This is a genomic window from Bacillus sp. J33, assembly GCF_000518885.1.
Classification (GTDB): domain Bacteria; phylum Bacillota; class Bacilli; order Bacillales; family Cytobacillaceae; genus Cytobacillus.
On sequence record NZ_JAEL01000014.1, the window covers coordinates 1 to 57,671 of the forward strand.

59 protein-coding genes and 1 rRNA gene (1 of these 60 running past the window's edge) are annotated in these 57,671 nt (G+C 41.4%); 21 read left to right on the plus strand and 39 right to left on the minus strand.

Annotated elements, in window-relative coordinates; translation table 11 throughout:
• A 16S ribosomal RNA gene (locus L634_RS0106215) occupies positions 1–199 on the minus strand; the annotation flags it as partial.
• A gap of 276 nt (positions 200–475) precedes the next feature.
• Positions 476–1,351: a nucleotidyltransferase-like protein gene (locus tag L634_RS0106220; protein ID WP_026581703.1), complete on the minus strand. Its 876-nt coding sequence runs from the start codon at positions 1,349–1,351 to the stop codon at positions 476–478.
• Positions 1,352–1,500: 149 nt separating this feature from the next.
• Here L634_RS0106220 and L634_RS0106225 point away from each other — a divergent pair, with 149 nt between their 5' ends.
• Positions 1,501–1,857, plus strand: coding sequence for a YgzB family protein (locus L634_RS0106225; RefSeq protein WP_026581704.1), 357 nt, complete (start codon positions 1,501–1,503; stop codon positions 1,855–1,857).
• A 122-nt stretch (positions 1,858–1,979) separates the two neighbouring features.
• Here the strand turns inward: L634_RS0106225 and perR are convergent, their stop codons facing one another.
• The 7 genes from perR to L634_RS0106265 form a co-directional block, all read right to left on the minus strand.
• Positions 1,980–2,417, minus strand: coding sequence for a peroxide-responsive transcriptional repressor PerR (gene perR / locus L634_RS0106230; protein WP_198029704.1), 438 nt, complete (start codon positions 2,415–2,417; stop codon positions 1,980–1,982).
• A 108-nt stretch (positions 2,418–2,525) separates the two neighbouring features.
• Entirely contained in the window at positions 2,526–3,083 is a 558-nt protein-coding gene (locus tag L634_RS0106235; RefSeq protein WP_026581706.1) for a cob(I)yrinic acid a,c-diamide adenosyltransferase, read from the minus strand.
• A 534-nt stretch (positions 3,084–3,617) separates the two neighbouring features.
• Positions 3,618–4,088, minus strand: coding sequence for a thioredoxin-dependent thiol peroxidase (bcp, locus tag L634_RS0106245; protein ID WP_026581707.1), 471 nt, complete (start codon positions 4,086–4,088; stop codon positions 3,618–3,620).
• A gap of 81 nt (positions 4,089–4,169) precedes the next feature.
• Entirely contained in the window at positions 4,170–4,580 is a 411-nt protein-coding gene (locus tag L634_RS0106250) for a potassium channel family protein (RefSeq protein ID WP_026581708.1), read from the minus strand.
• A 111-nt stretch (positions 4,581–4,691) separates the two neighbouring features.
• Entirely contained in the window at positions 4,692–5,477 is a 786-nt protein-coding gene (locus L634_RS0106255) for an ABC transporter permease (protein ID WP_026581709.1), read from the minus strand.
• 4 nt (positions 5,478–5,481) lie between these two features.
• Complete coding sequence (locus tag L634_RS0106260; protein ID WP_026581710.1) at positions 5,482–6,273, minus strand: ABC transporter permease; 792 nt, start codon at positions 6,271–6,273, stop codon at positions 5,482–5,484.
• Between the two features lie 39 nt (positions 6,274–6,312).
• A complete protein-coding gene (locus L634_RS0106265) occupies positions 6,313–7,320 on the minus strand; it encodes an ABC transporter ATP-binding protein (protein ID WP_026581711.1) in 1,008 nt (335 codons plus the stop codon).
• Between the two features lie 472 nt (positions 7,321–7,792).
• On the opposite strand from L634_RS0106265, the gene L634_RS0106270 reads away from it, so the two are divergent.
• The 3 genes from L634_RS0106270 (at position 7,793) to L634_RS0106280 (ending at position 15,666) form a co-directional block, all read left to right on the plus strand.
• On the plus strand, positions 7,793–9,088 hold the full coding sequence (locus L634_RS0106270) for a glutamate-1-semialdehyde 2,1-aminomutase (RefSeq protein ID WP_026581712.1): 1,296 nt from the start codon (positions 7,793–7,795) through the stop codon (positions 9,086–9,088).
• Positions 9,089–9,495: 407 nt separating this feature from the next.
• Positions 9,496–13,968 (plus strand): glutamate synthase-related protein, encoded by a 4,473-nt coding sequence (locus tag L634_RS0106275; protein WP_026581713.1) that lies wholly within the window; start codon positions 9,496–9,498, stop codon positions 13,966–13,968.
• Positions 13,969–14,586: 618 nt separating this feature from the next.
• Entirely contained in the window at positions 14,587–15,666 is a 1,080-nt protein-coding gene (locus L634_RS0106280) for an FUSC family protein (protein ID WP_026581714.1), read from the plus strand.
• 56 nt (positions 15,667–15,722) lie between these two features.
• Here the strand turns inward: L634_RS0106280 and nikC are convergent, their stop codons facing one another.
• The 10 genes from nikC to fabL form a co-directional block, all read right to left on the minus strand.
• Positions 15,723–16,622 (minus strand): nickel transporter permease, encoded by a 900-nt coding sequence (nikC, locus tag L634_RS0106285; protein WP_026581715.1) that lies wholly within the window; start codon positions 16,620–16,622, stop codon positions 15,723–15,725.
• A gap of 15 nt (positions 16,623–16,637) precedes the next feature.
• Positions 16,638–17,642: an ABC transporter permease gene (locus L634_RS0106290; RefSeq protein ID WP_026581716.1), complete on the minus strand. Its 1,005-nt coding sequence runs from the start codon at positions 17,640–17,642 to the stop codon at positions 16,638–16,640.
• Positions 17,643–17,760: 118 nt separating this feature from the next.
• Positions 17,761–19,368 (minus strand): ABC transporter substrate-binding protein, encoded by a 1,608-nt coding sequence (locus L634_RS0106295; RefSeq protein ID WP_026581717.1) that lies wholly within the window; start codon positions 19,366–19,368, stop codon positions 17,761–17,763.
• A 78-nt stretch (positions 19,369–19,446) separates the two neighbouring features.
• Complete coding sequence (locus L634_RS0106300) at positions 19,447–20,421, minus strand: ABC transporter ATP-binding protein (protein WP_026581718.1); 975 nt, start codon at positions 20,419–20,421, stop codon at positions 19,447–19,449.
• Positions 20,396–21,412: an ABC transporter ATP-binding protein gene (locus L634_RS0106305; protein ID WP_026581719.1), complete on the minus strand. Its 1,017-nt coding sequence runs from the start codon at positions 21,410–21,412 to the stop codon at positions 20,396–20,398. Before L634_RS0106305 ends, L634_RS0106300 begins: the two co-directional genes overlap by 26 nt.
• Before the next feature lie 336 nt (positions 21,413–21,748).
• Positions 21,749–23,497 carry an ABC transporter ATP-binding protein gene (locus L634_RS0106310; RefSeq protein ID WP_026581720.1) on the minus strand — a complete coding sequence of 583 codons (1,749 nt, stop codon included), beginning with the start codon at positions 23,495–23,497 and terminating at the stop codon, positions 21,749–21,751.
• A 162-nt stretch (positions 23,498–23,659) separates the two neighbouring features.
• Positions 23,660–24,190, minus strand: a complete 531-nt coding sequence (gene ntdP, locus L634_RS0106315; RefSeq protein ID WP_026581721.1) for a nucleoside tri-diphosphate phosphatase — start codon at positions 24,188–24,190, stop codon at positions 23,660–23,662.
• A 294-nt stretch (positions 24,191–24,484) separates the two neighbouring features.
• A complete protein-coding gene (locus tag L634_RS0106320) occupies positions 24,485–24,736 on the minus strand; it encodes a YgaB family protein (protein ID WP_026581722.1) in 252 nt (83 codons plus the stop codon).
• 451 nt (positions 24,737–25,187) lie between these two features.
• Entirely contained in the window at positions 25,188–25,388 is a 201-nt protein-coding gene (locus L634_RS0106325) for a gamma-type small acid-soluble spore protein (protein WP_026581723.1), read from the minus strand.
• An 88-nt stretch (positions 25,389–25,476) separates the two neighbouring features.
• Positions 25,477–26,226, minus strand: coding sequence for an enoyl-[acyl-carrier-protein] reductase FabL (fabL, locus tag L634_RS0106330; protein WP_026581724.1), 750 nt, complete (start codon positions 26,224–26,226; stop codon positions 25,477–25,479).
• A 180-nt stretch (positions 26,227–26,406) separates the two neighbouring features.
• Here fabL and L634_RS0106335 point away from each other — a divergent pair, with 180 nt between their 5' ends.
• Entirely contained in the window at positions 26,407–26,631 is a 225-nt protein-coding gene (locus tag L634_RS0106335) for a hypothetical protein (protein ID WP_026581725.1), read from the plus strand.
• A gap of 158 nt (positions 26,632–26,789) precedes the next feature.
• Here L634_RS0106335 and mutY read toward each other — a convergent pair whose 3' ends face one another.
• Positions 26,790–27,890 (minus strand): A/G-specific adenine glycosylase, encoded by a 1,101-nt coding sequence (gene mutY, locus L634_RS0106340; protein WP_026581726.1) that lies wholly within the window; start codon positions 27,888–27,890, stop codon positions 26,790–26,792.
• A gap of 50 nt (positions 27,891–27,940) precedes the next feature.
• On the minus strand, positions 27,941–28,249 hold the full coding sequence (locus L634_RS0106345; protein WP_026581727.1) for a hypothetical protein: 309 nt from the start codon (positions 28,247–28,249) through the stop codon (positions 27,941–27,943).
• Positions 28,250–28,391: 142 nt separating this feature from the next.
• On the opposite strand from L634_RS0106345, the gene L634_RS0106350 reads away from it, so the two are divergent.
• Positions 28,392–29,372, plus strand: a complete 981-nt coding sequence (locus tag L634_RS0106350; protein WP_026581728.1) for a metal-dependent hydrolase — start codon at positions 28,392–28,394, stop codon at positions 29,370–29,372.
• A gap of 73 nt (positions 29,373–29,445) precedes the next feature.
• Here L634_RS0106350 and L634_RS0106355 read toward each other — a convergent pair whose 3' ends face one another.
• Positions 29,446–29,715, minus strand: coding sequence for a YfhJ family protein (locus L634_RS0106355; protein WP_026581729.1), 270 nt, complete (start codon positions 29,713–29,715; stop codon positions 29,446–29,448).
• 129 nt (positions 29,716–29,844) lie between these two features.
• Between L634_RS0106355 and L634_RS0106360 the strand changes: the two genes are divergently transcribed.
• Both L634_RS0106360 and L634_RS32525 read left to right on the plus strand, forming a co-directional pair.
• Positions 29,845–30,015: a small, acid-soluble spore protein K gene (locus L634_RS0106360; RefSeq protein WP_026581730.1), complete on the plus strand. Its 171-nt coding sequence runs from the start codon at positions 29,845–29,847 to the stop codon at positions 30,013–30,015.
• Between the two features lie 20 nt (positions 30,016–30,035).
• Entirely contained in the window at positions 30,036–30,194 is a 159-nt protein-coding gene (locus tag L634_RS32525; RefSeq protein ID WP_084028849.1) for a YpzG family protein, read from the plus strand.
• Between the two features lie 23 nt (positions 30,195–30,217).
• Here the strand turns inward: L634_RS32525 and L634_RS0106370 are convergent, their stop codons facing one another.
• Entirely contained in the window at positions 30,218–30,547 is a 330-nt protein-coding gene (locus L634_RS0106370; RefSeq protein WP_026581731.1) for a YfhH family protein, read from the minus strand.
• A 286-nt stretch (positions 30,548–30,833) separates the two neighbouring features.
• Here L634_RS0106370 and L634_RS0106375 point away from each other — a divergent pair, with 286 nt between their 5' ends.
• Positions 30,834–31,511, plus strand: a complete 678-nt coding sequence (locus L634_RS0106375) for an SDR family NAD(P)-dependent oxidoreductase (RefSeq protein ID WP_026581732.1) — start codon at positions 30,834–30,836, stop codon at positions 31,509–31,511.
• Between the two features lie 24 nt (positions 31,512–31,535).
• Here L634_RS0106375 and recX read toward each other — a convergent pair whose 3' ends face one another.
• A complete protein-coding gene (recX, locus tag L634_RS0106380; RefSeq protein WP_026581733.1) occupies positions 31,536–32,342 on the minus strand; it encodes a recombination regulator RecX in 807 nt (268 codons plus the stop codon).
• A 379-nt stretch (positions 32,343–32,721) separates the two neighbouring features.
• On the opposite strand from recX, the gene L634_RS0106385 reads away from it, so the two are divergent.
• From L634_RS0106385 to L634_RS0106395, 3 genes are all read left to right on the plus strand, one after another.
• Positions 32,722–33,630, plus strand: a complete 909-nt coding sequence (locus L634_RS0106385) for a TIGR01777 family oxidoreductase (protein ID WP_026581734.1) — start codon at positions 32,722–32,724, stop codon at positions 33,628–33,630.
• 83 nt (positions 33,631–33,713) lie between these two features.
• Complete coding sequence (locus L634_RS32530) at positions 33,714–33,848, plus strand: YfhE family protein (protein ID WP_084028850.1); 135 nt, start codon at positions 33,714–33,716, stop codon at positions 33,846–33,848.
• A 92-nt stretch (positions 33,849–33,940) separates the two neighbouring features.
• Positions 33,941–34,129, plus strand: a complete 189-nt coding sequence (locus L634_RS0106395) for a YfhD family protein (protein WP_026581735.1) — start codon at positions 33,941–33,943, stop codon at positions 34,127–34,129.
• Between the two features lie 58 nt (positions 34,130–34,187).
• Here the strand turns inward: L634_RS0106395 and L634_RS0106400 are convergent, their stop codons facing one another.
• Positions 34,188–34,694, minus strand: a complete 507-nt coding sequence (locus L634_RS0106400) for a DoxX family protein (protein ID WP_026581736.1) — start codon at positions 34,692–34,694, stop codon at positions 34,188–34,190.
• Positions 34,695–35,285: 591 nt separating this feature from the next.
• Between L634_RS0106400 and L634_RS0106405 the strand changes: the two genes are divergently transcribed.
• On the plus strand, positions 35,286–36,347 hold the full coding sequence (locus tag L634_RS0106405) for a M20 family metallopeptidase (RefSeq protein WP_026581737.1): 1,062 nt from the start codon (positions 35,286–35,288) through the stop codon (positions 36,345–36,347).
• A 56-nt stretch (positions 36,348–36,403) separates the two neighbouring features.
• On the opposite strand, the gene L634_RS0106410 is transcribed toward L634_RS0106405, so the two are convergent.
• The 8 genes from L634_RS0106410 to L634_RS0106445 all read right to left on the minus strand — a co-directional run bounded on the left by L634_RS0106410 (position 36,404) and on the right by L634_RS0106445 (position 46,047).
• Positions 36,404–38,239, minus strand: a complete 1,836-nt coding sequence (locus L634_RS0106410; protein WP_026581738.1) for an ABC transporter ATP-binding protein — start codon at positions 38,237–38,239, stop codon at positions 36,404–36,406.
• On the minus strand, positions 38,232–39,962 hold the full coding sequence (locus tag L634_RS0106415; protein ID WP_026581739.1) for an ABC transporter ATP-binding protein: 1,731 nt from the start codon (positions 39,960–39,962) through the stop codon (positions 38,232–38,234). The genes L634_RS0106410 and L634_RS0106415 overlap by 8 nt, the downstream gene beginning before the upstream one ends.
• Positions 39,963–40,184: 222 nt before the next feature.
• Positions 40,185–41,165: a glycerophosphodiester phosphodiesterase family protein gene (locus L634_RS0106420; RefSeq protein ID WP_026581740.1), complete on the minus strand. Its 981-nt coding sequence runs from the start codon at positions 41,163–41,165 to the stop codon at positions 40,185–40,187.
• Positions 41,166–41,271: 106 nt separating this feature from the next.
• On the minus strand, positions 41,272–41,982 hold the full coding sequence (locus tag L634_RS0106425; RefSeq protein ID WP_026581741.1) for an ABC transporter ATP-binding protein: 711 nt from the start codon (positions 41,980–41,982) through the stop codon (positions 41,272–41,274).
• Complete coding sequence (locus L634_RS0106430) at positions 41,975–42,748, minus strand: ABC transporter ATP-binding protein (protein WP_026581742.1); 774 nt, start codon at positions 42,746–42,748, stop codon at positions 41,975–41,977. The genes L634_RS0106425 and L634_RS0106430 overlap by 8 nt, the downstream gene beginning before the upstream one ends.
• Positions 42,720–43,697: a branched-chain amino acid ABC transporter permease gene (locus L634_RS0106435; RefSeq protein ID WP_026581743.1), complete on the minus strand. Its 978-nt coding sequence runs from the start codon at positions 43,695–43,697 to the stop codon at positions 42,720–42,722. The genes L634_RS0106430 and L634_RS0106435 overlap by 29 nt, the downstream gene beginning before the upstream one ends.
• A gap of 12 nt (positions 43,698–43,709) precedes the next feature.
• The gene (locus L634_RS0106440) at positions 43,710–44,585 is read right to left on the minus strand and encodes a branched-chain amino acid ABC transporter permease (RefSeq protein WP_026581744.1); all 876 of its coding nucleotides are present in this window, start codon (positions 44,583–44,585) and stop codon (positions 43,710–43,712) included.
• Between the two features lie 307 nt (positions 44,586–44,892).
• Complete coding sequence (locus L634_RS0106445; RefSeq protein WP_026581745.1) at positions 44,893–46,047, minus strand: ABC transporter substrate-binding protein; 1,155 nt, start codon at positions 46,045–46,047, stop codon at positions 44,893–44,895.
• Between the two features lie 278 nt (positions 46,048–46,325).
• Here L634_RS0106445 and L634_RS0106450 point away from each other — a divergent pair, with 278 nt between their 5' ends.
• From L634_RS0106450 to L634_RS0106460, 3 genes are all read left to right on the plus strand, one after another.
• Complete coding sequence (locus L634_RS0106450) at positions 46,326–47,243, plus strand: proline dehydrogenase family protein (protein ID WP_026581746.1); 918 nt, start codon at positions 46,326–46,328, stop codon at positions 47,241–47,243.
• A gap of 159 nt (positions 47,244–47,402) precedes the next feature.
• Positions 47,403–48,866: a sodium/proline symporter PutP gene (gene putP, locus L634_RS0106455; protein WP_026581747.1), complete on the plus strand. Its 1,464-nt coding sequence runs from the start codon at positions 47,403–47,405 to the stop codon at positions 48,864–48,866.
• A 117-nt stretch (positions 48,867–48,983) separates the two neighbouring features.
• Positions 48,984–50,213 (plus strand): PucR family transcriptional regulator, encoded by a 1,230-nt coding sequence (locus tag L634_RS0106460; RefSeq protein ID WP_026581748.1) that lies wholly within the window; start codon positions 48,984–48,986, stop codon positions 50,211–50,213.
• Positions 50,214–50,341: 128 nt separating this feature from the next.
• Here L634_RS0106460 and L634_RS0106465 read toward each other — a convergent pair whose 3' ends face one another.
• Positions 50,342–50,527 (minus strand): hypothetical protein, encoded by a 186-nt coding sequence (locus L634_RS0106465; protein WP_026581749.1) that lies wholly within the window; start codon positions 50,525–50,527, stop codon positions 50,342–50,344.
• Between the two features lie 237 nt (positions 50,528–50,764).
• Between L634_RS0106465 and L634_RS0106470 the strand changes: the two genes are divergently transcribed.
• Positions 50,765–51,613 (plus strand): YitT family protein, encoded by an 849-nt coding sequence (locus L634_RS0106470; protein WP_026581750.1) that lies wholly within the window; start codon positions 50,765–50,767, stop codon positions 51,611–51,613.
• 53 nt (positions 51,614–51,666) lie between these two features.
• Here L634_RS0106470 and L634_RS0106475 read toward each other — a convergent pair whose 3' ends face one another.
• On the minus strand, positions 51,667–52,173 hold the full coding sequence (locus L634_RS0106475) for a ferritin (RefSeq protein ID WP_026581751.1): 507 nt from the start codon (positions 52,171–52,173) through the stop codon (positions 51,667–51,669).
• A 308-nt stretch (positions 52,174–52,481) separates the two neighbouring features.
• On the opposite strand from L634_RS0106475, the gene L634_RS0106480 reads away from it, so the two are divergent.
• From L634_RS0106480 to L634_RS0106490, 3 genes are all read left to right on the plus strand, one after another.
• On the plus strand, positions 52,482–52,844 hold the full coding sequence (locus L634_RS0106480; RefSeq protein WP_034262124.1) for a DUF1360 domain-containing protein: 363 nt from the start codon (positions 52,482–52,484) through the stop codon (positions 52,842–52,844).
• Between the two features lie 190 nt (positions 52,845–53,034).
• Positions 53,035–53,415: a hypothetical protein gene (locus L634_RS0106485; RefSeq protein ID WP_232233716.1), complete on the plus strand. Its 381-nt coding sequence runs from the start codon at positions 53,035–53,037 to the stop codon at positions 53,413–53,415.
• The gene (locus L634_RS0106490; protein WP_026581754.1) at positions 53,412–53,924 is read left to right on the plus strand and encodes a hypothetical protein; all 513 of its coding nucleotides are present in this window, start codon (positions 53,412–53,414) and stop codon (positions 53,922–53,924) included. The genes L634_RS0106485 and L634_RS0106490 overlap by 4 nt, the downstream gene beginning before the upstream one ends.
• 200 nt (positions 53,925–54,124) lie before the next feature.
• Here the strand turns inward: L634_RS0106490 and L634_RS0106495 are convergent, their stop codons facing one another.
• Together L634_RS0106495 and L634_RS0106500 are read right to left on the minus strand one after the other, a co-directional pair.
• Positions 54,125–54,907: an alpha/beta fold hydrolase gene (locus tag L634_RS0106495; RefSeq protein WP_026581755.1), complete on the minus strand. Its 783-nt coding sequence runs from the start codon at positions 54,905–54,907 to the stop codon at positions 54,125–54,127.
• Positions 54,908–54,920: 13 nt separating this feature from the next.
• Complete coding sequence (locus L634_RS0106500; protein WP_026581756.1) at positions 54,921–55,202, minus strand: GNAT family N-acetyltransferase; 282 nt, start codon at positions 55,200–55,202, stop codon at positions 54,921–54,923.
• Between the two features lie 241 nt (positions 55,203–55,443).
• On the opposite strand from L634_RS0106500, the gene L634_RS0106505 reads away from it, so the two are divergent.
• Positions 55,444–56,655, plus strand: coding sequence for a CynX/NimT family MFS transporter (locus tag L634_RS0106505; protein WP_026581757.1), 1,212 nt, complete (start codon positions 55,444–55,446; stop codon positions 56,653–56,655).
• Positions 56,656–56,751: 96 nt separating this feature from the next.
• Here L634_RS0106505 and L634_RS0106510 read toward each other — a convergent pair whose 3' ends face one another.
• Positions 56,752–57,360 carry an ankyrin repeat domain-containing protein gene (locus L634_RS0106510; RefSeq protein ID WP_034262111.1) on the minus strand — a complete coding sequence of 203 codons (609 nt, stop codon included), beginning with the start codon at positions 57,358–57,360 and terminating at the stop codon, positions 56,752–56,754.
• 48 nt (positions 57,361–57,408) lie between these two features.
• Positions 57,409–57,671, minus strand: partial view of an amidohydrolase gene (locus L634_RS0106515; protein ID WP_026581759.1) — the final stretch only. It continues 985 nt past the right edge of the window; 263 of the gene's 1,248 nt are visible here — the last part of the coding sequence; the start codon falls outside the window, past its right edge; the stop codon is at positions 57,409–57,411.

The following is a 57,671-nucleotide window of genomic DNA, read 5'->3' on the forward strand; positions in this document are numbered from 1 at the left end:
CCCTCATGTGAGGGAAAGAATTATCCGGTATTAGCCCCGGTTTCCCGGAGTTATCCCAGTCTTACAGGCAGGTTGCCCACGTGTTACTCACCCGTCCGCCGCTGACTTCAGGGAGCAAGCTCCCATCCGTCCGCTCGACTTGCATGTATTAGGCACGCCGCCAGCGTTCGTCCTGAGCCAGGATCAAACTCTCCATATAAGAGTTGATTAAGCTCATAAGTTGTCTTTTCAAAAAAGACTAAAGAATTAACGTTGACGTTTTTGTTCGTTCAGTTTTCAAAGATCAATTTCTCTTTGTTATATTTTACCTCATCGCTCAGAAGCGACTTTATCAATATAACATGTGTTTCTTTTAACTGTCAACACTTTTTTAAAAGAAATCCGTCAGCTGTGAAAATGTTTTTTGTTCATATCGCAGCGACGGATATAAATATAACAAGGATTTAATTAAAGGTCAATAGCTTTTAATGTTTTTTTACGATAATTTTTTTCCGAGCTTATAGTACCTGTGATAAATCCCTTGTCCCTTGGTTTCCATATTTACAACTTCAATAATATGTTTATCAATCAGATACTCAAGCAGCATGCTCAAGTCAACTGCATATAGATGAAGCTCTTCATGATTCATAATGTCTTGGATTGACCATTGATCTTTCTTGGCAAGAATATCTGCAAGGTGGCTAATTCCTTGTTTTGTTCTTGAGTGGATTAAGAATTCGCTCGCTAAAAATAGAAGTTCAAGTCTTTTTTCAAGGGGTTCCTGGCTATTTACCAGTTCCTCATATAGCTTCATAATTTCCGGTTCAATTTGTTTCACCTGATTCCAAACAGTCACCTCAGGATGAAAACCGTTTTCGATAACCGCAAGCCTAGCCAGATGATGAAGAGAATGAACAATATGATTATAAGCGTCAAAATAGTTTCGGTTTTCAAAGAAAGCTTTGCCATCCATATACCTGCGGATCAGCTTGGCAAACTCAAGCCCCATTTTTAATTTTCGCCCATAGAACGGAAACTCCCTTAATTCTACCTTCAAATTATGGATATATTCATTTCGATCAAAGAGGACTTTTCCATTATACAGCCAATCAAAGATCTTTCGGTTTGATCCCAAAAGGATCCATTCACGAAGCTGCTTATCCGTGACAATCTGAAGTGCCGCTTTTTTATCCTTATATGTGTAATGCTTAACAAACACAGGTTCATCTGCTTCCTTAACAAGAATGAGCAGCACAGCATCAAAAGTATCTGTAGCAGGGATTGACCTTTGTATCTTTTCGGTCATAATTACTCCGAGAGTATTTGTTTGGCTTGCTCGTTCTTGATAAATAGGACGGAGAATGTCTTCCATCATAATTCCTCCATTTTATTGATAGCGTATATCTTCGACAATTATAAATGAAATCCTTCCTAAATGTGAGACATTTTTCGACACGATTCAATAATATGTTTATTTGGGCAAATAGAGTATGTTATAGTTAGTTTTTAGGAGGGAACAGAATGGCTAAGTACTCAAGTAAAATTAATAAGATTCGTACCTTTGCCCTTAGTTTAATTTTTATCGGATTTATCGTTATGTACCTCGGAATCTTCTTTAGAAATTCCCCTCTTCTCATGACAATATTTATGCTTCTTGGAATGCTGTGCATTCTTGCTAGCACCGGTGTATATTTTTGGATCGGCATGCTTTCAACTAAAACCGTGCAGGTGGTTTGCCCGAATTGCGGAAAACATACTAAGATGCTTGGCCGTGTTGATATGTGCATGTATTGCAATGAGCCTTTAACGCTTGATCCAAAACTTGAGGGCGTAGAATTTAACGAAAAATACAATAAAAAAAATACGAAGCAGAGCTGATCAGCTCACCGCTTCATATTTGTTTAAAAACCGGCTAGCTGTAGCCGGTTTTTATTTGTCTCTTCTATACGTAAGCAAAAGGAAAAGCTGACAGCACTCCGCCGGCAGCTTTTCAGTAATTATTAATGTGCTTCCTTGCTTGCACATTCAGGACAGGTTCCGTAAATTTCCATTCTATGATGGCTAATTTTAAACCCTGTAACATGCGAAGCAAGATGCTCTACTTCATCAAGACCAGGATAATGGAAATCTACAATCTTCCCGCAGCTTTCACATATAACATGATAATGATGGGTAGTTACAAAATCGAAGCGGCTTGATGCGTCACCGTATGTTAGCTCTTTTACAAGGCCAACTTCACGAAATACTCGTAAATTATTGTAAACTGTAGCCACACTCATATTAGGGAATTTACCTTCCAATGCCTTGTATATATCATCTGCAGTCGGGTGTGACATGGAGTTTATTAAATATTCAAGTATCGCATGACGCTGCGGAGTGATACGGACTCCTGTTTCTTTCAAAGTATCCAGCGCTTCTTTTAATTCCATTTGCGCCACCGCCATGCACCTCTTTTCCAACAAATATTCTTACTTTATAATCTTTATAAATAGTGTACTAATTTTTTACCACATTTGTCAATATTGCAAACAACTTAATAGAGGGTATCAGCTCTTATCAGCATGCAGTGTATGCTCAATGGAGCCTAAATGATGATTTACATATCGGGCAGACACAAACAGCAAATCGGATAAACGGTTTAAGTACGCTATGACTAGCGGATTCACATCTTCTCCCAATGAAACTGCACAGCGCTCCGCCCTTCTTACGATTGTTCTTGCAACATGGAACGCCGCACCAGATGTATGCCCGCCAGGCAATATAAAATTAGTAAGTTGGGCAAGATCTGTTTCCCATTTGTCAATCTGCTTTTCCATATTAGATATATCTTTTTCGGTTATCTCCCACTTTACCTTCTTTCCTTTAGGTGTTGCGAGCTCTGCACCAGCATGAAACAAGTCAGTCTGAACTTTATGGAAAACATCTTCCAGATTATCTTTATCTGGAAAAAATTCAGCGGCGAGATGGCTTAACGCTAATCCGATCATTGAGTTTGCCTCATCACATGTTCCATATGCCTCAACACGAACATCATCCTTATTAACTCTTTGCCCATATATTAAAGAAGTGGTTCCCCTGTCTCCCGTTTTTGTATAAATCTTCATCTCAATACCCTCTTTCAAGATCAATGGCTTTTATATAATCTTTGTTATTTTATATATATGTATGAAGGTTATGCTTGAAAATTTCAAAAGATCCTGGCAAATAATCTTTGGTAATACTTGAGAGGTGCTGCGTGTCGTTACATTCTTCACTCGCCAAATGGTATGCCTCTTTAGAAGCAACCCCTTTTTAAAAAGGCTCTTTTCTAAATAGATTTAGTTTAAATTTTACCCGTTGATTTCAGTACGGGGCACATGCTTTCCGCGGAGCAGAAAGAGAGCCTCCTCGGCTTCGCTTGCAGGGTCTCTCACTCCCATCTCTTGTGAGCAAGACATTTGAAAAACATCCTTGAATAAACATCTCGTCGTAAGAAAATATCAAAAAAAACGGACCCTGTCAGGTCCGCTTCGAAAAAAGTATCTGAGGAGGTATGCCCTAATAAAATGATATGCAAAACTTGTTTTTAGGAATGGACAAAAGCCTTGTTCCCCTAAAAATAGGCTCCCCATTTTGCGAATTATGCTTATTTAAACACTCTAGGCCAAGTTTTCCTTAATATATTCAAGAGCCTCTTCTACATGCCCTTTTACTTTCACTTTACGCCACTCTTTGACGAGTTTTCCTTCCTGGTCAATTATAAAAGTGGATCGCTCAATCCCCATGTATTCCTTGCCGAAGTTCTTCTTCAGCTTCCAGACACCATAATCCTCAGCAGCTTTATGGTCCTCATCAGCAAGCAGCAAGAAAGGAAGACCATGTTTTTCAATAAACTTTTCATGTCTGCTTAGAGGGTCTGGACTTACACCTAAAATTACCGCATTCACACCTGCAAAATTCTCATGCTGATCCCTGAAATCACATGCCTGCGTTGTACAGCCTGGCGTCATGTCTTTTGGATAAAAATAAAGAACCACATTCTTACCCCGGTAATCTGAAAGCTTAACCTTTTTGCCATTGCTGGCCTCCAGTTCAAAATCCGGAGCAGTCTCTCCAATTGCAATTGCCATTTTCCATCACTCCTGTTGGATAAGTTTACTTACTTTAAGCCTATCCAACTTTCCGTTCAAACACAACTATTTGCGGCGCCATCATGCCCTTTTTTCCACATCAAATACAACTCTTGCCACAAATGCTGCGGGTATAACATAGCCAATCAGCGCTTCCATAACGGCAATCATCCTGCCAATCCCAATTGGGCTAATGTCTCCATATCCAACTGAAAATAATGTAACTGCACTAAAATAAAAACCTGTTTCAAGCCGATCCAGAAATCCTGCTTCAATGTAATTAGTGCCATCTATTAAAACAACAAGCCCATGCAAATCAAGCAAAATATAAATTAGTCCAAACCCGATCAAAATTGTGGCATACAAACTTATAAGGTAAAGGAAATTCTCTAAAGAAACCCATCTTCCCTTAATCTTAGCAGATGAAAAGAGAGTTTGCAGACTCATGATCATGCATAAAACAATCAGGATTAACGACAAATAAAGCGCCATAATGCAACCTCATTTCGGAATGGCTTTTCCATTCATTTATACGCTTTAAATAGTGCCTGTATGACAGCACGTCTATATATATAAAAGCCAGGGATATCCCCCGGCTCTTGCTTAATTGCCCGCACCTCTATAACGTTTTATTCCGGAATTCCAAATCAGGATTGAAATTCCAAAAAATACGATTCCAATCACTGGAGTTAAGAATGAATAAAGAAACCATTCTTCCTTCCCTAAAAAATATGCAGCCGGGTACACACCAACAAAGGCAAATGGCAGCACCCATGTCAAAACAAATCGGATAACGGTATTATAAATATCTACCGGATACCTTCCATAATTTCCGATGTTATACATCATCGGCATTATTGACGTTCTCGCATCGGCCCAAAAACTTATGCAAGCAATCATAACAAAAATGCCTCCATACACAAGCATTCCTCCTAAAACAAACAGGAGAAATAAGAGCGGATCTGCCCAGGATATTTTCAGTCCAAGACTCATTCCCGAATAGAACATAACAGCAATACCTGTCAATGCACCAAATAAGGATTCAAGTTCCATCCTTTCCAAAACAATTTGGAATAGGCTATGGATCGGCCTTGTTAAGATTCTATCTAGCTCCCCTTTAACTATATACCTTTCGTTAAAGTCCCATATATTAAAGAAAGATGAAAACAGCGCATAAGGCACAAGGAAAAATCCGTAAATAAAAATGATCTCATCTCTGGTCCATCCCCCCAGAAGATCGGTATGGCCGAAAACGACTAAGATAAAAATTAAATTAACTGCCTGAAATAACAGATCTGAAAAGACCTCTACAAATAGATCGGCTCGGTACTGCATTCTTGTTTTCATATACTGGGCGACATACTGGAAGAAAATCTTTATATAAAACATTCTGTCACCCTCCTTGAATAATAAGCTGTTTTTTTGCAATCACCCACAGTACCTGAATCGGGATAACCAGAATTAGGACCCAGACCCCCTGAAGGATTATCGCCTGAACGGCCTCATTATTTGAAAAGCTATTTGTAAATATCATACTTGGCACATAGCTAATACCCTGAAAGGGCAGATACTTAAGTATATCCTGAGCCCAAATCGGAAAAAAGCTGATTGGGATAAGAAGGCCTGAAAACAAGTCAATGACAACTCTTTTCGCACGGATAAGCCCTGTGTTATTAAATAAGAAAAAAGTGGTAATACCTGTCAGCAAATTAATTTGTGTATTAATAAAAAAACTCAATAAAATTGATACTGCAAATAAAATCCAGGTAGCTGCATTTGCGGAAAATTGGAGAGGGAAAATAAATGAAACAATCACCATCCCGGGAACTGAAAAGAAGAACAGGCGGAAAATTCCTTCTCCTAACCCCTGCATTGTTTTCATGCCGAGATAATTATATGGGCGGATCAGTTCTACCGCTACCTTTCCTTCTTTAATTTCCGCAGCCATTTCACGGTCAATGTTATTAAAGTAAAATGCTCTCGCCATCCATGCTACTGCTACATATGTAGACATTTGGATAACAGACATGCTTTCTATTGTATCCTTTTCTCCGTATATTGCCGACCACAGGAAATAATAAGCACCTATATTGATGCTGTAAATTAAGATGCCTGTATAGTAATTAGTTCTATATGCCAGCATCATTAAAAAGCGGATCCGGATCATTTCTAAATATTTATCCACAGGAACACCTCCGGCCTCGGTACAAGTTATACCATTCCATTACGATATCCCCCGGTCATAGATATTTCGGATAATTTCTTCAGTCGAAGTTTCTTTAATATTGATATCCTTTACTTTTAAATCCGCAACCACCTTTGCAATCAATAAAGAAATAAGTTCATCATTATCTTCTACAATAGCTGTAAAGATCGCTCCCTTTCCATCCTTCTCCCATTTCACTTCAGATGAAGACGTGATTTTATTGAGATCGGCCAGATCCACTTCTTCCAGGAATTGAAATTCTATTTCCTTGCCTTCACCCCATTTTTCCTTCAGGCTTTTTAATGCCCCATCGTAAATAATTTTTCCGTCATCCAGCATAACTACCCGTTCACACAGCGCTTCAATATCGGTTAAGTCATGCGTGGTCAACAGTATGGTTGTGTTATATTTTTCATTTATTTCCTTGAGGAACTCCCGGATTTTTAGTTTAACGAGCACATCAAGCCCAATAGTAGGTTCGTCCAAAAACAGAAGCGGCGGGTTATGAATTAATGCAGCTGCTAGTTCGCATCTCATTCTTTGTCCAAGTGAAAGCTTTCTGACCGGCTTATCCAGCAGGGGTTCTATATCCAGTGTTTTTATGACATGTGCCATATGGCTGTCATATTGTTCATCTGATACTTTATACACCTTTTTCAGCAGCCTGAAAGACTCCTGAACAGCAATATCCCACCACAGCTGTGATCTTTGCCCGAAAACCACTCCAATGGTGCTGACGAACTTTTCGCGGTCTTTATGGGGGTTCATCCCATTTACAATAACTTCGCCGCTTGTCGGTGTTAAGATCCCTGTCATCATTTTAATGGTTGTTGACTTGCCAGCTCCATTTTCTCCGATATACCCGACCATCTCTCCTTGTTTTACATTAAAACTAATATCGTTAACAGCTGGCACTATTTTATAATTTCTTGTCAACAGGTCTCGGAAAGCCCCTTTTAATCCAGAGCGGCTTGAATATGCTTTAAATTCTTTTTTTAAGTTCCGCACTATTATTGCATCATTCATAATCATTCCTCCTGCCAATTAATGCCCTAAGGAAATAGTTTAGACAAACAAGCAGCCCAACACAAATAGAATGCACGCATTTCTCATTATCCCTGTTAAATTTGCCTGTTGATTTCAGCACGGGGCATTCAAGCGTTCAGCGGGCGAATCCGACGCTCCCCGGTGCATTCGCAGCTGCCGGGTCTCACGCTGACACGCTTCCCCCGCTGGACATTGAATAAGCTTACTCGAATGAACACCTCGTCGTAAGAAAATTAGTTAGCATTTTCGCGGGATTAGCACATTTCCCTCCAATCAACAGGGTGCTAAAATCAATAATAAACTTTAACACAGCCTTCCCATTAAGATCTTGTATTTTTCATCAGCAAAATACAGAATACTCTGCCTTCCTCTTAAGATTGGACCAAGTGCCTTTCAATCATGTTAAAATAATAAGTGAACGATTAAATTGGATTCAATCAGGAGGATAAAAATGCAATTTACTAATTCTGAACGATTACATAAACAAGCGCTTGAGCATATTGTCGGAGGAGTAAACAGCCCTTCCAGGTCTTATAAAGCAGTAGGCGGAGGTTCGCCTGTTGCCATGGAAAGGGCTCAAGGCGCATATTTTTGGGATGTGGACGGCAATCAATATATCGATTACTTAGCCGCTTACGGCCCCATCATTACTGGCCATGCACACCCACATATTACTGAAGCAATAAAAACAGCTGCTGAGCGAGGAGTATTATATGGAACGCCAACTCCCCACGAAGTAAAGTTTGCAGAGATGCTGAAGGAAGCAATGCCTAATCTGGATAAAGTCCGTTTTGTCAATTCTGGTACAGAAGCAGTTATGACTACGATCCGTGTGGCAAGAGCCTATACGGGAAGAGACAAAATTATCAAGTTCGCCGGCTGCTATCATGGCCATTCCGACCTTGTTCTTGTTGCTGCAGGTTCTGGACCATCAACACTCGGAACACCGGACTCTGCTGGAGTTCCTAAATCAATTGCCCAGGAAGTGATCACGGTTCCTTTTAATGAAATTGAACCATATAAAGAAGCATTGGAAAAATGGGGTGACCAGATCGCCGCAGTCCTAGTCGAACCAATTGTCGGCAACTTTGGAATTGTTGAGCCTAAGCCAGGATTCCTGGAACAGGTTAACGAATTAACCCATGCTGCCGGTGCCTTAGTTATTTATGATGAAGTTATTACAGCGTTCCGTTTTATGTATGGCGGGGCCCAGGACCTGCTTGGAGTAAAGCCGGATCTGACTGCTATGGGAAAAATCATTGGCGGCGGCCTGCCAATCGGCGCTTATGGCGGGAAGAAGGAGATCATGGAAACGGTAGCACCTTTAGGCCCTGCATATCAGGCTGGCACTATGGCTGGAAACCCCGCTTCCATCCTTTCGGGGATTGCATGCCTTGAAGTTCTTAAGCAGCCTGGAGTCTATGAATATTTGGACCGCCTTGGAGAACTGCTTGAAGAAGGCATCAGCGCAGCTGCTGAAGATTTTAACATTCCGATCACAATTAACCGTTTAAAAGGTGCTCTTACTCTTTACTTTACAAATGAAAAAGTTGTGAATTATGAACAAGCTGAAAACACAGACGGTGAAATGTTTGCCAAGTTTTTCAAACTAATGCTCAATCAGGGAATAAACCTCGCACCTTCCAAGTATGAAGCATGGTTTGTCACAATTGCCCATACTGAGGATGACATTAACGCAACTATTCACGCAGTACAAAATGCATTCCAGCAAATGAGCAACGAATAAATATTCATTAATTTATACATTACCGGGAGCGAAAAAGCTCCCTTTTTCTTTAATAACAAAAATGAAAACGTTTACAAACAAGGTGTTTTTTTATACATCCCCTATTCTGTCCCACTATTTTCTATCCAACTTTTTGTATAAATAATTGATTTCTGAAAATTCATATGATATGATGGGAGAAATCTTTTCTGTAGAGCGGATTACGCTAACAAAAAGATCGTTAAAAAGGCAATGACCTGCCCTAAATAATCACACTTTTCTTTTAATAAATGCATGATGCATTTATCCTTTCAAAAATTTAACTTTTTGAACAACCTCATTTAAAACCCGTAAACAATTAATTTTAATAGATTACTAATCAGGAGGTGAACGGCTTTAAGGCAGCGCCTTATTTTCAGCCGAATATTATGACATTACAACAATGGAGTCCTTCACTTTTTAAAGAGTTTCACCGTCAGGAACATGATGCTTGCGGTATCGTTTCTGCAATGGAAAAAAAGAAAATTCCTACACGGGAAAATATTTTCAGCTGCATCAATGCGCTTGTTACCATGAATCACCGTGCCGGTTTTATTAATGGTGAAGGAGACGGAGTTGGTATCCACATTGATATCCCAAGAGAACTATGGAAAGAAAAGCTTAAGGAAGCAGGAGCTGATCCAGAAGCTGCATCAAAAGAGGGATTTGTGGTTGGACATGTTTTTATGTCCAGAAAGCAGGATACTGAGTCATTTAAAAAGCACTTAATGCAAAAGCTTGCCGACGCACAGCTTTCAGTTATTTTTGAATCTGATGAAGTAACCGAGTCCTCTGCTTTAGGTCCAATCGCCATTCAGGAAAACCCTGTATTCTGGCAATTTGCCTGTTTATCCGAGCAGCCTTCCGGAGAGCTTTCCAAAAAGCTTTTTGAATTAATCGTCGATTTTGAAGAAAACGAACATGTACATGTTGCTTCTCTCAGCCAGCATCATGCAGTTTATAAAGTAATGGGCGCAGGCGATATTTTGCCTAAGTACTATCACGACTTGGCTAACCCGCTTGTAGCTTCAACGATGACACTTGGACATAACCGCTATTCAACAAATACATTATCTAGTTTCTTCCGTGTGCAGCCCTTCAGCATTTTAGGCCACAATGGTGAAATCAATACTATTGCCAAGCTAAGAGATGAAGCGAAGATGGTAGGCGTTCCGCTAGTAAAAGACGGAAGTGACTCACAGGATTTGAGCAGAACGATCGAAACGTTTATTTGCCGTGACGGATATTCCTTATTTGAAGCAATGGATGTCATGTTTCCGCCTATCGTCAATGAAATTAAATCATACCCGGATCACCTTCAGGATATGTATTCCTATATCCGGGAGGCATGGGGGCATTTTGCTCAAGGACCAGCAGGAATCATCTCCCGCTTTGCCGATGAGGCAGTATTCAGCGTGGATGCTTTGGGTCTTCGTCCGCTTTGGATGCTGGAAACAGAAAGTTCATATCTGTTCTCATCTGAGCCGGGAATTATTCCATCAAGCGAATATGTCAACGAACCTAAACCACTATCGCCAGGTGAAAAGGTTGGATTGAAATGGGACGGCGACACACTTGCTGTATATGAACATAGCGACTACCAGGCTGAGGTTTATGAGAGATTTTCAAAACGTGTGAATGCTGAGAATTTCCGAATTCGCCTTCAGTCTCCTAAACTAGAAAAGACAATCTCTGTAAACTACCCGGACAAAGTTCATAACGGGCAATATAAAGCATTTGGCTGGGAAAGAGACCACGTCCAGCTTATAGAACAAATGGCTGAAAAAGGAGCAGAGCCAATCCGTTCACTTGGTCATGATTCTCCTCTGGCAGCACTAAATCCCCAGCGCAAAAATATTGCTGATTTTATTAAGGAAAGTGTTGCAGTCGTTACAAACCCTGCCATTGACCGCGACAGAGAAACGGAACATTTCTCTACACGGACCATTATCGGGCAGCGACCATCATTATACGAAAAACAGCAGCCTGGTGCAGTAATTGAATTGCAGACTCCTATTTTAATAGAGGGGAAAGCAGGCTTTGAATGCTCTACTGCTCTTGGGCAGCCAAGCTACGATCAAGTAACCGGATTCTATCAGGAGCAAAAGCTTATATCTTATCTTTCTACCACATTTAGAAAGGATGAAACAATTAAGGAAGCTTTGGACCGTTTAGCAGCAGAAGCTGTTGAGGCTGTACAAAGCGGAAAGACCCTGCTTGTACTTGATGATGCAAATGCTCATCAGGAGGACGCATACTGGATTGATCCGCATTTGGCCGTGTCTGCCATTGACCAGGCCCTTGTAAAAGAAGCCTTACGCCGCGAATGTTCTATTTTGCTGCGCGCTGCTTCCATCAGGTCACTGCACGACATCATTACAGCATTTGGATTGGGCGCTGATATTATCAGTCCTTACTATATGTTTATGACAGTGCTTGGGGATTCTGTAACACCATTAACAAATTTATATTCAGCTCTTACTAAAGGACTTGAAAAGGTTATTTCCACTATCGGAATTCATGAATTAAGAGGTTATGGCCGCCTGTTCTCAGCTATCGGCCTGCACGAAGATCTTGCTGAGTATTTGAATATTGTAAACTTCTTCGGTTCAAAGGAGCTTGCCTTTAACTTCGATGCCTTAAAGGAAGATGCTTTTGCCAGAGCAGAAGATTACCAGAATGAAAAAGAGCGGATCGGAAAGACATTCAGCCTTTTCCCTCGCATCTGGAAAGCCATTGGCGAAGTAGCATCAACAGGCGACTATAGTGCATACAAGGAAAAGATTACTGAGCAGGAGGACCAGAATCCAACAACAATCCGCCATTTAACTGGATTTAAAGAAACGAATTCAAACCTGAAGCCAGAAGATATCAGCTTGCACGTTGGTGAGCATGACCTGCCATTCGTCATCTCATCCATGTCCTTTGGTTCTCAGAATGAGACAGCTTTCAGAGCCTATGCGGAAGGTGCAGACCGTTTGAACATGGTCAGCTTAAATGGTGAAGGCGGGGAAATCAAGGATATGCTCGGAAAATATCCAAAAACCCGAGGACAGCAAGTGGCTTCCGGACGTTTCGGTGTAAATGCCGAACTATTAAATTCTTCCAACTTGCTGGAAATTAAAATCGGGCAGGGTGCTAAGCCTGGTGAAGGCGGACACCTTCCAGGTTCAAAGGTGACAGCAAAAATTGCTGAAGCCCGTAATGCAACAATTGGATCAGATTTGATTTCACCATCAAACAACCATGATATTTATTCAATTGAAGACCTGGCACAAATGATCCATGAACTTAAGACAGCCAACGACAAAGCGAAGGTAGCTGTTAAAGTTCCGGTTGTACCGAATATCGGAACAATCGCAGTCGGGATCGCTAAGGCCGGCGCTGATATTATCACACTAAGCGGATTTGACGGCGGTACTGGTGCTGCAAGGATCCACGCCCTCCAGCACGTAGGTTTGCCGGTAGAAATCGGTGTAAAAGCGGCTCATAATGCTCTATTGGAAGCGGGTATCCGTGATAATGTAGAACTATGGGCGGACGGCGGAATTAAGAGTGCTGCTGACGTATTGAAGGTTATGCTTCTTGGGGCAAACCGCGTTGGCTTCGGTACACTCTCAATGCTGGCTATCGGCTGTACAACATGCCGCGGCTGCCATCTTGACACTTGCCACGTTGGGATTGCTACACAGATTGATTCTGAAGCACAAGCTAAAGAACATGGTTTAAGAAGATTCGTACCTCGCCAATTTGACCTTGCAGTCCAAGGCATAATGAACCTGTTTACAGCATTTGGCGAAGAGCTGAAAGCATTGGCAGCATCAATTGGTGTGAAAAACCTGCAGGATGCAGTAGGTCGTTCCGATCTTCTTGTCCAGACGAAAGGTGAAAATCAGCTTAATTTGACTCACCTCTTAAAAACACTTGAAATCGGCCAGTTTTCTCAGCAGGAAGCTCCTGCTGCGCTGCATGAAGCTCAGCTGCAGGTTGCTGTTGGAGCAGAATACCTGGACGCAAGCGTGGAAGAATTGCATCAATCACGCGAATTCCAAAGCATTACCTCTGAACAGCGTGTTTTGGGCAGCCGCGTTTCCTGCCACCGCGTAAGAGGCCGTTTGGATGGCTCCTATAAAGCCCTTCCGCCAGTAGACCTTAAATATAAAGGCGGTTCTATTCCAGGAAACGGTTTGGGAGCATACAATAGCTTCGGCATAAATATTGAAGTTGCCGGAGGAGCCCAGGATGGTATCGGAAAAACATCATTTGGCGGCCAAATCAAGATTTTTAAGGCAAAAGGAAAGAATGGCAAGTTTTACAACGGTTCTGTTGGCAAAGGCTTTGGATATGGAGCTCAGCAGGGATTGCTTGTAGCACAGGGCAACGCTGATGCCCGTGCAGGAATCCGATTATCCGGAGCAGACATGATTATTGGCGGACAGCTCAGAAAACCGCTTCCTGAAAAGGAATACGGCAATATTGGAACAAACGCTAATATCAAAGGCTTTGCATTTGAATATATGACAAATGGAAGAGGGCTTGTCCTTGGTGATCCAGGCCCATGGATTTGCGCAGGCATGACTGGCGGTGTTGTATATTTAAGGCACCAGCCGGAAATGGGCTTAACGCAAGAAGCCATCCAGCGCAGAATCGCTAAAGGTGCAAAAGTCTCTGTCACTTCCCTTTCCGAAAAAGGAATTGAAGATGTTAAAGAACTACTTGGCCAATACATCGCATTATTGAAAGATCAAGGCCAGTCTGAAGAAGCTTCCCAGCTTGCTGCCCTTCTCGAGCATCCGGCAGACCACTTCCTTCAGGTCATACCGGTCAAAGAGCAAGCCGATCCATCTGTTTCTACAGAGTGATATTCTATAAGAATCGAAAGCCCCGTCCTTGACTTCGGACGGGGCTTTTTATAATCCAACTAAATGTTTATATGTGTGATAGGTTTTCATTTTTTTAAATCTGGTTTACAGTTAAATTCGATTTGGAAATACTCCCTTTTCTCTATAGTTCCCGTTCCCTTCACAGTTCATTCTTCTGATCAGTTGGGCTAATCATCAGCTTCTTTATTTCCTTAAGAGTTCCATTTTCCATTCATCAGCACTATTTCCCTGCTATTGGTCCATTTACAGCTCCTTTGCTGCGTTCGCTGGCACATTCACCCCCGTTCCAAAACGCCTTTCACAGGAACTACTTTGTTACGTTCCCCCGCCTAGTCCTTTATTGCACAAGCAGGTACATTAAATTCAAAAGTGAGTATGCTCACCACCGGATCCCTACTCCCACTTTTTTACTTTTTCTTAATAAAAATTTCATTAAAATGCCCCTTGAACTTCTTTCCATATCCCTGTATAGTACAATATTGTTTAATACTGAGCAAAACCGTTTAAAGTATATATAACACGGACTGCCTCTTGTCAAAAATTATTAATCAATCAGCAAATAAAAAATACATTGCTGGAAGAAAGGACATATATTGTATGAAGCTTGGCGCCCGCATCCTTAAGACGGGAATCGCAATTATTTTATCTTTATTTTTATCGGAGCTTTTTCACTTGCCTTCTCCTATTTTTGCTGGAATTGCGGCCATTTTTGCCGTACAGCCGACCATTTATAGATCGTACCTATCCATTATTGAGCAAATTCAGGGGAATGCCATCGGTGCATTAATTGCAGTCATCTTTGTACTTTTATTTGGCAATGATGTCTTTATTATTGGCCTCGCTGCGATTATGGTCATTACTATTAATCTGAAGCTGAAAATTGAAAATACAATCGGCTTATCACTGGTGACCTTGATTGCGATTATGGAAACACCAGGAGACACTTTTCTGCAGTTCGCTCTCATTCGCTTTTCTACCATTATGCTTGGGGTCTTGTCTGCTTTTATCGTCAACCTTGTCTTTCTGCCGCCTAAATATGAAAACAAGCTATACTTCAAGATTTCCAATAGCACAGAAGAAATTACAAAATGGATCCGCTTGAACATCAGGCATGCATCAGAGCATAAGCTGCTGAAAAATGACATTGATAAAATGAAGGAAAGCAACGTAAAGCTTGAGCAATTATATATAATGTATAAAGAAGAACGAAACTACTTTAAGCGGAATGATTTAGTCAAATCACGGAAGCTAGTTATCTACAGACAGATGATTTCAACCGTAAAACGTTCATTGGAAACATTAAAAAAGCTGCACCGTTTTGAAAATGATCTGCAGCAAATGCCTGAAGAATTTCAGCACGCTGTACAGCAGCAGCTGGATATTTTAATTCATTACCATGAACATGTCATGCTGAAATTCATTGGAAAGGTCCGACCGAATGTGGTATTTGAGGAAGGAGATTTCAGCCTAAGCAGAAGGGAATTAGTGAATCTATTTCTGGCACAGCAAAAAGAGCATGAACTTAATGAGGAATCGATTCTTCCCCATATCATGCAAATCGTCTCAGCCATTGTTGACTATGACGAGCATGTGGAACATCTTGATAAGCTGATAACAAGTTTTCAGTCTTATCACAAGGATGAAAATGAGGTTACCATACAGGAAAATATGGAATAAATTAGCGCCATCGTTTGCGTAAAATAGAAAAAGCAGCTGATTTCAGCTGCTTTTTTTTAATTCTTCATTCTTGGATCAAGAGCATCCCTTAATCCATCACCCATTAAGTTAAACCCCAGAACAGTTAGCATAATGGCCAGCCCAGGGAAAATCATCGTCCAGGGTGCCTGAACCAGAAATGCCTTGGCATCAGCCAGCATTTTTCCCCATTCAGGATTCGGAGCCTCTGCACCAAGTCCCAAGAATCCTAATGCGGCCGCTTCAATGATCGCTGTTGCAATAGCAAGTGTCCCCTGCACAATAATCGGCGCCATACTGTTCGGGAGTACATGCTTAAAGAGGATCCGGCTATTGCTCATACCTATCGCTTTTGCAGCCATAATATACTCCTCTTGTTTTACACTGAGCACCCTGGAACGGATAAGCCTTCCAAAGTTAGGAATATTGATAACCGCAATGGCAATCAGGGCATTTCTCAATGATGGCCCTAAAACGGCTACAATCGCAATTGCCAGCAAAATACTCGGGAAAGCAAGCATAATATCAAATATACGTGAGATAATGGTATCAACCCATCTCCCGTAGTAACCTGCCACCACCCCTAAAAGACACCCTACAACAATGGAACCCATTACTGCGAGGAATCCGACCCATAACGAAATTCTTGCACCATATACGACCCTTGAGAAAATATCCCTGCCAAAGTCATCGGTTCCAAACCAATGCTCGCTAGATGGTGCCTGAAGCCTTTTCGATAGCATTTGTTCATTGATCCCCTGCGGCGCGATGAGCGGCGCAAAAACAGCTAAAATAATAAAGAATAAGACGATAAGTGACCCAATCAAGGCCAATTTGTTCTTTCTAAAGCTCCTCCATGCTTCCAGCCAGGGGGATACTACTTTTTCTTCAGCTGGCAAACCTGACGGCTGAAGGTCTTTTTGAGTTGAAAGTTCCAAGCCTGCTCCCCCTCTCTAATTATATTTAATCCGCGGATCTATTGCTGCATACAGCAAGTCCACCACTAGGTTGATCATGACAAAGATAAAGGCAATCACTAGTATGCCTGATTGAATAACTGGATAATCACGATAGTTAATAGCCTCATAAATATAGCGCCCAATTCCCGGCCAGCTGAAAATGGTTTCTGTCAATATCGCCCCTCCGAGCAATAAGCCCATTTGAAGGCCGATAATCGTAAGAACTGGAATAATCGCATTTTTTAATGAGTGCTTATAAACTACCCAAAACATTCTTAAACCTTTTGCTCTTGCTGTTCTAATAAAATCAGATCTCATTACTTCAAGCATGGTAGAACGGGTAATTCTTGCGATAATCGCCATTGGTATGGTCGCTAATGCAAATGCAGGCAGAATTAAGTGCCTAACAACATCCCAGAATTGGTCCATCCTTCCCTGCAGCAAGGTATCGATCATATAGATGTGTGTAATGGCTGTAATCGGATTTCTAACTTCCTCCCTCCCCGATGTTGGCAGCCAATCAAGCTTAATGGCAAATGCCCACTGCTCCATTAATCCAAGCCAGAAAATTGGCATGGAAACGCCAATAAGCGCCAAAACCATCGCAACATAGTCAAACCAGGAGTTCTGGTACCAGGCACTGATGATGCCTGCATTTACACCTATAAAAACAGCAATTAACATAGCAACTAAAGTAAGTTCAATGGTTGCAGCCAAATATGGCCAAATTTCCTGGCTAATTTCGGATTTTGTCCGAATAGATTCACCAAGATCACCGGTCAAAAGCCCGCCAAGATATGTAAAATATTGAAGGTACCAAGGCTGATCAAGCCCCAGCTGCTTCGTTAATTCCTCTACAGCCTCTTTTGTTGCTAGTTGTCCCAAAATGATCTGTGCTGGATCACCAGGTATTGCCCTAATCATAAAAAAGACGATAAGGGAAAGCCCCAGTAAAACCGGAATAAGCGAAAACAGTCGTTTAAGTGTGTAGGACAGCACTGAAATCTCACCTCTCTTGAAGGTTGTCTAAAATATTTTGGAATAGAAAAGGGAGCTACAAAACTGTACTCCCTTTCCCTTGATATAAGAAGTATACTTATCTCACCCGAAAAGCATCTTATTTAAATTCTACAGTTGCCAGTAAATCAGATCCCGTTGGATGCGGCTTGAAGCCTGTGATATCTGCTTTACCTGCAAGGATTGGTCTTGAGTGAACAAGCGGAATCCATGGAGCATCTTCTTTGATTATTACCTGAGCTTGTTTGTAAAGCTCTTCACGTTCTGCCTGATCTGCACTTGCTTGAGCCTTTACAAGCAATTCATGCACTTCAGGGTTTTTGTAGTAAGAATAGTTATTGGAGCCGATGCTGTCTTCATCCAGAAGCACATATAGGAAGTTATCAGCATCACCATTGTCGCCAGTCCATCCTAATAAGAATGTATCAGCTTCACCATTTTTGGCTTTATCCAGGTAAGTACCCCACTCATAAGAAACGATTTTTGCTTTTACGCCGATTGCATCAAAATTGGCTTGAAGTGCTTCAGCCACTTTTTGTCCATCTGGCATGTATGGTCTTGGAACAGGCATTGCCCATAGTTCCATCTCAAATCCATTTTCATATCCAGCTTCTTTTAGAAGTTCTTTAGCCTTTTCTGGGTTGTATTCATAATCTTCGACTTCATCGTTATACCCTGCTACAACCGGCGGCATTGGATTTTTCGCTGGATCCGCTGCACCCGCATAGAATGCATCAATTAATGCTTGCTTATCAACAGCATGGTTTAGTGCCTGGCGGACTTTTTTATCTTTTAATGGTCCGCGAGTGCTAGTCAGTCCAAGATAAGCAACGTTTAATGTTGGACGTTCAAATACTTGTAGATCCGGATTTCCTTCGATCTGGCCTACATCACTGAAGTTAACGCCATCAATCAAGTCTACCTCGCCAGTAGCTAATGCATTCAGACGGGCAGAATTTTCAGGAATAACACGGAAGATAACTTGGTCAAGCTTAGGAAGTCCTTCTTGCCAGTAATCTTCATTCTTCACAAGTGTAATGCGGTCGTTGGCTTTGTATTCTTTAAATACAAATGGGCCTGTACCAACTGGGTTATGAATGAATTTTTCACCATGCTTCTCAATTGCAGCCGGGCTGGCAATTCCAAATGGCGACATAGCCAAGTTCTTTAGGAATGGAGCAATAGGCTTGTTTAAAATAAATTCTACTGTGTAATCATCAAGTGCTTTGACTTCAGAAATTTTATCTCCGAATTGAGAGTTATAGTAATAGAACTGCTCAGCGCTGCCAGCTTTCCATCTTTCAAAGTTGAAGACAACTGCTTCAGCATTGAAGTCAGTGCCGTCATGGAATTTAACGCCTTCGCGAAGCTTAAGCGTATGCTTCAGTCCATCTTCGCTTGTTTCCCATTCAGTAGCAAGCCCAGGCTGAATTTCTGTATCCTGCTCACCGAATTCGATTAGTGTTTCATAGATATTTTTTGTAACTTTAAAAGATTCGCCTTCTGTTGTGATAGCCGGATCAAGTGAAGTGGAGTCACCGCCGCGGCCAAACACTAGTGTACCGCCTGAAGAGGTTTCTTCTGTATCTTTGCCTTTCTCGTTATCTTCTTCCTTCGTTCCGCTGCTTGAGTTGCTGCTGCAGCCGGCAAGCGCCAGTGACAGAAGCAAAGCAATAATCAGGAACCAAATACCATTGCGCTTTTTCATTGTTTTCCCCCTTTTTTCTTTTGCCTGTTAGGCATTTTACATATTTATCATCCATGCAGGGCTGCCGGTTTTTCCAGCTTAGCGAGAACTGTATAAATGGCAGGCTGCAAAGTGACCTGGTTCAATTTCCTCAAGCTGAGGCCTCTCTGTTTTACAAATATCCATGCAATCCTGGCATCTCGTATGGAACGCACATCCAGCTGGCGGATTTTGCGGGCTTGGGATGTCCCCTGTTAATAGCTCCCTGTCCTTCTTTAAGGTTGGATCAGGGACCGGAACAGCACCAAGCAATGCTTTTGTATACGGATGCAGCGGTTTGTCATAGAGCTGATCAGCTGTTGTAATTTCTACAAGTCTTCCAAGATACATAACTCCAACTCTATCACTGATATGCTTAACTACCCCGAGATCGTGGGCAATGAATATATAAGTTAGCTGAAACTCCTTTTGCAGATCTTCAAGCAGGTTCAGCACCTGTGATTGTATGGATACATCCAGAGCCGAAACTGGCTCATCGGCAATAATCAGCTTAGGCTTTGTCATAAGCGCTCTTGCAATTCCAATTCTTTGCCTTTGGCCGCCGCTGAATTGATGCGGGTATCTTTTTGCATGGTAGCTGCTGAGGCCAACCACCTCAAGCATTTCCTTAACACGCTTTTTGCGTTCCTCTTTATTGCCAATGCCATGGACGATTAGCGGCTCCTCCAATATCTGTTCAACCGTATGGCGGGGATTTAACGAAGCAAATGGATCCTGGAATACCATCTGCATTTCTTTTCTCATTTTGCGCATTTCCCCAGAGCTTAAGGTTGTCAGGTCTTTGCCCTCAAAAACCACTTTTCCATCGGTTGGTTCAATCAGACGCATCAGCATTCTGCCTGTTGTGGATTTGCCGCACCCTGATTCACCGACCAGCCCCAGTGTTTCTCCTTTATTAACAAAGAAACTGATATCATCAACTGCTTTAACATCGCCTTTTTTTCTTCCAAAAAGACCGCCTGTTACCGGAAAATATTTTTTTAATTGATTAACTTCCAACAGCACTTCGGTCATTCACTACACCTCCTGACTCATGCAGGAAACAGCGTACAGTGTGCTGCTCTGCCTCTTCGACATTGTAAAGCGCAGGGCTTTCAGCCAGGCAGCGGTCGTGGACGAATTCGCAGCGCGCTGCAAAACGGCAGCCTGTCTTGATGGAACCCGGTTTGGGAACGTTTCCGGGAATGGAATATAAACGTTCCTTCTTTTCCCTTACATCTGGTACAGATTGAAGAAGGCCTTGTGTATAAGGATGCTTTGGATTTTTAAATATCTCTTCTACCGGCGCTTCTTCGACGATTTTTCCTGCATACATGACAATTACTCGTTCACAGACTTCTGCGACAACGCCTAAATCGTGAGTGATCATGATGATGGCTGTATCCAATTTTTCATTTAGATCCTTCATCAGGGATAGAATCTGAGCCTGTATCGTCACATCTAAAGCCGTTGTAGGCTCATCAGCAATCAATACTCTAGGATGGCAGGACAATGCCATCCCAATCATCACCCTTTGCCTCATACCGCCAGAAAGCTGATGGGGATATTCCCTCATAATCTGTTCTGCTCTAGGCAAGCCGACTAGTTTCAACATTTCAACTGCCTGCTTGAATGCGGCCTTTTTGCTCACTTTTTTATGTATTTTAATGCCTTCTATCAGCTGATCACCAATCGTAAACAACGGATTTAATGAAGTCATCGGCTCCTGGAAAATCATTGCCACTTCATTGCCTCTAATTTCACGCATTCTTTTTTCTGATGCATTAACTAAATTTTCTCCGTCCAAAAGAATTTCGCCGCCAACAATTTTTCCTGGAGGCTGCGGAATCAGCTTCATAATGGAAAGAGATGTAACACTCTTCCCGCAGCCGGACTCTCCAACAATCCCAAGAATCTCGCCTTTCTTAACCGAGAAGCTAATACCGTCCACGGCAGGTACTTCTCCATCCGAAGAGAAAAAGGAAGTCCTTAGCTGCTTTACATCTAAAACTGGAGCTTGAGTCACACGGATACTCCTTTCTTAATCGTCCGTTTCTATGAAATGGGACATTTTTAACAATTTGGACTTTAGGTCACTATCTGTTTTTCATTCTATAAAAAAAGATTGTCGAAGTCTACTTATTTTTCTAAATTATTTAAATATAGTAAACATTGTATTTTTTTAGACGGTATTCTATGCCTTTCTCCCTATACAAATATTTGTTTTCTACTAATATGTATGAAAAAGTTATACGTTAATGACAGTTTCTTACTATTAAAACATTGTTAAGCTATAGTAATTTAACGCACTGCCATGGAAAAGCGCAAAAAAAGCCTGCACTTTAAAGAGCCGGCTTTAGACCTAATGTTCAAGCTGCTGAACTTGAAATAGCTTATAATAACTTCCCTGTTTTTCCATTAACTCTTCATGGCTTCCTGCTTCAGAAATTTCTCCATGTTCTATTAAAATGATTCGGTCGGCGTGGGTGATTGTAGAAAGACGATGTGCCACAATAAACGTCGTGCGGTCTTTAGCCAATTTTTCCAGTGCTTCCTGAATCAGATGCTCACTTTCAAGATCCAGGGCCGAAGTTGCCTCATCCAGAACAAGGATAGGCGGATTTTTTAAAAAGATTCTCGCAATGGCAATCCGCTGTTTCTGGCCTCCTGATAGCTTAACGCCCCGCTCGCCAACCTTTGTTTCATAAGCTTCATGCAAGCTCATAATAAACTCATGTGCATTTGCAGCCTTGGCTGCTTCGACTACTTCCTCATCTGTTGCATCCGGCTTGCCAAGAAGAATATTGGTTTTTACGGATTCACTGAACAAAATATTATCCTGAAGCACCATACCAATTTTATCGCGGAGGCTTCTTACTTTAAGAGAACGGATATCCGTGCCATCAAGGAGAATTCTTCCTTCATTTACATCATAGAAACGCGGAATCAAGCCGACCAATGAAGACTTTCCTCCCCCGCTCATCCCGACAAGTGCAATCGTTTCTCCCTCTTTTACATCGAGTGTTATGTCCTTTAATACAGCTGCCTCTTTTTCATTGTATGAAAAGCTCACGTTTTCAAATTGGATATGCCCTTTAACATTCTTGCATTCAATGGCATCAGGCAAGTCATCGATATCGTACTCTTCATCAATTAACTCAAATACGCGGTCCATTGAGGCTATTGATTGTGTTAGAGTTGTTGATGAGTTTACAAGCCTTCTAAGCGGGCTATACAGCCTGTCAATATATGCTACAAACGCCATCATCACACCGAGAGAAATATTTCCCTGGATTACCTGGTAGCCCGAATAGCCAATAACCAAAAGTGGCGAAATATCCGTAATCGTGTTAACCACCGCAAATGCCTTTGCATTCCATTTTGTATGGTCAATCGCTTTTGTCAGAAAATTTCTGTTTTGCGCATCAAATTGAGTTTGCTCGTAATCTTCAATGGCAAAGCTTTTTACTACGGCCATCCCTTGAACCCGTTCATGCAAATATCCCTGAACCTCCGCCAGAGCCTGTGAGCGGGCTCTTGTCAGCTTTCTGAGATTCCCGAAGAAATACTTGACTGAAAAAGCGTAAAAAGGAAATAAAAGCAGAGACACAATTGTCAAAGTCACATCCATATTGAGCATGATGACAACAGCAATCAAAATAGTCGCCACATCAAGCCAGAGGTTCATCAGCCCAGTTACAACAAAGGTTTTAGTCTGTTCCACATCATTAATGACCCTGGAGATCACTTCACCTGTACGCGTATTTGCATAAAACTTGAAACTTAATTTTTGTATATGGGTAAAAAGTTTGTCGCGGATATCGTACAGAATTTTGCTTGCCACCCACTGCGCGAAATACTGACGGTAATACTCTATAGGCGGGCGTGCAATCACAAATAATGCAATCATTATCCCCATAACCATTAAGAGTGTATTCGTTTTGTCGCTTTGGCTTAAAGCCTCATTGCCGATAATATCATCAATGACATACTTGATGAGCAGCGGAATCAATAGCGGTATGGCAAACTTAATGATGCCGATTAAAATCGTTCCGATAATCTGAAGCCGATACGGCTTTACGAATTTTAGATATCTTTTTATACTGTCCAACCGTCTCGCTCCCCCTCTCTATGAAAAGCAGCAATACTATTTTCGCTGCCTTAACAGCCAGTTATTTTCTTAAAATTACCCCGAGCAAAAACAAACATACAGAGATAAAGTCAAAAATAAAAACCTGTTGACTCAAGGTCCAACAGGCGTTATTTGGCACTTTTAGCGTCTGTAAGTTAAATAACGTTCATACCATATATCAATAAAATCCGGTGCAAAAGGGCCTTTTCTCTGGCGAATCCAATGGATAAGATTATCCACATTGGATTTTAGTATGCTATCAATAACATCGGGATAATTCATTTCCTGACGGTGCCGTTCATATTCATCTTCATCCAGCAAATTAAATGTCATATCCGGAAATACTTTAATATCCAGATCATAATCAATATACTTTAACGCTTCTCCGTCAAAAATAAATGGGGAGCTAATATTGCAGTAATAATATACTCCATCTTCCCGAATCATTCCAATCACATTAAACCAGTGCTGAGAATGAAAATAGCAAATGGCCGGCTCTCTTGTAACCCACGTTCTTCCATCAGATTCTGTTACAATCGTTCGGTCATTACCGCCAATCACTAAGTTTTGTGTCCCTTTTAATACGGTTGTTTCCTCCCAGACGCGGTGGATATGCCCATTATGTTTATAGCTGTGAATTTGCATTGGTTCGCCTTCTATGGGTACCGCCATTTTTTTCCCCTACTTTCCTATTCCGGAAGCTTTGCAACCTGTAAAAATTTTTCCGGCGCCTAATATAAGCGCTCTCTCCATGATGCTGAAGTTCTGGCCTTACAGCATGCTTTAATCACTATTCATAGGCAAAAAGGCAACAAAGTACGATTCCTGTTTTCTACTATTATAACGGTAAAAGGAAAATTTTAAAACAAAAGAGCCATTGAAATGTATCAACGGCTGCCAAAAAGGGATATAAGAGCTGAATTTATAGACGGTATTATTACTTAATCAGATTATTTTAGATCATTATTATACGGTCACATTTACTTCCTGATAAGAGCGAATAACCTCTTCAGTCTGCTCCTCAAATACACGGTGGATCTCTTTCAATTCAGCCTTCATCCTTGCAATTTCATACTGGACACTTTCCAGTTCCGTTTCCTGCTGGATAGCCTTTAGTTCCTCCTCAATTTCCTGGCAGCGTTCTAATTCACTTTGCAGATAAAGAAGTTTTTCCATCGTTTTCATTTGCTCTGACACCAAAATGTTAAAGTTTTTCATGATCGTTTCACCGTCCTATTTAAATTTCCTAGTATGTATAATTCGCTGCCCCTTCTTTCAACCCTTTGACTACTTCTGTTGACTTTATGGAAGTTTTGTCGATTCCTACTTTTATTTTGACCTGCCAACATTTTAATTTTCCATACCAACTTAAGAAAAGCGTTATTTTAAATAGGCTCTGTTAAATTTGCCTGTTGATTTCAGCAAGAGGTACTCAGTGAACCTGCGGGCGGTCCGACGCTCTTCGGTGCATTCGCACCTGCGGGGTCTCCCTCTGACACGTTTCTCCCGCTGGAGTCAATTGCCCTCAACTCAGCAGGTTTAACATAATTAGCCGCCCAAAAGGAACAAACTTTACGAAAACATCATTTTAAAAAGATTTGACCAATAAAAAGAAACCGCCCTTACCGATGAAAGGCGGTTTCTTTTTTATAAGTATGCTGCTATGTTATTAGCGGCTTTGACGGCCAGCGTTTTGGCCTTTGCGAGCTTCTGCTTGCTGGTTTTGCTGTCTTACTTCAGCAGCATTCGTTTCGCTGGCAAATTCAGTACCGAATTGGCCTTGTCCAGCTTGACCTGCAGATTGAGCGTTTTGTTGTCTTACTTCTTGAACGTTAGTTCCAGCTTGAGTTTGGTTTGGTTGTTTAGCCATTGTAATCACCTCCACGCTCATTAATTTAACCCGGCGAGGAGGAATCTATCCTATCTTTTTTAAAAACCAGAAATATCCAATTTTTATTCTACACAAGAAGCGAAATCCCGCCGTCCACAATAATAGTTTGCCCGCGGATCATACTTGATTCTTCGCCAATTAAAAACATCACCGTATTTACCATATCTTCAATTTCTACCATGCGCCCTGCAGGGGTCTTAGTTTTTGCTTCTTCCAAAAGCTCAGCACGATTAGGAAAATGCTTTAATGCCTCTGTATCGACAGCGCCGCCCGATACAGCATTTACCACAATATTTTTATCTGCCAATTCTACTGCTAAATAGCGTGTAAGTGCTTCTAAAGCGGCTTTAGAAACACCGACTGTCGTGTAATTTTCCAAGTAGCGGATAGAGCCCAAGGAGCTAATGCTAACAATTTTCCCGCCGCCATTTTTCTCCATTAGCTTTGCAGCCTCCTGTGCACAGAACAGCAAGGCCTTACTGTTAATATTCATGGTCCAATCCCAGTGTGATTCTTCCAGTTCCATTGCGGGGCGCAGTACACCAGAAGCCGCATTATTTACAAATACGTCAAGCCTTCCAAATTCACGGTCAATTTCCTGGAAAAGCCCTTTAATTTTTTCTACATCACCAACATTTGCTTTTACTACCAGCACCTTTCTGCCGAGTGCCTCAATTTCTGCTGCTGTCTCATTGGCAGCCGACTTGCTGCGTGCATAATTGATGACAATGTCATAACCTTTCTTTGCTAGCCTGATTGCCGTGGCTTTTCCAATTCCTCTGCTGCTTCCAGTAATGAGTGCTACTTTTTGTGTCATGATTCATTTCCTTTCTAAATATGTATTCTTATTTTCCTAAACAGTTTAAGTAAAGAAATCCCGGGAATTCAGAAATAAAATCCCCGTGTATGCTTTTCATTTTAGCTTTTTCCATGTATAGATGGCAATTTGGATTAAAACACTATATGTAATTAAATTGTGATGAAAGGAAGATTACATATGTATATTGGCCGTGACATGACTGAACTTTCCATGATGCCCAAAACAGAGTGGGAGGACAGCGAACTTGCTTTTTACCACCATTCTTTTCAACAAATTATGCCGTATTTAAATGCCGAGGGACAAACCATCCACAGGGAAATCGTTGAAGAAATTGAAAGCCGCGGCGGTTTAAAGAGACAGGAAGCTGACTATACACACGGAAGTCGTGTAAACTACGATTAAACTAAAGGCTCTTTTCTCATAGATCCCTGTTTTTACTTATTAACCCGATCAGTATACATGTTCTGGCCTCTTCGTCTTACTAGTAATGACGAAGAGGCTAGAAGGCTGCCGCAGCTAATCAAAATCATACTTCCTATCCCTAAAGGGCATGCCCCTTTTTATTTTTTGCTATCCAAAAATTGCTTGAACATTTTTTGGTGGGAAACCGGAAATGGATATTCTTTCATTTCATCAATGCTAACCAATTTTAAATCTGTTTCTTCTTTTTTCAAGGATTTAATTCTCCCTTTGTAAACATTTATGTTCCAGGTTAAATGGGAAAAAACATGCTCAATCTGCCCTGTCATTCCATCAATCTCGATTTCTGCACCATGTTGCGTGTTTAACGCATTCTTCATATGCTCTTTTTCACTTACATAAGCAAGGTTGATTTCCATCATCGGAAATTCCCACAAGTTTGCAAGGAGTCCTTTTGCCGGCCTTTTATGAATCAGAATTCGTCCTTGATCATCTTCAAGAACAGCTGCTGCCAATTGCACATTGCGCTGTTTCTTTGTTCTTGTTTTTACAGGAAGTTCTTGCTGTGTCCCTTCATAAAAAGCAGTACAATGTTCCCTGACAGGACATAATAAGCAGGAAGGTGAGGCCGGTGTACAAATTAAGGCACCAAGCTCCATTAGCCCCTGATTGAAATAAGATGGATTCTCGTGTGAAATCAATTTTCGGACTGCAGCTTCAAAAGTTTTTCTTGAAGATGGCTTGGCGATATCTTCCCAGATGGAAAGGATTCGGGAAAGGACACGCATCACATTCCCATCTACAGCTGGTTCCGGGATGCCATAGGCAATGCTTAATATTGCTCCTGCCGTATATGGGCCAACTCCTTTTAATGCTGAAATCTCTTTGGGATTATCGGGAACTTTTCCGCCATATTTTTCATGGACCTCCCGGACAGCTGACTGAAGGTTTCTTGCCCTGGAATAATAGCCTAAACCTTCCCAGGCCTTTAATACCCTTTCTTCATCTGCTTCAGAAAGATCTTTGATTGTCGGAAACTGTTCAATAAAGCGGTGGAAATAAGGTATAACAGTGTCTACCCGGGTTTGCTGAAGCATAATTTCCGAAACCCAAATTTTATAAGGATCCTTATCTTTTCTCCAGGGCAGTTCCCTTTGCTCGGCTTCAAACCAGCTGAGAAGATCATCTTGAAACCCTTTTATATCAATTGAATCAATAGTATTATGACTTACTTCTTTCAATATTTTTGCTCCTCCTGATGTTAAACAATCGGAAATATGGGAATATATTATTACAGTTGCTTCTTTAAAGCCCAGCAATCCATTTGGGCCAATCCGCCGGATAAAAATGGATCCAGGCTGCCAAACACATTGTGCTTTTTGGATTTTCGAAGCTTTTTCAGCGCAAAATAATGAGACTCTGTTGGAACAAGAAACGATTCGATAATCTTATAAGAATCCGCATCATAATGAGAAACATCAATTTCGGCCGCATCATAAGAAGGCAGCATTTCAATCACCTTGGACATTACGGCCTGATACTGTGAAAACAAAGAGTCTTTTACTTCATACTGCACAATCATTTGAACTTTTGGTTTCATTATAAAGCAACTCCTTTAAAGGTACCCATATTTAGCTGTTATTACAAGAAATTTGTTGATACACTTAAGAAAAGCGGTTGCCCGCTGCTAATTAAGCTATTCACTAAAAGAACCATTTCCCAAGGAAGGAGGTACTTTCCTCTTGGATACCGGTACACATGTAGTAATGGGATTGGCTATTGGCGGCATTGCCACTCTTGATCCGGGTGTTGCACAAAGTTCGGCTACGGCAACCAGTGTAATGATTGGAGCGATCGTCGGCTCGCAAATACCTGATATAGATACTGTGTTAAAGCTAAAGAATAATGCCGTTTATATACGCAATCACAGGGGAATTACCCATTCCATTCCAGCTGTGCTTCTCTGGCCGCTGGCAATATTGGCGGTTATTTATCCTTTGTTTCCGGAAGCAAACTTGTTTCATCTTTGGATTTGGACATTTTTGGCCGTTTTCCTGCATGTTTTTGTCGACATATTTAACGCATATGGGACACAAGCACTGCGGCCTTTTTCGTCGAAATGGATCGCATTGGGCGTCATCAACACTTTTGACCCATTTATTTTTGGGATCCATGTTGTGGGATTATTTATCTGGGCATTCGGCGCTCATCCAGGTTATACATTTTTAGTCATCTACGGAATCATTGTCGTGTACTATCTGCTTCGTTTTGCAGCCCAAAGAAGGGTCTTAAACGCTGTAAAGGCAATGATCCCAGACGCAACCGAAATCATTATCGCTCCAACAATGAGATACAGCCATTGGCGTGTGGCAGTTATGAGCAAGCAGCAGTTTTTTGTTGGGCGCGCTGTTAAAAATCATATACGGATACTGGATCAATTTAACCGAGTTCCTGTTCCGGAAACTCCTGTGCTTGAAGCTGCAAAGAAAGATAAGAACCTATCCGCCTTTTTATCCTTTTCACCGGTTTACCGATGGGAAGTGGATGAATATGATGATTATTACGAAGTCCGTTTTATAGACCTTCGCTATAGGAGCAATGGACATTATCCATTTGTAGCTGTTGTACAGCTTAACCGGGATTTAACAATCCAATCTTCTTATACAGGATGGATATTCAGCGAAGAAAAGCTGCGAAAAAAATTGGATATCGTTCCAGGTTAATCAGACTATAATTCGAAGGTCTGCGAGTTAAAATTAAACTAAACAGGCTGCCTCCAAAAAAGGCAGCCTGCTTTTAATTAAGTTTGTTTTTATCCTGTTCAAGCAAGTGCTTATATTTAGGATTGTTTGCCACAAACTCATGGAGTCTGCTTCCGTAATTTTCTACCCATTGCCTTACAATCCGCTCAGTCATTTCACTCCCTTTATACTCTCTGCCCGCCTTGGCATAAGTTGCTTCAAAGTCCTCCCAGAGAAGTTCAATCCATGTTTGGGCCTGTCCAGCTGACAGCCTGTCATTTTTTTTCAATAATAGCTCATAAAGCTTTTGCTGGTACTCGTTCATAAATATCACCTCTTTACCATTTATTAATGTCCTGTATCTTTCATAGCCTTCGAAAAAAAACAAATAATAGTATTACGTGATTGGCTTATGCTGGTCACACTCTTATTCCGGTTTAGGAGGCTGCTTATTATGCGCAATAAAGCAAGAAATTTCCCAAATCAAAATAACAATAAACTGGAGGGTGAGCCCAGGGCTAAAGCTGAGTACGCTTCACGCCGGGCTGATGGCACCATTAATACACACCCTCAGGAACGGATGAGAGCTTCATCAAACCGCGAAAATGATACACCTGAATTTTAAAATTTCGAGGAGGCTTGATTATGGGAAACAGCAAAAAATTTTTTGGTGACAATCCGTATTCCAGTCCATTTACTTCACCGAACTTCCGGCCAAAAAAAGCCCATTCACAAGTAAATGGAGAAACCCAGCAAACTCAAGACCTCATCATTTTAGAAGCACAAACCAGAAAGAGATCCTGATTGAATTAAAAGAGGATGTTCATTCATCCTCTTTCTTCCAGTTTTTTAAGCATGGAAATCGGCAAAGCCTCTTCTCCCTTGCTGCCATTCAAACGAAAACCCCAGGCAAAAATCCCATTCATATATTCAATTTTAAAGTACGCGCCTGGATCACCCTCAATTTGATAAATTTCGCCTGGTTTAAAATCATCAGGATTGAGCAGATATGATTTCGCCATAATTACTTTACGCTCCAGCACAGCAAACTCATTTACCATACCCATCTGCTCTGCCTTCCTGGCTTTTTCATTTAGAGCGGCGATCTCCTGCTGAAGCTCATATGTAGTCATTGTGCTATATCTTTTTTCCTGCATTTAGGACCCCTCATACTTTCTGTAGATACTTGATCTATGTTTTGGCCAATCTAATTTTAGAAGTATTTTATTAAGTTATTCTCCATAGTTAAGTATATGGGAAAAGTCTTGGTTAGAAAAGACTTGCCTTTGAGTAAATAAGTCTCTTATAGTTCATAAATTGCTGTTTTAGTTTATGAATCATGCCCGTTGATCCACCACGGGACACACTTGCTTTCCGCGGGGAGCGATGCGAGCCTCCTCGTGCTACAATTGTATTTATTGTTCTTATAAAGGAGAGATACATGTGAAATCCCTCATAATCACCGGTGCAGGATCCGGTTTAGGAAAGGAGCTTGCCTTATTGTACGCTAGGCAGGGCTTCCATATTATTTTAACGGGGCGTACACTTGCCAAACTAAAGAGTGTGGAAAGGGAAATCAAAGAAACCGGAGGAAGTGCTCAATCTTTTTCTGTTAATGTTGCAAAGAATGAAGAAGTCCGCCAATTTATAAAAGAAGCAGGCCGAATCCATCCTCTTTTTGGCTTAATCAATAACGCAGGTATTGGACATTTTGGCCCAGTGGAAAAACTGGAGCAGCATGAAATAAGCGAGATGCTGGATACTAATGTGTTAGGCCCAATTTATATGACGCAGGCTGTGCTGCCCTATTTAAAAGAAAAAAACGAGGGCTTCCTTATGAATATTATTTCTACTGCTGGATTAAAAGGAAAAGTAAATGAATCTGTTTATGCTGCAAGCAAATTTGCTGTAAGAGGATTTACTGAGAGTCTTCAGAAAGAGCTTGAAGACACCAACATTATTGTCAAGGCGGTATATATGGGAGGCATGGATACACCTTTCTGGGATGAAAGCGACCACATTAAGGACAAATCAAGGCTCCGCTCTCCGAAAGAAGTAGCAGAGATCATATTGCACAGCATGGATGAAGAGCCAATTGTAATCGAATCAAAAAGAAAGTAACACATGGTTTTAGCCATGTGTTATTTATATATCATCATCCTTTAAGTATTGCTCAATTAAATCAAAGGAAAAGCCTTTCCTGAAGAGGTTTTGTTTCATTTTTTGCTTATATTCAAAGTCAGGAAGTTTAGCGTATTTTCGTTTGGCTTTTTCCGCCTGGAACTTTAAGGCCGCCAATTCTTCATCTTCTTCTTTTTCGATCTCTGTTTGCGAAATGGCTTCTTGAATAATTTCAAAATTAAAACCTTTACGCAGCAGCATTTGTTCCAGTTTTTGCTTAAGTATCTTCGAAGATTCACGGGTAAGTTTTTGAGCCTGTTTTTCACATAGTTTTATGGCTGTATCCAGTTCAGCTTCCCTTGGATACTCCTCAATTGCTTTATCAATTAAATGGGGGGAAATCCCCTTTTCCTTAAGTTCACTGCGGATTAATCCGCTTCCTTTATCTGATGTATTCATTTGAGTACGCACGAAAGCTCTTGCAAATTCTTCATCATGTAGAAATTGATACTCATATAATTTATGAATAACTTCCTGTATGACAGGTTCATCAATTTCTTTTTCAGCTAAATGTTTGCGGACTTCGGTTTCTGAACGCATTCTTCTGGATAAATACTGAATAGCTGTATTATAAGCTTTCCGTATATCGTCGTGGTAGCCAATTTCACTTAGGGCGAATTCATCAAGAGCCAGCCCTTTTTTCAGCTGGTGTTTAATTAAAACATCTTCATCCACACTAAATGCATATTCTTCACCTTTGCCAAAATCCATATATATATTGTAGCGGTCTTTATTTTTTTTCTGTACTGTGATTTTTGTAATTATCGGCATTTTCTCCACCTCTTTTTTAAATGTAACATATCCAAAAAAGGTTTTTGAAAGAAAACGTCGTAAAATATCAGAAAAGCGGAAGCGCCTTGCCAAGGCAGAATGCAGACTAAAGATGCCACATCCTGTTGCAATGTCTGCTTGACCCGCATCCTCCCAAAAGCTCCCGCTTTTGGTCGTGCGATGAGTATGCTGACGAAGCTTTCCTTGTCCTGCGGGCCTCAAGCACAAGACGATCCTTACGGGAAGGTGTTCTTTACCTTTCTGGGAGGATTGGCTTGTGACCTCGAGGGGGTAGGCGCTGTAGCTAGACAATTATCTAAGTTCTGAAATATATACTTATTTTTTCATAAAGTATTGCCACTTGAAAGGGGAATATTCCATGAGAATAGCCATAGCAGGAGGCTCCGGTTTCGTTGGAAACGCCTTGGCAGAGAATTTATTGGAGAAAGGGCATGAACTTTTTATTTTAACGAGAAATGCAGCCAATAAACATCATCATTCCAAAAATCTTCAATATGTACAGTGGCTGAACAAAGAAGATTCTCCAGAAGATGAGCTGGAAGGTATTGACGTCTTGATCAACCTTGCTGGGGAATCCATAAACAGCGGGAGATGGACACCAGAACGCAAGAAAAGAATCTTAAACAGCCGGCTAACGGCAACTAAGGAGGTTCTCCGCATAATTAGCCGTCTGGAAGAAAAGCCCTATACATTAATTAATGCCAGTGCAGTTGGATACTATGGGACATCAGAAAATGAAACATTTGATGAGGATTCAAAAAGCCGCGGCTCAGACTTTCTCTCAGAGACGGTAAAGTGTTGGGAAATGGAAGCATCTAAAGCGGAAGAATGGGAGGTCCGTACTGTTTTCTGCCGTTTTGGAATCATTTTGGATAAAAATGAAGGCGCTCTTCCGCGAATAGCATTGCCTTATAAATTTTTTGCCGGGGGAACAGTCGGATCAGGCAATCAATGGGTTTCCTGGATTCATTTAAAAGATGTTGTAAAGGGAATACTTTTTTGCATTGAACAAGAATATTTGGAGGGGCCCGTTAATTTCACTGCCCCGAATCCTGTTAAAATGAAAGTATTTGGCCAGATACTTAGCGAAGTCCTCAGCCGTCCTCACTGGATTCCAGCACCAGAATTTGCTTTAAAAATAATTCTGGGAGAAATGAGCGCTCTTGTATTAGAGGGACAAAAAGCACTCCCTGGGAAGCTGGAAGCTTACGGGTATAATTTTTTGTTTACGGACTTAAAAACAGCTCTCACGGATATCTATTCTTGATGGTTTCCGGGTTTTTCAAAACTTAGTATCAATTCCTTCAAATTAGGGAAAAATAAGGTAAGTGTGAACCTTATTTCGAAAGGATGATACAAGTGGACAAAAAGAAGAAAGACAAATCCAAAAGTACATTATCCAGTATGCAGGAAGTAACCTATTCAAGAGAATTTAAAAGAGCGGACAAAGCAGGCGGATTTGCCGGAAGGCAGACAAAACATTAATTACCACCTATGACCGGCTTAATAAGAGTACATGATAAAAGTACGGAAGCAATTTGTTTCCGTACTTTTATTGTTGAAAGGGGTTTTAAACAATGGGCCGTGCACATGGACAAAAAACTCGTGATAAAAATAAAGCATCACTTCCACAAGTACCAAAGAACATGAAATCTGACGGCATAGACGTAGAGTTTAACCGCGAGCTTGCCGATCAGGAAGATCTCGAGGCAATGGCACGTTCCAATGCAGCCAACCAGCGGGTTAAGAACAGACAAAGACGCTAAGCTGCATTAACAAAGTTAAGAAGCAGGGACATTTATTCCCTGCTTCTTACATTTTAGTTTAATAATTGTGCGCTTCTCTTTTACCGATTCTGTGTCCGCCTTTTTTCACCATGGTCTTAAGATATGGAATCGCGAATCTGTCAACGCCCCAGAAATATGCCCCGCTTCCGGTAAAGAGAAGGATGATAGCGGCTGTATATAAGATTGGATTTGTGCTTGTAGTTCCTGCCAGTAAAAAGTTAAGGTTCATAAATGCTCCTGCGATTAAAGCTGGGATGGTTGCTGCGCCAAGGATTAGCCCGATACCCACAAGAACCTCTCCCCATGCGACTAAAAAGCTAAATAAGTCTGCATTTGGCATCGCTATACTTTCAAGGAATTCAGCATACCAGCCTTGCACGGCCGGATGATCGCCTCCTGCCTTTGCGATGGCTCCCTGCATAAACCCGCCTGCATTAAATCCATCTGCAACCTTGTGCCAGCCTGCTTCAAGCCACTGCATGCCAAGCCAAATTCTTAATATCGTCCACGCAACAGCTGCTTGCGGAGTTTTCCACCATTTCATGATAATCATCTCCATAATTTATTGTGAATTGTTTCACATGTATTTTTAAAATTTTTTATCCACTTTGGATATTTAAAAGCCGGCCAGCTCTTGTGAAGAAAGGTCGCTTTAGTGAATCCATTTGTGAAATGTTTCACTATCTTTCTTCACTTTTAATATACTCCTTAAAACGTCTTTCCGCAATGCACTTCACCAATTCTTCACAATTATTGGGCTAATGTTGGGTTAGTTGTACACATAATCTTATCCACAACACTGTGGATTTTGTTGATAAGTTAGATAAACACTGTAATATATATAATTAACCTTTCTTATGCCTGTTAATAGTATTTGGCGAATACTTCTGTGGATAGTGTTCATAAGCTTGTTGCCCCCACTTGTAATACAGCTTGAACATGTTGATAAATACATATATATGGGAAACAGCTCTATAATCATATTATTACTGGTTCTTCGGTTCTTTTTATTGCTAAAAAGTTCTCTATCAAAAGTATTTATTAAAAATACGATTTCTTCTATCCAAAGCTGGGAATAGGAATGATATGTCTGCAAAGCGCATTCAGCTAGAAATAAAGGAGGATCTTTTTAAATATGCTGGAGAATTTACTGAAAGATCTCATTTCTATTAATAGCTCTATTAAGGAGGAGGCTAACCGGGCAATTGAATACTGCCATCAATGGATGTCCGGCCATAACCTCCCATCCGAAATAATTGAAAACAACGGCTATAAAATGGCAGTCTGCGAAATTGGAAGCGGCGACCAAACAGTCATCTTCAACGGCCATGTTGATGTTGTATCAGGCAAGGATGAACAATTTATCCCTGTAGAAATTCGGGATAAAATCTATGGCCGCGGCGCAGCAGATATGAAAGCTGGAGTAGCCGCCATGATGTGTGCAGTCAAAGAGCTTCACAATCAGCCTATAGGTGTGAAAATCCAGCTCCAAATTGTGTCAGATGAAGAAATCGGAGGGTTTAATTGTTCGGGCTACCTTGCAGAGCAAGGGTACCGCGGTGATTTTGTCATTTGTTCTGAGCCAACCCAGCTTGGTATTGCTCTAGAAGCTAAGGGTGTTATAAGGCTGGATATCGAGATTGAGGGGGATCCGGCCCATGGCAGCCGGCCTTGGGAAGGGGTCAGCGCCATTGAAAAAGCTTTTGAAGTTCATCAAAACCTAATAAAATTGCCTTTCGCAAAAGAATCGTCGGAGTTCTATCCATATCCATCCATTAATCTTGCTAAAATAAATGGCGGCGATGTTTACAACAAGGTGCCTGAAAAATGCGTGATGTCCTATGATATCCGCTACTTGCCTACACAGAACCATGAAGACGTCATCAAACAAATCGAAAGCATTACTGATGGCGAAGTAATCGTCAATATGTTCAGCAAACCGCTAATAACAAAGAGGGATAACCCCTTCATTTTAATGCTCGAACCGATCGTCGAAAAGTATACCGAAGATAAAGCGGTATTCTTTGGCCAGCACGGTTCTGCGGATACAGTATTCTTCGCAAATTACGGGATCCCTGCTATCGAGTTTGGCCCCTCCGGAATGAATTGGCATGGTGACAAAGAATATGTCCTTCCGCATTCAGTCCATATATATGAAAAAATGCTAATAGATTTCGCTATGAAGTTTTCGAATTAACAAATTAATGAAAGATATAATAAAAGGAGGATTTGAGTTTTCCCAAATCCTCCCTTTCAATAAATATTCAGTGCCCCCACTGCTGCTTTCCCATGGAGCTGAAAATAAAAGCCCTCCTGTTCGAGCAGTGAATCATGTGTTCCTTCTTCAATAATGCGCCCTTCTTTTAGTACAATGATTTTATCGGCATTTTGAATCGTATTTAGCCGGTGTGCAATGACGAAGCTAGTGCGGCCCTTCATGAGTTCCTGGAGGGCATCCTGGATTTTGAGCTCTGTCACCGTATCAATGCTGCTTGTTGCCTCATCCAAAATCAAAATGCTTGGATTAGCCAGGAATGCCCGTGCAATGGAAAGCAGCTGCTTCTGCCCTTGACTGATGCCATTTCCATCCTGACTCAGCACAGTATCGTACTGCTGCGGAAGCTTCATAATAAAGGAATGAGCATTGGCAAGTGTGGCCGCCTCCACTACTTCTTCATCTGAAGCTTCCAGTCTGCCATAACGGATATTTTCACGGACTGTTCCCCTGAAAAGGAATGAGTCCTGAAGGACAAATCCCATATGCTTCCGCAAGCTTTCTCTTTTCACATGTATTATATCTTCACCGTCTATCAGAATGCTGCCTGCGCCCCGTTCATAAAAACGGGACAGCAAATTAATCATCGTTGTCTTGCCGGCTCCTGTTGGGCCAACAAAAGCAGCCGTCTGACCCGCTTTTACGTGAAGGTTAATATTCCTTACTGTATTGCCATCTTCTTCATATGAAAAAGAAACATCCCGAAACTCAACCTCTCCTTTAATAGTAGTAAGCTCTTTAAGATGCTCTTCTTTCTTAAATTCATCCTCTTCATCCATTATGTCAAATACCCGCTCCGCCCCTGCAATTGCAGACAAAAGCGTGTTAAATTGATTTGCCAGGTCATTTAGCGGACGTGTAAATTGACGGGAATACTCGGTAAATATGACAATGACACCGATTGAAATCATTCCATTCAGGGCAAAAATACCGCCTATCCCGGCAATAATGGCAAAGCTCAGGTTATTCAGCACATTCATCAGCTTCGGAATAAATCCTGAATATGTCTGTGCCCAGAAGCCAGCCACCCTGAGCTTTTCTCCTTTCTCTTGAAACTCTGCCATGACTTTCTTTTCCTGTGAAAAAGTCTTGATAATTCGCTGTCCAGATATGGTTTCTTCAATAAAACCATTCAGCTCGCCTAAATTTCTTTGCTGCTCCTTGAATAGCCTTCCTGTCCGTTTTGTAATCCATTTCATTCCAAAGAACATTAACGGCACAATGATAAGCGTAATGAGCGTAAGCAGCGGGCTTAGCCACATCATAACAGAAACTGTGCCAACCAAGGTCAAAAGGCTGGAAAACACCTGGATAACTGAACTATTTAAAGTAGTGCTGACGTTTTCAATATCATTTGTTACCCTGCTCATTAACTCTCCCTGCTGGCGCTTATCGAAGAAAGGGATTGGCAGCTTATGCAAATGCCTGAACAGCTTTGTCCTCATCGCAAAAACCGTTTCCTGTGCAATGCCGATCATCCAATAATTCTGAAGCCAGAGTGATAGCGAATGCAGCACATAGATAACTGCCAGCCCGGCCAGCAAGATGATAAACCCTTCACTGTTCCGTGTGACAATATACTCATCAATTGCCACACCAACTAAATATGGGCCAAGCAGCCCTAGAGCGGAACTGACAAGCACCATGAAAAGAACGAGGAATAACAGCCCTTTATTATAAGATAAATAGGTCCATATTCTCTTTAATGTGGCACCCATCTTTTTTGATTTGGGCTTTTTCCCTTTTTGAACTTCTCCATTAAGATCCAATGGGATTTTTTTATATCGGAATGGCCTTTTCAGCTGTTTAAGCATAATCCCTGTTCCCCTCTCTGGATTGGGATTGGTAAATCCGTCTGTATAATTCTGATGTATGAATGAGAGCATCATGTTCACCTTCAGCGAGAAGCCTTCCATCCTCAAGCAATAAAATTCTGTCTGCTTCCATTGCTGTACTGATTTTCTGCGTAATAATCAGAGTCGTACATGTATATTTCTTTAGAGATCCAAGCAGCTTTGCTTCTGTTTTCATGTCCAGGGCACTTGTACTGTCATCAAGAAGTAAAATTTCCGGCATTCTTACAAGCGCCCGTGCAATTGATAATCGCTGTTTTTGCCCTCCGGATAAGTTTACACCCTTTTGCCCTACTCTTGTGTCATACCCCTTAGGCAGTTTCATTATGGTTTCATGAATTTGTGCATTCACAGCTGCTTCAGTAATTTCCTCCATGGTGGCATCTTCCTTCCCCCATGATATGTTCTCTTTTACACTGCCTGTAAAAAGCAGCGCTTCCTGCGGGACAAAACCAATTTTCCTGCGGAGGTTTTCCATTCTCATTTCACGGACATCATGCCCATCAATCCTCACCTCTCCTCCGGCAACATCATAAAGCCGCGGGATAAGCTGGAATAGGGACGTTTTGCCCGCTCCTGTTGCACCAAGGATGGCAATTGTTTCTCCAGGATTAATCTTAAAGCTGATACTATCCAGGACCTTCTCGGACGTTCCAGGATATTGAAATGAAACATTCTCAAATTCTATTTTTCCTTCTCTCACTGTTAAGCTCTCATTGGAGTCTAAATGATCGGCCAAATCTACTTCGGTTTCCAAAACCTCGGTAACACGATTAGCAGACGCCCGGGCCCTTGAAAAGGCCATAATAATCCAGGAAAAGATGGAAAAAGCGGCGGTGATTCTAGTGGCATAGTTTATAATTGCAACAACTTCTCCTACCTTCACATCCCCTGTATTGACCTGTATGCTTCCAAACCAAAGCACTCCCAGTATGCAAAGATTCATAATCAAAAGGAGAACAGGCATTGTCACTTCCATGAGACGCAATGCCCGAATTGTCCCATCCCTAAGATCCTCATTTGTACGGGTAAAACGATTAACTTCATGCTTCCTGCGGACAAAAGCTTTAATTAGGCGGATTCCTGTCAGATTTTCCTGCATCACGCTGTTTACTCCATCTAATGTTTCCTGAACAGCCTTAAAGAGCACTCCCCCTTTGCCCATTATCCAAATTAGAAATAAAAACAGGAATGGGGCTACAGCTGATAAAATCAGAGCCAGCTTCACATTTACTGCAAAAGCCATTAAAAGCCCTCCGATAATCAATAAGGGCGCCCTCATCATAATCCGCAGACTCATAAAGACTGTATTTTGAAGCTGCGTAATATCATTGGTCATTCTGGTGATAAGAGAAGATGTCGGGAAAAGATTAAAGTTGGCAAATGAAAAGGATTGTACCTTGTCATACAAGCTTTTTCTTACATCAAACCCAAAGCTTTGGCTAACGTGGGCAGCATAAAAGGAATTAATAACCCCTGCAGCAAAAGCCGCAAAAGAAGCAGCTGCCATAATCCCTCCCCATTTCATAACCTCCTGGAGATCATTTTGCATAATTCCGTTATCTATGATTTTGGCCATTAACAACGGCTGAATAAGCTCAACCGCAAGCTCTGTCAGCATTAGTGATAATGCTACCGCCACCGCCATCCGGTAAGGCTTAAGAAATGAAAAAATCCTCGGCATTCAGAGTCCCCCAAGCTGTAATTACAAAATATGTACCAAAAGGCGTTAAAATCCTTCGAAAAACTAAATATTATACCGTTATAATTATAATATCCCTTTTTACAAAATTTTTGAATAATTTAACTGTAAAAATAGCAGAAGATTCGCAGGCGCTGCCACCCATTTGTATTCACGAAATCTAAAAACATATTAATAAAAAAACGCCTGGATATTTCCAAGCGTCTATTTATTCTTATGAACAGGGGCAATAAGGTCAATCCGGTTCGTCCAAATGCCGCCGGAAAAGCTTTCCGGAAGGCGTCCCAGATCTTCAGGGCTGTCAAATCCTTCAGACCAGCTTCCGTCACCTGCAACCACTATGACTTTCGTATCTGCATCGTCCATTCTATTTAAAAACTTATTCGGCCATCCCCACATCCATTTTGCATAAGCTTCCGGGATATGGATCTGTTTCTTTTCACAGGAATTTGGCATATATCCTGTCCAGCCTGCTGCTATGTAGGGCAAGAGGCAGCTTTTCATGGTTGCCTTTGACATCACGCGCATGCCAGGCATTTTTTCCTGGAGTGCAGCAATAGGTTCATCGCCCCCATATACAGTTATATTCTTCAGCCTGCTTTCCGGAAATTTTGAAAGAAACTCAGCAAGCTGTTTTCCTTCCTTTGGATCATTGCTTTTAATATGGATTAAAAAATTCCCTTCCGGAAAATGCTGCATTACTTCATCAAGAGTAGGCATCAGCCCAATTCCTTTCCCCCGGAAAGGATAAGTTTTTCCGTTGTCGGCCGTATAGCCGTACCCAATGTCAAGCTGTTTCAGTTCAGCCATTGTATGTTCCCTGGTAACCCCCTGGCCATCTGTCCGGCACTCAAGTGTCCAATCATGAAAAACCGCAAACTGGCCATCCTTTGTCGGCTGGATATCCAATTCCACCACATCAGCTCCAGCTTCAAAAGCAGCCTCCATGGAAGGTATTGTATTTTCAATAAAAGGATGTTCAGGTTCATAAATTCGTTCTGCTGTACATGTATTCCCTGTTATTCCTTCCATATGGAAGGTCTGCGCCAATCCTCTATGAGCCAGCAGCAAGGGCTTTTGATCCCTTTCTTTTGTAAACATTGAGGTGTTATTGGCAAACATAAATACAGCAAGAATTAATAAAAACATAAGCAGTCTTTTAAAAAATATTTTTATCTTTCTCATATATCCTCCAGCTTGTTTCCTTTCGATCATACCCGAACATTTTACCATAATATCGCCAGCTAAAATACAAAAGGCCAAATCAATCGATTTGACCTTCAAATAAATACTAACTTGATTTTCGTCCTAGATAGGCCTCCATAATTCTTGGATCATTCAATAGCTCTTGGGAATTTCCTTCCGCTACGATTTTTCCTGTTTCCAGCACATATCCATAATCAGATATGCGCAGAGCCTGTCTTGCATTCTGTTCCACCAGAAGAACTGTTGTGCCTGCTTCGTTAATTTCTTTAATAATCTTAAAGATATCGGCAACAATCAACGGGGCCAATCCCATTGACGGTTCGTCCAGAAGGAGAAGCTTCGGCTTACTCAGAATGGCTCTGGCAATGGCAAGCATTTGCTGCTGTCCTCCAGATAAAGTCCCTCCAAGCTGCTTCTGCCTTTCATCAAGTATAGGAAACCTTTCCATTATACGTTTAATATCGTGTTCAATTTCATTATCCTTTCGATGATATGCTCCCATTTCCAGATTTTCAAAAACGGTCATTCCTGCAAGAATCTGCCTTCCCTCCGGAACAAGTGCTATGCCCTTTCTCAGCAGTTGATCAGGCCGTAATCCCGTCACATCCTCACCCTGAAATGAAATGCTGCCATGCTTCGGTTTCAGAAGTCCAGATATGGTCTTCATGGTCGTTGTTTTCCCGGCTCCGTTTGCACCAAGAATTGTAACTATACTGCCTTCTTCCACTTCCAGGGCGATGTTCTTAAGTACTTGGATTTGGCCATAATAGGCGGAAATGCCATTTACCTTAAGCATAAAGATCTTCCTCCTCACTGCCGAGATAGGCTTCGATGACATCAGGGTTATTTTGAATATCGTATGGTGTACCTTCAGCGATTTTCTTGCCAAAGTTGAGAACTGCAATGCGGTCGCATAATTTCATTACCAGCGGCATATCATGCTCGATTAAGAGTATCGTAGTTCCTTGTTCCTGAATTTTTTTAATTAGGTTAAAAAGTTCGCTTGTCTCCGTTTCGTTCATTCCCGCTGCCGGCTCATCGAGGAGCAGAAGCTGAGGGCTGCTGGCCAATGCCCTTGCAATTTCCAGTCTTCTTTGCTGGCCATAAGCCAGACTGTCTGAAACAATCTCTGCATAACCTCCCAGCCCAACAAACTCAAGCAATTCATTTGCTTTGCGGCGGATTCTTTCTTCTTCCTGACGCTGTGTTTTTGTCCTGAAGACACTGCTAAACACCCCTGCCTTGCTCCGGCAGTGTTCCCCTACCATGACATTTTCCTCAGCCGTCATCTGCGGAAATAGGCGAATATTCTGGAATGTCCTGCAAATGCCTTTTTCGGTAATCATGTGAGGTTTCAGGCCTGTTAAGTTATCACCATTAAATAATATTTCGCCAGAGGAAGGTGTAAACATGGATGTAATTAAATTGAACATCGTTGTCTTGCCTGCGCCATTCGGCCCAATTAGCCCAAAGATTTCTCCATTGTTTATAGTGAATGAGACATCAGACAGAGCACTCAGCCCGCCAAAGTTTTTACATGCTTTTTTGACTTGAAGTACCATGCTTTTGCCCCCTCTTAGACGTTTTCAGCTTGATCCAATTTAAAATGCTGACATCAATAAGTCCTTGTGGACGGACAGCCATCATGATAATAATGATCAATCCGTAAATCATATAGCGGTATTCGCTGATAAAACGGAGCACTTCCGGCATGACAGTTAAAAATAACGCTCCAAATACTGGCCCCCAAATGACCTCACTACCCCCAAACACGGCAAAAATCAGAATCTCGACTGCACGATGATAGGCGAAGTCAGCAGGGCTTATGTATGCAAGCACATGTGCAAACAATGTGCCTGCGAATCCTGCTACTAAGGCACCTTGTGCAAATGCAAGAACTTTATAATAGGTTATGTTGATTCCCATTGATTCTGCAGCTTTTTCATCCAGCTTAATCGCAGCAAAAGCCCGTCCTACACGTGAGTGGTTTTGCCTTCTGAAAAAAGTGATAATCGAGATGGTAATGATTAATAGCAGCAGGAAAATTGCAAGGAAAACAAATTGATTATTTTGAAGGCCGAGAACCTTAGGATCGAAGCCAAAGCCTTTTAGTGTATTGAGGATTTCGCGTCCCATATGCGGAATCCCTGAGAGGCCAACAGCTCCCATTGTCAGCGACTCCCAGTTTACAAAAATAACGCGGATCACTTCTCCAAAACCAAGGGTAACAATTGCCAGGTAAACTCCTTGAAGCCTCAAAGCCGGAATTCCAATCAGGATCCCGAACAAGCCTGCCATTAAAGTCCCTGCCAGTATCCCCACAATAATCGGAAGGTCAAAATTCAGCGTCAAAAGTGCGGAAGTATAGGCCCCAATCCCCATAAACCCTGCATTGGCAAGGGATAGCTGTCCGGTTGATAGTGTAATATAAATGCTTACCCCAAGTATAATGTTAATCAATATAAAGGAAGCAACCTGTAAATGATATGGATTGATTAATTCTGCAAGCATGAATTCACCTTCTTACGCTGATATTTTTTGGCCGAACAATCCTTGAGGCCTAATGAGAAGTATAATGATAATGGCCACAAAAGCGATTGCATCCTTGTAGCCGGAATTGCCGTAAACAACAACAAAGGTTTCTGCCAATCCAAGGATCAGTCCTCCAGCCATTGCACCTTTGACATTTCCCATGCCGCCGAGAATGATGATAGCCAGACCCTTTAATCCGATGGATAATCCCATCTGCGGCGTAACAGAGTTGAAAGCCATCCCGACCAGAATGCCTGCAATTCCCCCCATTGCCGATGCAATAATAACGGTCATTGTAATCGTTCTTTTAACATCAACTCCAAGGAGGCTCGCCGTTTCAAGATTTTCTGCTGTAGCTCTCAACGCCTTGCCTGCCTTTGTTTTTCCAAGCCAAAAAGAAAGTGTGTACATCAGCAGTACAGAAATGACAAAAATGACAATCTGCACAAGATATACAGTGATAGACCCAATTTGAAAACTTATTTCGGCAAATGACGCTCTGAACGGATGATTCCCCGGGCCAAAAAGATGATGCGAAAGGTTCTCCAGCAATATCGATACACCAATCGTACTGATTAATGGAGCCAAATGTGAAACACCTTGTTTATTGCGGAGGGGCCTCAGAGCAAACCGTTCAAGCATATACCCCATAGCGGCAGTAACCAAAATAGCTGCCAGGAATGCAAGCCAAAGCGGGCCTTTGAAGGTAGCGGTCACTACAACTCCTATAAAAGCACCGAACATAAAGATTTCTCCGTGGGCCATGTTAATAATGCCAAGTACCCCGAAGACCAAAGTAAACCCAAGTGCAACGATTGCATAAATGCTGCCAAGAGTTAATCCGTTTATTAATTGTTCAATTAACACGGCTATCCACCTACTAACATATTTTTATAAAAGCTAGCAATCTTCATTTTTATAAGTAAAGCTCAGGCACTATCGGCGCCAGAGCTTTACTAAGAGATTTTTATTATTGGCTCTTTTCTTATAAATTTTGCCCGTTGATTTCAGCACGAGACACTTGCTTTGCGATGCGAGCCTCCCTGGCTTCGCCCGTGTGTCTCCCGCTTCCCTCTTTTCTGAGCTGGTGTCTAATGCCCTCCGCTGCAATCAACTCAGTCGGTTAAACTGCCTTCGCCTTCAAAAAGCAACAAACTTAACGAAAATAGCCTTATTATTCAAACACCTTGAAAGCTCCATCTTCAATCACCAGGACGGTTGGATCCATGACGACATCCCCTTCTTCATCAAAAGAGAATTCTCCCAGAATGCCATTAAAGCCTTTGATCTCAGCTAATGCATCACGCAGCGCATCACGGTCAGACTCACCTGCATTTTTCAGTGCTTCTGCCATAATGTATAGAGCATCGTATGCCTGGGCAGCAAATTGGTCAGGTTTTTTTCCGTATTCTTCTTCAAATTTGCTGACAAACTCCTGGACCTTTTCATCTTCCTTTTCACCATACCAAGGGGTTGCAACAATTAGTCCATTTGCCGCGTCACCAGCAATGTTGATTACCTCTGGGGAGTTAAAGCCATTTCCGCCGACAAAAGGTACATCAATCCCCATTTTTCGGGCCTGGTCCATAATGACTGCTCCTTCGTTATATAGTGCAGAGGCCAAAATCAGATCAGGATTTAAACCCTTGATTTTCGTTAACTGAGCATTATAGTCTGATTGTCCTTTTTGGAATGTTTCAATCGTTAAAATTTCAAGGCCTTTTTCTTCTGCAGCTTTTTTCATCGTATCGAAGCCTGATTTTGTAAACACATCATCGTTTCCATATAGAATTGCAACTTTTTTTGCATCATATTTTTCAATGGCTTTATCGATTGCAGCCGGGATCGCCAACGCTTCAGGAAGCGAGTTCCGGAAAACATAATCCCCAATCTGCGGGATGCCTTCTGCTGTCGTTGAAGTTCCCATGATTGGCACTCCATTGAGATCTGCCTCAGGTCCTACAACATTCATTTCTGTACTTAAAGTAGGCCCGATAATGCCAGTTACATTTTCGGAGTTCATCAGCTTTTGCGCTGCGGTCAATGCCTGATCCTGCTTGCCTGCTGAATCCTCAATAACAAGGTTAATCTCTACTTCCCCTTTGCTATTAATCTCATCCTGAGCAAGCTTTAAGCCGTTTGTAATGGCTTCTCCATAAGCCGCTCCCGGACCGCTGATATAGGAAATGACTCCGATATCCGCTTTAACTGTTCCCCCGCTGCTATTTCCTTCTTTATCCCCGGCAGTTTGATTGCCTCCGCATGCAGATAGTACAAGCAAACTGGACAGTGCCGTAAATTGGGCAAATCTCTTTAATTGTTTTCTCATCTTCCAACCCCCTATTTTTCAGAAATAAATAAATATTCAAAACTATATTACTATTTAAATACAAATGCTCGTCAATGTAAATAACATTATGGAAACTTTTCTTACATAATTAATTGACAAATAGAAGAGTACTTTGGTTTGTTTGGAAAATGTCTCCTTCCATTGTCTTCTGCCAACAAAATAAGAAGGAAATCTTTGTTTTTCGGGAACATTGTCGGAACTTGTCACAGAATTGTAAGATTAATCTAAAGAAATAATCAATGGAGGTGTCCAATAGGATGGAAGCGATTACAAGGGACTTTTTTCTATATCTCTCTAAAAATAGTTTATTAAACAAAATTGCCCAAAACCGCGGCGGAAGTTTTGCTGCAGGAAAATTGATAGGCGGAGTGGACTTCCAAAGCAGCGTCCGCTTTATAAGAGACTTAAATAATCAGGGGCTTTCGGTAACTGTTGACCATTTGGGAGAGTTTGTTGATTCCGTTGAAGTTGCGAATGAGCGGACAGAGGAATGCATTTCTACGATTGAAATGATCAGTAAAGAAGGCTTGGATTCACAAGTATCCCTCAAAATGACATCCCTGGGCCTGGATATTGACCGTGATCTCGTTGTGAAAAATATGACCCGAATCCTGGATACCGCTGAAAAGCACAAGATTATGGTTACAATTGATATGGAGGATGTTCCCCGCTGTCAGGCGACTATTGACTTGTTTAGGCAGTTTAAAGAAAAATACAGCTGCGTGAGCACAGTTTTGCAGGCTTATTTGTACCGGACTGAAAAAGACCTGCAGGATCTTGGCAAGTACCAGCCGTTTTTGCGACTTGTTAAAGGAGCTTATAAGGAGGCTCCGGAACACGCCTTCCCTGACAAGAAAGATGTAGATGAGAACTACAAAAAATTAATCAAGCAAAGTTTATTAAACGGAAATTATACAGCAATAGCTTCTCATGATGATCAAATCATTGAGTACACAAAAGAACTGGCCAAGAAGCACAATATTCCGAACGACCGCTTTGAGTTTCAAATGCTTTACGGCATGAGAAACAAAACACAGCTGGAATTGGCCAAGCAAGGGTATAAGATGCGCGTTTATGTCCCATATGGAATGGACTGGTATGGCTATTTCATGAGAAGGATGGCTGAACGCCCTGCGAATATTGCATTTGCATTCAAGGGTATTTTTAAAGGTTAAAATCAGGTAAAATATTTTTCTTTCAAAATAGTAAAATCCCGCTATAATTAATACAAAAACAAAAGAAAGATTTCCTAAGCAGTGAGAAAGCAAAGATATACGCTTTCTCACAGCTTGTTTTATCTAAATATTTACAAAATTATATAAGGGGGTTTCTCGATGGATTATGCATTGCTTATATCCATTTCTATCTATATGATTGGAATGCTTTGGATCGGCTATTACGCCTATAAGCGAACTTCCAATCTATCCGATTACATGCTTGGCGGCCGAACACTTGGTCCTGCTGTTACCGCTTTAAGTGCGGGTGCATCCGATATGAGCGGCTGGCTTCTAATGGGGCTTCCAGGCGCCATGTATGCGACTGGTTTAAGTGCATCCTGGATTGTCATCGGCTTAACGCTCGGCGCATGGGCTAACTGGCTGTATGTTGCACCAAGGCTGCGCACTTATACTGAGGTAGCCAATGACTCGATTACCATTCCTGGGTATTTGGAAAACCGCTTCGGCGATACATCCAAAATCCTTCGCCTGATTTCGGGATTAGTTATTATGATTTTCTTCACATTCTATGTTTCATCAGGCATGGTATCCGGCGGAGTATTATTCCAAAGTACTTTTGGATTGGATTACCATACAGGACTATGGATCATCACAGGTGTAGTAGTGTCCTATACGCTTTTTGGCGGATTCCTTGCAGTTAGCTGGACAGACTTTGTCCAGGGACTAATCATGTTTATTGCTTTGATCCTTGTACCTTTAGTAACCTTATTCCATGTAGGCGGCTTTGGTCCGGCAATTGATTCAGCCCGATCCATTGACCCTGCACTTCTTGATATTTTCAAAGGGACAAGCCTGCTAGGCATCATTTCCCTGTTTGCATGGGGCCTGGGCTATTTCGGTCAGCCTCATATCATTGTCCGCTTTATGGCAATCAGCTCAGTAAAAGAAATCAAAAAAGCCACCCGCATTGGAATGGGCTGGATGATTTTCTCAAGCATCGGCGCGATGCTGACAGGTTTTATCGGCATTGCATATGTTGCAGATGCCGGAATTAGCATGGAAGACCCTGAAACGATTTTCATCCTGTTGGGTGAAGTATTATTCCACCCGATTATTACCGGCTTCTTAATTGCAGCAATTCTTGCAGCCATCATGAGCACCATTTCTTCCCAGCTTCTTGTAACATCCAGTTCCTTAACGGAAGACTTGTACAAGACATTCTTCCGACGCTCTGCTTCAGACAAGGAACTGGTTACAATCGGAAGACTATCTGTTTTGCTTGTATCTATCGTTGCATTGTTTATTTCATGGGAGAAAAATGAAACGATTCTAAGCCTTGTGGGCTATGCATGGGCAGGGTTCGGATCTTCATTCGGACCGCTTATCATCCTTAGCTTATATTGGAAGCGCATGACAAGATGGGGAGCTTTGGCAGGAATGGTTGTTGGGGCAAGCACCGTTATTATTTGGTCAAGTGCCGGCTTATCCGGAATGCTGTACGAAATGATTCCAGGCTTTGCTGCCAGCCTTATTGCCATCATTGTTGTCAGCCTTCTGACAGGCAAACCTTCCAAAGAAATCGAAACACAGTTTGACTCCTTTGAGAAGTCTTTTAAATAGTCTTTACACAGGACTGGGCAAAAAATGCCCAGTCTTTTTTCTTTTGCCCAAATCCTGGTGGTGCCTGACATTGTTTTTCTCTATAATAAAGAACAGCGATACTTAGGAGGGAGCCATATGAGCCAGCCGCTGGAGAAGATCCTTAATTTGACAAATATTGATGAGATAACGGAAATGGTCAGCACTTTTTTAAAGAAGCCGGTTGTCATAGAGGATGCGCAATTCTCGCTGCTGGCCTACAGCTCTTATTATATTGAGCACTTTGACCTTGCCAATCAACAGACGATTTTTTCTAAAAGATGGCCGATACCCATTTTGGAAAAATTTATGGACGAAGGCATTGTCGATCAGCTGAAAACAATTCCAGAACCATTCCGCATTAAAAAAATGGAAGAGATTGGACTTAATCAGCGAGTAGTAGTAAGCGCGAAATATAAAGAACACATCTTGGGGTATATCTGGATTCAGGAAACAGATGGTCTGCTATCAGATACCGAACTGAGTTTTTTGCACGATATCTCTTTTCATATTGGCAAGCTGCTATATCAGAAAAACTTGCTAAAGCTTCGAAAAGATGAGGAGAAACATCAATTTTATAGAAAAGTTATTGACCGGACCTACCAAACAGAGGATCAAATCAAGTGGGAAGCGGCAAATGTAAAAATCATACTTCCCGAGGCCTTTATCGTGAATGTGTTTACCGTTGCCCAGGCGGACGAAGAAATTTTTGCAGAACTGGCTGAAACCGTGCGCTTGTTTGCGAATGCTCTCAGCCATCCAGCCCATATTTTTACAAACCAGCTGGAAATTATCGTATTGATCGGAAGCAGTTCCCCCGCACCAGGCAGCCTATCGGAAGATGCACATGAACTGACCAATACTGTCCTAAGCCAATTTAAGCACCAGGCAGTTTATGCAGGAATTGGCGGTGAATATAACTCCATTCTAAAGCTAAGAAAAAGCTATGCAGAAGCGCAGGAGGTTATAAAAGCTGCAAAATTCATCGGTTCACCCGAAGAACTGCCATTCGATTATAAAAAACTATGGGTTTTCCGCTATTTGGAGCCTATTGCCCAGCATAACAGCAAAACCAAGTACGTTAATGAGGACCTATTAAAACTTCAGAAAAAGGATCAGGAAAGCCAGACAAATTTGCTGAAAACACTTGAAGTTTACTTATTGAACAACTGCCGCCTCAAGCCGACAGCGGAACAGCTTTTCATACACACCAATACTCTAAAATATCGTATGAAGCAAATTACAGACCTCACTTCCATCGATTTTGATGACTTTAACACAAGATGCCAGCTGTATATCGACTTACAGCTGCTCAAACGCAAAAAATAAGCTGATTCCGGGATAAGGAGTCAGCTTTTCTAATTTCATCAAGCCGGGCGCCTCTGTGCCTCTAATACAACCCAGCATTATAAAAATTCAAAAAAAAATGCCTGTCCCCATTGTGGGGAGCAGGCATTTTAATTTTCCTCTTTTTCAGGTTTAAACAGAAAGTATGAAATGACGCCAGATAATAGCGCTGCACCAACTGCTATCATCATTCTGACCGACATATCTATTTGCTGATAGTCCTTGTTTAGCATCCACATAGCTGCTGCAGCTACCAGGATCATGATGGGTATAATGATAACCTTTCTATTGTTCAAGATTTCTAACTTCCTTTCATTAGCATCAGATAAGCTGTTTGGACTAAATCTATTATATAAAAAAAGAAGGCAAATGAGTAATTATCCCTCTATATTGCAACCCCTTCCAATTGTCACAATTATTAAACCTTAACTTTTTGGCCGCATTCCCTTTACAAAGGGTGTTTATGGGCTTTATAATCCCGTTGTTCAACTTTTTACGATAAGCGAAAAATAATGATAAAGGAGGTTGCGGTGATGCGGCAAAAAATTCTTTCCTTTTTATTGATCAATCTGGGAGCATTCCTTGTTTCAATAAATGTCCACTTTTTCTTGTCTCCTAATAATTTAGCAACAGGAGGAGTCAGTGGGCTCTCGATTATCATGAATGACCTGTTCCCTGGACTTTCAATCGGCACCTTTATGATTCTTGTCAATATTGTACTTTTTATGATCGGATTTGTTTTCCTTGGCTCAGGCTTTGGCGCTAAAACCATCTATGCAAGCTTTGCCCTGGCATTCTTTGTGTGGGTGCTTGAAAAATTTGCTCCAATGAGCCAGCCGCTAAGCGATGATATACTAATTCAGCTGATTATTGGCCAATGCATCGCCGCAACCGGCATGGCAATTGTATTTAACCAGCAGGCATCGACCGGCGGAACGGACATTATCGCTATGATTTTTAATAAATACCTAAACATCGAAGTAGGCCGAGGGGTGCTGCTTGCTGACTTATCGATTGCACTATCCTCTGCTGTTCTTTTTGGACCGCAAGTCGGCATGTATGCATTCTTTGGTGTAATTATAAATGGGTTTGTTATTGATTATGCACTTCAGCAATTCAATTCAAATAAAGAAATTGTCATCATCAGCAGCCACAGCGATGAAATTAAGTCATATATCGTTCATGAACTTGGCAGGGGAGCAACTATCCATACTGCAACTGGCGCCTTTACTTCCGACAGAAAAGAAGTGATTACTACCATCCTTGGCCGCAAAGATTTTACCAAACTGAAGGGCTATATCACCCAGGTAGATAATAAAGCCTTTATTACTGTCCATACAATGAATGAAATTCTCGGTCAAAACTTTAAACGGCTGGCATAAATAGTAAAAGCTTCATCCGCTATGGATGAAGCTTTTACTATTTATATAGTCATTTACTCCCCTTCAGGAGAAAAAGTCCGTTTCGAAAGTTCAGCTTCCAGCATAAAAAATGCATTACTGTCATCATCAATCCGTTTTAATTTTTGAATTAAGCTATCGAATAGGGCTTCCTCCTCTACCTGCTCTTCAATAAACCATTTCAAAAAGGTCATGGTTGCATGCTCCCTCTCATCCAGGGCGATATCCGACAATTTGTAGATTCGGCTTGTTACTTGCTTTTCATGGGCCATCCCTTTCTCAAACACATCCAAAACAGAATTGAAATCATTATTAACTGGCGGGAACCCTTCTACCGTCACTCGGGCACCTACGTCATTTAAAAAGTTGTAAAACTTCATGGCATGGAAACGCTCCTCTTCGGCCTGCACTAAAAAGAAATTAGCAAACCCATCCAAATTTTCAGCTGAACAGTAAGCAGCCATTGCCAAATATGCATGGGCAGAATAAAATTCGTAATTCATTTGACTGTTTAACTCTATAACTAGTTTATCACTTAACATAAAAAATCCTCCTAAGTTTATTCTTCTATTACCATTCCCGATAAGGATTAAAACAAGCATGTAATTTTGATTCACATAGATCTTTTTGCGTGTTATTAAGAATAATTTTTTACTTTTCCGGATTAAATGAATGCTATTCCTGTTATATAAAATATGGCTGCCCCCTATTAAGGCTGCTTTTTGTTTATAAACACTTTCCATTCTATTTGTGAACACTTTATGAACACTCTCTGTTCCTGCCTTTACTTTCCTTTTTTCTGGTGAAACTAAGCTGCGTAAAGGAGGATAAAAATGTGGAATTAAACTGGATGAACTTCATTATGATTATATTGGCCAGCTACCGGTTAACTCATTTAATTGTTTTTGATAAAATAACAGAGCCCTTAAGAAGTCCTTTCTTAATGAAAAAAGAAACACCTTCCCACCAAATTAAGCAAGTCCCAAAATCCATGATTGGATATCTTTTGACCTGTTACTGGTGTACGGGTGTTTGGTCAGCTATTTTCCTCGGACTTTTCTATATCCTTTTCCCGTCAACCGCTCAATACATGGTATTCATCCTTGCTATTGCAGGCGGACAAGCCATATTGGAATCATTTGTTGGAGTTAATATAAAAAAGACAGAAGTTTATGCTGACAAGCTCAAAAAAGAGTCATCAAGAGCCGATTAGTAAACTAATTGGCTGACTTTTGCTGCTCCCCAATAAGAAATAAGATTTACCCCCCCCCTTTTTCTTACATAAAAACAGGACTATTGTGCCATTTTGTCGATTTGGATCGAATTCCCCCTGTAATAAAGGTATAATTTAGATTGGAAAAAATAGATACATACCATATGTTTTAATATAGGGGAGGTTTAATATGATGGGATGGGTAATAGCCATTTTGTTTGGTTCAGCAGTTGTGCTGCTCATTTTATCGTTTTTTAAAACGGCGCAGTCCAAATCAAATCTTGAGGAACAAATTGATCAGGTTACTTTTACATTAAAAAATGAAATCCACGAACTGCAGCAGCAAATCAGGAATATTGAATTAGACGCAGAAATCACTGCGCAACAGTCAGGTGCAATGGGAAGTTCTTCTGAAGAACGCGTGGTGCTGAGGGAGATGCTTGATCTTCATAAGCGCGGCTATTCCTTCGAAAGCATTGCCTTAAAAAAACAGCTTACTCCTAATGAAGTAGAGCGTATGCTTATGCCTTATATATCGAAAAAGGCTGAAAGGAGCATGGTTGCACAATGACACCTAATTCCTTGCGCAGTTTTGCTGCAGGTCTCTTAGTGGCTGCCATTTTGACTGGCAGCGCATACTTTTTTGGTCCTTCTGAAGCAAAAAGTACGGAGAAGCCAGCTGATAAAACAGAAAAAACGGCTAAAGACGAAAAACTTACAGATCAGGAAATGATCGATCAGCTTGCATCAAAAGGATATGTCATCAATACAGAAGCCGAGTGGAGCGAGCATCTCGCTGCTGCAGCAAAAGCTAGTGAAAAAGATAAGGAAAAAACTGAAGAGAAGTCAGATAAAGAAGCCGGTGAGGTTGTCTACCGCACTATTTTGACAGTCTCAATGGGCATGACAAGCATTGATGTTGGAAATGCCCTTGAACGTGCCAACATCATTGAAAGCGGCGTCCAGTTTTACAAAGATGTAGAAAAACGCGGTTTAGCAAATGAATTGCGCCCTGGCACCTTTGAAGTAGAAAGCGGAATGACAACAGATGAAATTATTTCGATCATATTCAAACAGTAATAAAGAAAAAAGCTCCTTTTGATGAAAAAAGGAGCTTTTTTCTATGGGCTTGCCCTAACAATTAACATACCCTAATTATTTGGGGCATGCTTTTAAGCGGATGCAAGGAATTTATATGCGCATAGCACTTTAAATGTGGATTGACCGATTTTATATGCAATAAATCCAGCTGCTTTACCTTTAAGATATTTGCTTACTTCCTACTTCTTCATAAACCCTCGAATGATTTCTACCAGTTCACCTGGTGCTTCATACATGCTCATATGCCCTGCACCTTTAATGGTCACCTGCTGGATGTTCGTCCGATCAACGGTAAAAGACTTTTCCGGAGGGATAATCTGATCTTTCTCGCCAGCAATTAATAATACCGGGAGTTCTGTATTTTTTAAGACCTGATTACGGTCAGGGCGCTGTTTCATTGCTTTCAAGGCAGCTTTTGCCCCTTCTGGATTGGTGCCATATCCAATCTCTTTTGCAATCTGCATTTCTTCCTGATGGTCTTCTCCTGGTGCAAAAAGATTGGGAATCAATCCATCAACAAAGGGTTTAATTCCTTCTTTATCTATTTTTCCTGCTGCAACTTCCCTTCCCTTTTTGCCTTCTTCAGAATCCGGGTTGGCTGTTGAATGGACGAGTGCAAATTTTTGGAGCTTGTCTGCAAAAGCCTCTGCAAAGGCCAGGGTTACATATCCCCCCAGGGAGTGGCCAAAGAGAGAGACTTTCTCTACTCCCAGTTCCTGAATAGCATCATTAAGCGCTTCGGCCATCTTTTCAATTGAAGTGTCCTCCATAGGCAAACCAGATTCTCCGTGCCCCGGAAGATCTACCGCAATTACATGGTACTCTTCCGCCAAAGCCGGGATTACCTTGCTCCAGTAATCTTTGCTCCCGCAAAACCCGTGAATTAAAACAACCGGTTCACCCTGTCCTTCGCCATAATAAGAAATCGCAGTTCCATTAAAACTTACTTTATTGGCATTCATATAAACACCGCCTTTATTTTGCTAGTACATCCTGATACTCGCTTTTACGTTCAAAAACAGCTTTTGCATAGGAGCAAACAGGCACAATCTTTAAACCCTTTCCCCTGGCCTCTTGTACAACACTTTCCACCAGCTTTCCTGCAATCCCCTGGCCGCGCAGCGAATCACTTACATAAGTATGGTCAATCGTAATTTTAGATTCTCCGCTTGGCGTAAAAGTAATTTCAGCTGCTATAGTTCCATGATCATCGTTAACAAAAAAGCGATTCTCTTCTTTTTTAATTTCTGCACTCATTTTCATCCCTCCTAATTTGACTGCTAACTCTAATATGTCCTTATGCTTGTATGTTACCACACTCAATGGTAAAATCATCTTTCTTTGATTAAAGGAATCTAAAAACTTCCACGCCATCTACTTAAAAGCTAAATATTCCTTTCTTTTTTCACTATACTTTTATCTGAATATTCATTATAATAGTTCGAAATACGTAATAATCCAGTTTCTAAACCATTTCAAAATAAAGGGTTGAATAAATATGACTCCTGGAAAAATGAATAAAAATACTATTTTAATACTTGGCATCATATTTGTAGCCTTTAATCTCAGGCCCGGCATAACTGCTGTTGGCCCCCTTATTAGTTCGATCCGATATGATACCGGCATATCCAATGGGCTTGCAGGCTTGCTCACAACTCTGCCTTTGCTGGCTTTTGCCATTCTTTCTCCTTTCGCACCCAAAATGGCTCAAAAATTTGGAAACGAAATGAGCATAATGGCCGGTCTCCTTGTGCTTGGATTGGGGATCATCATCCGATCCACCTTTTCACTTTTTACAGGTACCGCTTTAGTCGGCATGGGCATCGCCATTTGCAATGTCCTTCTTCCTGGAATAGTAAAAGAACGCTTTGGAAAAGTGGGTTTGCTGACTGGAGTATACACCTTTTCGATGGGACTATGGGCTGGATTGGCCCCAGGGCTAAGTGTTCCGATTGCAGGATACAAAGAACTCGGCTGGTCCTCATCACTTGGAGTTTGGATCATTCTAGTAGTAATCGCCGTTCTGATCTGGCTCCCTCAGCTAAAAACAATAAATAGTACTGCCAAGCAAAGAATAGACGACTCTGTTTCAGGACTGTGGCAATCAGCAATAGCCTGGCAAGTAACCATTTTCATGGGCTTGCAATCATTTGCCTATTTCTCCTTTATTACCTGGCTTCCTGAAATTCTTTATGATCGGGGATTCAATACCGAAACAGCCGGATGGATGGTCACAATGCTTCAGTTCTCTGGCCTGCCTGCCAATTTTTTGATTCCCGTCCTGGCTGATCGGCTTCCTAACCAAAAGGGGATTGCTGTGGGAATCGGTGTTTTTTGTTCAGCGGGTATAGCCGGACTTCTTTTTAGCCTGAATTCCATTAGCATCATTATCAGCATCATTCTCATTGGCATTGCTTTAGGTGCAGCCATTAGCCACTCTTTAGCACTGATTGGCTTACGGGCAGCCAGCGCAAAGCAAGCTGCTGATTTATCAGGCATGGCTCAGTCTGCAGGATATTTGCTTGCTGCCTTAGGCCCCTTTCTGATCGGTTACATTTATGACTTTTTTCACACTTGGACACTTCCATTAATTTTACTACTGGTCATAACCTTTGTTTTCACTATAGCGGGCGTCGGTGCAGGGCGTAATCAATATGTCCTTGAAACAGCGATAATAAATAGAAAAAAATCCCCTTCTACCATTGCGTAGAAAGGGGATCTTTTTAGCCTCCATCTTATCCGGCTTCTAAATTGGAGTGAGAATCCCTTTTTTGATAAAACTGGATTCTGAAAGTTCCAAAGCGGATCATTCTTTAGCAGCCTTTAATAAAACATCCACTATTTCTCTATATCCTTTTCTTCTGGCAAGCTCTACCGGAGCCACTCCATATTGGTCTGTAAGATTCGCATCAGCCCCGTGATCAAGCAATAATTTTACGATGGCCTGCTGTTTTGCTCCGCCATCATTCAAAACGATTGCTTCAATTAATGGGGTCCAACCGCAATAATTTGTATGGTTTACATTTATATCTGTTGTCGCTAAAAGCTCACGAACCACTTCTACATGCCCTTTTTCACAAGCAGGAGTAATTCCCACTCCTCCAAACCTCGTCAAAAGATTTAAATCGGCTCCTGCGCTTATCATTAATCTTACTAGTGTTAAATCTCCATTAATGCACCCAAATAAAAATGGGTTTAAACAAGTTTCGTCTTGAATATTAATATCTGCCCCTTCATCTGCCAGATACTGAACAACATCATAATGTTTTTCCATTGAAGCCAGCAATATGGCAGTACGTTTCCTTTTATCCTGCAAATTAATATCTATACCGAGCTCCAGACTCTTTTTCACCCCTTCAAGATTACCATTCCCAGCAGCTTCAAATAATAATAGGCTCTCATCTATCCTTAACATCATGATCCTCCTATTTTTCAGATTGCATTTATAAAACTTTTACTTTATTCAAATAGGAAGCCCGTTTGGACTGTTTAACAACTGTCCCGCCACTACTTTTCCCCTAAAAATTACCGCTTCCCTTTTAGGTGTTCTTGCCACCGCTTCTGCTGAACAGGATGCGCTGACCAGTATCATACTTGCCTCTTCTCCCTTAAGCGGCCAGGCTACCTCACCATTCCTTTTTAATGGGACAGGACCGCCTGTAGCCCATTTTAAAGATTGTGCTAAAGATTTTTCATCGCTTTTTCGGTAGAGTTCACCATATCTAG

Excerpts from the sequence above, each read along its gene's own strand:
- L634_RS0106220 (WP_026581703.1), bottom strand. The coding sequence starts at position 1,351 with ATGGAAGACATTCTCCGTCCTATTTATCAAGAACGAGCAAGCCAAACA.
- L634_RS0106225 (WP_026581704.1), top strand. The coding sequence starts at position 1,501 with ATGGCTAAGTACTCAAGTAAAATTAATAAGATTCGTACCTTTGCCCTT.
- L634_RS0106235 (WP_026581706.1), bottom strand. The coding sequence starts at position 3,083 with ATGAAGATTTATACAAAAACGGGAGACAGGGGAACCACTTCTTTAATA.
- bcp (WP_026581707.1), bottom strand. The coding sequence starts at position 4,088 with ATGGCAATTGCAATTGGAGAGACTGCTCCGGATTTTGAACTGGAGGCC.
- L634_RS0106250 (WP_026581708.1), bottom strand. The coding sequence starts at position 4,580 with ATGGCGCTTTATTTGTCGTTAATCCTGATTGTTTTATGCATGATCATG.
- L634_RS0106255 (WP_026581709.1), bottom strand. The coding sequence starts at position 5,477 with ATGTTTTATATAAAGATTTTCTTCCAGTATGTCGCCCAGTATATGAAA.
- L634_RS0106265 (WP_026581711.1), bottom strand. The coding sequence starts at position 7,320 with ATGAATGATGCAATAATAGTGCGGAACTTAAAAAAAGAATTTAAAGCA.
- L634_RS0106270 (WP_026581712.1), top strand. The coding sequence starts at position 7,793 with ATGCAATTTACTAATTCTGAACGATTACATAAACAAGCGCTTGAGCAT.
- L634_RS0106275 (WP_026581713.1), top strand. The coding sequence starts at position 9,496 with ATGACATTACAACAATGGAGTCCTTCACTTTTTAAAGAGTTTCACCGT.
- L634_RS0106280 (WP_026581714.1), top strand. The coding sequence starts at position 14,587 with ATGAAGCTTGGCGCCCGCATCCTTAAGACGGGAATCGCAATTATTTTA.
- L634_RS0106295 (WP_026581717.1), bottom strand. The coding sequence starts at position 19,368 with ATGAAAAAGCGCAATGGTATTTGGTTCCTGATTATTGCTTTGCTTCTG.
- L634_RS0106300 (WP_026581718.1), bottom strand. The coding sequence starts at position 20,421 with ATGACCGAAGTGCTGTTGGAAGTTAATCAATTAAAAAAATATTTTCCG.
- ntdP (WP_026581721.1), bottom strand. The coding sequence starts at position 24,190 with ATGGCGGTACCCATAGAAGGCGAACCAATGCAAATTCACAGCTATAAA.
- L634_RS0106320 (WP_026581722.1), bottom strand. The coding sequence starts at position 24,736 with ATGAAAAACTTTAACATTTTGGTGTCAGAGCAAATGAAAACGATGGAA.
- L634_RS0106325 (WP_026581723.1), bottom strand. The coding sequence starts at position 25,388 with ATGGCTAAACAACCAAACCAAACTCAAGCTGGAACTAACGTTCAAGAA.
- fabL (WP_026581724.1), bottom strand. The coding sequence starts at position 26,226 with ATGACACAAAAAGTAGCACTCATTACTGGAAGCAGCAGAGGAATTGGA.
- L634_RS0106335 (WP_026581725.1), top strand. The coding sequence starts at position 26,407 with ATGTATATTGGCCGTGACATGACTGAACTTTCCATGATGCCCAAAACA.
- L634_RS0106345 (WP_026581727.1), bottom strand. The coding sequence starts at position 28,249 with ATGAAACCAAAAGTTCAAATGATTGTGCAGTATGAAGTAAAAGACTCT.
- L634_RS0106355 (WP_026581729.1), bottom strand. The coding sequence starts at position 29,715 with ATGAACGAGTACCAGCAAAAGCTTTATGAGCTATTATTGAAAAAAAAT.
- L634_RS0106360 (WP_026581730.1), top strand. The coding sequence starts at position 29,845 with ATGCGCAATAAAGCAAGAAATTTCCCAAATCAAAATAACAATAAACTG.
- L634_RS32525 (WP_084028849.1), top strand. The coding sequence starts at position 30,036 with ATGGGAAACAGCAAAAAATTTTTTGGTGACAATCCGTATTCCAGTCCA.
- L634_RS0106370 (WP_026581731.1), bottom strand. The coding sequence starts at position 30,547 with ATGCAGGAAAAAAGATATAGCACAATGACTACATATGAGCTTCAGCAG.
- recX (WP_026581733.1), bottom strand. The coding sequence starts at position 32,342 with ATGCCGATAATTACAAAAATCACAGTACAGAAAAAAAATAAAGACCGC.
- L634_RS0106385 (WP_026581734.1), top strand. The coding sequence starts at position 32,722 with ATGAGAATAGCCATAGCAGGAGGCTCCGGTTTCGTTGGAAACGCCTTG.
- L634_RS32530 (WP_084028850.1), top strand. The coding sequence starts at position 33,714 with ATGATACAAGTGGACAAAAAGAAGAAAGACAAATCCAAAAGTACATTA.
- L634_RS0106395 (WP_026581735.1), top strand. The coding sequence starts at position 33,941 with ATGGGCCGTGCACATGGACAAAAAACTCGTGATAAAAATAAAGCATCA.
- L634_RS0106400 (WP_026581736.1), bottom strand. The coding sequence starts at position 34,694 with ATGAAATGGTGGAAAACTCCGCAAGCAGCTGTTGCGTGGACGATATTA.
- L634_RS0106405 (WP_026581737.1), top strand. The coding sequence starts at position 35,286 with ATGCTGGAGAATTTACTGAAAGATCTCATTTCTATTAATAGCTCTATT.
- L634_RS0106410 (WP_026581738.1), bottom strand. The coding sequence starts at position 38,239 with ATGCTTAAACAGCTGAAAAGGCCATTCCGATATAAAAAAATCCCATTG.
- L634_RS0106415 (WP_026581739.1), bottom strand. The coding sequence starts at position 39,962 with ATGCCGAGGATTTTTTCATTTCTTAAGCCTTACCGGATGGCGGTGGCG.
- L634_RS0106420 (WP_026581740.1), bottom strand. The coding sequence starts at position 41,165 with ATGAGAAAGATAAAAATATTTTTTAAAAGACTGCTTATGTTTTTATTA.
- L634_RS0106425 (WP_026581741.1), bottom strand. The coding sequence starts at position 41,982 with ATGCTTAAGGTAAATGGCATTTCCGCCTATTATGGCCAAATCCAAGTA.
- L634_RS0106430 (WP_026581742.1), bottom strand. The coding sequence starts at position 42,748 with ATGGTACTTCAAGTCAAAAAAGCATGTAAAAACTTTGGCGGGCTGAGT.
- L634_RS0106435 (WP_026581743.1), bottom strand. The coding sequence starts at position 43,697 with ATGCTTGCAGAATTAATCAATCCATATCATTTACAGGTTGCTTCCTTT.
- L634_RS0106445 (WP_026581745.1), bottom strand. The coding sequence starts at position 46,047 with ATGAGAAAACAATTAAAGAGATTTGCCCAATTTACGGCACTGTCCAGT.
- L634_RS0106450 (WP_026581746.1), top strand. The coding sequence starts at position 46,326 with ATGGAAGCGATTACAAGGGACTTTTTTCTATATCTCTCTAAAAATAGT.
- putP (WP_026581747.1), top strand. The coding sequence starts at position 47,403 with ATGGATTATGCATTGCTTATATCCATTTCTATCTATATGATTGGAATG.
- L634_RS0106460 (WP_026581748.1), top strand. The coding sequence starts at position 48,984 with ATGAGCCAGCCGCTGGAGAAGATCCTTAATTTGACAAATATTGATGAG.
- L634_RS0106470 (WP_026581750.1), top strand. The coding sequence starts at position 50,765 with ATGCGGCAAAAAATTCTTTCCTTTTTATTGATCAATCTGGGAGCATTC.
- L634_RS0106475 (WP_026581751.1), bottom strand. The coding sequence starts at position 52,173 with ATGTTAAGTGATAAACTAGTTATAGAGTTAAACAGTCAAATGAATTAC.
- L634_RS0106480 (WP_034262124.1), top strand. The coding sequence starts at position 52,482 with ATGAACTTCATTATGATTATATTGGCCAGCTACCGGTTAACTCATTTA.
- L634_RS0106485 (WP_232233716.1), top strand. The coding sequence starts at position 53,035 with ATGATGGGATGGGTAATAGCCATTTTGTTTGGTTCAGCAGTTGTGCTG.
- L634_RS0106490 (WP_026581754.1), top strand. The coding sequence starts at position 53,412 with ATGACACCTAATTCCTTGCGCAGTTTTGCTGCAGGTCTCTTAGTGGCT.
- L634_RS0106495 (WP_026581755.1), bottom strand. The coding sequence starts at position 54,907 with ATGAATGCCAATAAAGTAAGTTTTAATGGAACTGCGATTTCTTATTAT.
- L634_RS0106500 (WP_026581756.1), bottom strand. The coding sequence starts at position 55,202 with ATGAGTGCAGAAATTAAAAAAGAAGAGAATCGCTTTTTTGTTAACGAT.
- L634_RS0106505 (WP_026581757.1), top strand. The coding sequence starts at position 55,444 with ATGACTCCTGGAAAAATGAATAAAAATACTATTTTAATACTTGGCATC.
- L634_RS0106510 (WP_034262111.1), bottom strand. The coding sequence starts at position 57,360 with ATGTTAAGGATAGATGAGAGCCTATTATTATTTGAAGCTGCTGGGAAT.